This is a genomic window from Novosphingobium sp. Sphag1I (genome assembly GCF_056279125.1).
Genome location: NZ_JBWBQS010000013.1, coordinates 1 through 57,671 on the forward strand (window position 1 = coordinate 1; position 57,671 = coordinate 57,671).

49 protein-coding genes, 4 pseudogenes and 1 other annotated feature are annotated in these 57,671 nt (G+C 59.0%); of the genes and pseudogenes, 31 read left to right on the forward strand and 22 right to left on the reverse strand.

Annotated features, from left to right (window positions below):
- Positions 1 to 177, forward strand: a pseudogene (locus ACZ9HU_RS15445) (bifunctional D-altronate/D-mannonate dehydratase); the annotation flags it as partial.
- A 43-nt stretch (positions 178 to 220) separates the two neighbouring features.
- Entirely contained in the window at positions 221 to 2,902 is a 2,682-nt protein-coding gene (locus tag ACZ9HU_RS15450; protein ID WP_476106148.1) for a glycoside hydrolase family 2 TIM barrel-domain containing protein, read from the forward strand.
- Between the two features lie 510 nt (positions 2,903 to 3,412).
- Here ACZ9HU_RS15450 and ACZ9HU_RS15455 read toward each other — a convergent pair.
- Positions 3,413 to 4,458 (reverse strand): annotated as a pseudogene (locus ACZ9HU_RS15455) (IS5 family transposase).
- A 104-nt stretch (positions 4,459 to 4,562) separates the two neighbouring features.
- Between ACZ9HU_RS15455 and ACZ9HU_RS15460 the strand changes: the two are divergent.
- Positions 4,563 to 5,842 (forward strand): IS3 family transposase gene (locus tag ACZ9HU_RS15460; RefSeq protein WP_476106150.1). Its coding sequence is split into 2 segments (ribosomal slippage): positions 4,563 to 4,854 and positions 4,854 to 5,842, totalling 1,281 coding nucleotides; the frame shifts between segments, so codons are not numbered across the junction.
- Positions 4,844 to 4,958 (forward strand) — a sequence feature (AL1L pseudoknot). Its footprint overlaps the gene before it by 115 nt.
- Here ACZ9HU_RS15460 and istB read toward each other — a convergent pair.
- Both istB and ACZ9HU_RS15470 read right to left on the reverse strand, forming a co-directional pair.
- Positions 5,807 to 6,682 carry an IS21-like element helper ATPase IstB gene (gene istB / locus ACZ9HU_RS15465; RefSeq protein WP_476106152.1) on the reverse strand — a complete coding sequence of 292 codons (876 nt, stop codon included), beginning with the start codon at positions 6,680 to 6,682 and terminating at the stop codon, positions 5,807 to 5,809. The two genes, ACZ9HU_RS15460 and istB, sit on opposite strands and share 36 nt — an antisense overlap.
- Positions 6,679 to 7,260, reverse strand: a pseudogene (locus ACZ9HU_RS15470) (Mu transposase domain-containing protein); the annotation flags it as partial. The gene istB and the pseudogene ACZ9HU_RS15470, both read right to left, overlap by 4 nt.
- A gap of 141 nt (positions 7,261 to 7,401) precedes the next feature.
- Here ACZ9HU_RS15470 and tnpA point away from each other — a divergent pair.
- From tnpA to ACZ9HU_RS15490, 4 genes are all read left to right on the forward strand, one after another.
- Positions 7,402 to 7,728, forward strand: coding sequence for an IS66-like element accessory protein TnpA (gene tnpA, locus ACZ9HU_RS15475; RefSeq protein ID WP_476106155.1), 327 nt, complete (start codon positions 7,402 to 7,404; stop codon positions 7,726 to 7,728).
- Positions 7,725 to 8,084 (forward strand): IS66 family insertion sequence element accessory protein TnpB, encoded by a 360-nt coding sequence (gene tnpB, locus ACZ9HU_RS15480; RefSeq protein WP_476106158.1) that lies wholly within the window; start codon positions 7,725 to 7,727, stop codon positions 8,082 to 8,084. Before tnpA ends, tnpB begins: the two co-directional genes overlap by 4 nt.
- Before the next feature lie 117 nt (positions 8,085 to 8,201).
- Positions 8,202 to 9,740: an IS66 family transposase gene (gene tnpC / locus ACZ9HU_RS15485; protein WP_476106160.1), complete on the forward strand. Its 1,539-nt coding sequence runs from the start codon at positions 8,202 to 8,204 to the stop codon at positions 9,738 to 9,740.
- On the forward strand, positions 9,737 to 10,330 hold the full coding sequence (locus tag ACZ9HU_RS15490; protein WP_476106162.1) for a plasmid pRiA4b ORF-3 family protein: 594 nt from the start codon (positions 9,737 to 9,739) through the stop codon (positions 10,328 to 10,330). Before tnpC ends, ACZ9HU_RS15490 begins: the two co-directional genes overlap by 4 nt.
- A 6-nt stretch (positions 10,331 to 10,336) precedes the next feature.
- Here the strand turns inward: ACZ9HU_RS15490 and istA are convergent, their stop codons facing one another.
- Positions 10,337 to 11,041 carry an IS21 family transposase gene (gene istA / locus ACZ9HU_RS15495; protein WP_476106164.1) on the reverse strand — a complete coding sequence of 235 codons (705 nt, stop codon included), beginning with the start codon at positions 11,039 to 11,041 and terminating at the stop codon, positions 10,337 to 10,339.
- 477 nt (positions 11,042 to 11,518) lie between these two features.
- Between istA and ACZ9HU_RS15500 the strand changes: the two genes are divergently transcribed.
- The gene (locus tag ACZ9HU_RS15500) at positions 11,519 to 11,938 is read left to right on the forward strand and encodes an IS1096 element passenger TnpR family protein (protein ID WP_476106167.1); all 420 of its coding nucleotides are present in this window, start codon (positions 11,519 to 11,521) and stop codon (positions 11,936 to 11,938) included.
- Here ACZ9HU_RS15500 and ACZ9HU_RS15505 read toward each other — a convergent pair.
- Positions 11,833 to 12,297, reverse strand: a complete 465-nt coding sequence (locus ACZ9HU_RS15505) for an Lrp/AsnC family transcriptional regulator (RefSeq protein WP_476106170.1) — start codon at positions 12,295 to 12,297, stop codon at positions 11,833 to 11,835. The genes ACZ9HU_RS15500 and ACZ9HU_RS15505 overlap by 106 nt on opposite strands.
- Before the next feature lie 198 nt (positions 12,298 to 12,495).
- Here ACZ9HU_RS15505 and ACZ9HU_RS15510 point away from each other — a divergent pair, with 198 nt between their 5' ends.
- The 4 genes from ACZ9HU_RS15510 (at position 12,496) to ACZ9HU_RS15525 (ending at position 15,243) form a co-directional block, all read left to right on the forward strand.
- Positions 12,496 to 13,278 (forward strand): 2-keto-4-pentenoate hydratase, encoded by a 783-nt coding sequence (locus tag ACZ9HU_RS15510; RefSeq protein ID WP_476106173.1) that lies wholly within the window; start codon positions 12,496 to 12,498, stop codon positions 13,276 to 13,278.
- Positions 13,279 to 13,590: 312 nt separating this feature from the next.
- A complete protein-coding gene (locus ACZ9HU_RS15515) occupies positions 13,591 to 14,529 on the forward strand; it encodes an NAD(P)-dependent oxidoreductase (protein WP_476106175.1) in 939 nt (312 codons plus the stop codon).
- A gap of 107 nt (positions 14,530 to 14,636) precedes the next feature.
- Positions 14,637 to 14,834: a hypothetical protein gene (locus tag ACZ9HU_RS15520; protein ID WP_476106179.1), complete on the forward strand. Its 198-nt coding sequence runs from the start codon at positions 14,637 to 14,639 to the stop codon at positions 14,832 to 14,834.
- 91 nt (positions 14,835 to 14,925) lie between these two features.
- Positions 14,926 to 15,243, forward strand: a complete 318-nt coding sequence (locus tag ACZ9HU_RS15525) for a hypothetical protein (protein ID WP_476106181.1) — start codon at positions 14,926 to 14,928, stop codon at positions 15,241 to 15,243.
- 41 nt (positions 15,244 to 15,284) lie between these two features.
- Here the strand turns inward: ACZ9HU_RS15525 and ACZ9HU_RS15530 are convergent, their stop codons facing one another.
- On the reverse strand, positions 15,285 to 15,533 hold the full coding sequence (locus ACZ9HU_RS15530; protein WP_476106390.1) for a hypothetical protein: 249 nt from the start codon (positions 15,531 to 15,533) through the stop codon (positions 15,285 to 15,287).
- A gap of 70 nt (positions 15,534 to 15,603) precedes the next feature.
- On the opposite strand from ACZ9HU_RS15530, the pseudogene ACZ9HU_RS15535 reads away from it, so the two are divergent.
- Positions 15,604 to 16,125, forward strand: a pseudogene (locus tag ACZ9HU_RS15535) (FadR/GntR family transcriptional regulator).
- Positions 16,126 to 16,237: 112 nt separating this feature from the next.
- Here ACZ9HU_RS15535 and ACZ9HU_RS15540 read toward each other — a convergent pair.
- From ACZ9HU_RS15540 to ACZ9HU_RS15560, 5 genes are all read right to left on the reverse strand, one after another.
- Positions 16,238 to 16,987 (reverse strand): MipA/OmpV family protein, encoded by a 750-nt coding sequence (locus tag ACZ9HU_RS15540; protein WP_476106183.1) that lies wholly within the window; start codon positions 16,985 to 16,987, stop codon positions 16,238 to 16,240.
- 513 nt (positions 16,988 to 17,500) lie between these two features.
- Positions 17,501 to 18,136, reverse strand: a complete 636-nt coding sequence (locus ACZ9HU_RS15545; RefSeq protein ID WP_476106185.1) for a TetR/AcrR family transcriptional regulator — start codon at positions 18,134 to 18,136, stop codon at positions 17,501 to 17,503.
- A gap of 110 nt (positions 18,137 to 18,246) precedes the next feature.
- Positions 18,247 to 19,032 carry a hypothetical protein gene (locus ACZ9HU_RS15550; protein WP_476106188.1) on the reverse strand — a complete coding sequence of 262 codons (786 nt, stop codon included), beginning with the start codon at positions 19,030 to 19,032 and terminating at the stop codon, positions 18,247 to 18,249.
- Positions 19,029 to 20,081: a Gfo/Idh/MocA family protein gene (locus tag ACZ9HU_RS15555; protein ID WP_476106189.1), complete on the reverse strand. Its 1,053-nt coding sequence runs from the start codon at positions 20,079 to 20,081 to the stop codon at positions 19,029 to 19,031. The genes ACZ9HU_RS15550 and ACZ9HU_RS15555 overlap by 4 nt, the downstream gene beginning before the upstream one ends.
- A 22-nt stretch (positions 20,082 to 20,103) precedes the next feature.
- Positions 20,104 to 22,209: an outer membrane protein assembly factor BamB family protein gene (locus tag ACZ9HU_RS15560; protein ID WP_476106191.1), complete on the reverse strand. Its 2,106-nt coding sequence runs from the start codon at positions 22,207 to 22,209 to the stop codon at positions 20,104 to 20,106.
- A 181-nt stretch (positions 22,210 to 22,390) separates the two neighbouring features.
- Between ACZ9HU_RS15560 and ACZ9HU_RS15565 the strand changes: the two genes are divergently transcribed.
- The 5 genes from ACZ9HU_RS15565 (at position 22,391) to ACZ9HU_RS15585 (ending at position 26,900) form a co-directional block, all read left to right on the forward strand.
- Positions 22,391 to 23,641: an MFS transporter gene (locus ACZ9HU_RS15565; protein ID WP_476106192.1), complete on the forward strand. Its 1,251-nt coding sequence runs from the start codon at positions 22,391 to 22,393 to the stop codon at positions 23,639 to 23,641.
- 16 nt (positions 23,642 to 23,657) lie between these two features.
- A complete protein-coding gene (locus tag ACZ9HU_RS15570; RefSeq protein ID WP_476106194.1) occupies positions 23,658 to 24,146 on the forward strand; it encodes a heme-degrading domain-containing protein in 489 nt (162 codons plus the stop codon).
- On the forward strand, positions 24,146 to 25,003 hold the full coding sequence (locus tag ACZ9HU_RS15575; protein ID WP_476106196.1) for a 3-keto-disaccharide hydrolase: 858 nt from the start codon (positions 24,146 to 24,148) through the stop codon (positions 25,001 to 25,003). Before ACZ9HU_RS15570 ends, ACZ9HU_RS15575 begins: the two co-directional genes overlap by 1 nt.
- A gap of 94 nt (positions 25,004 to 25,097) precedes the next feature.
- Positions 25,098 to 26,012: a 3-keto-disaccharide hydrolase gene (locus ACZ9HU_RS15580; protein ID WP_476106199.1), complete on the forward strand. Its 915-nt coding sequence runs from the start codon at positions 25,098 to 25,100 to the stop codon at positions 26,010 to 26,012.
- A gap of 315 nt (positions 26,013 to 26,327) precedes the next feature.
- Positions 26,328 to 26,900: a TetR/AcrR family transcriptional regulator gene (locus ACZ9HU_RS15585; protein ID WP_476106201.1), complete on the forward strand. Its 573-nt coding sequence runs from the start codon at positions 26,328 to 26,330 to the stop codon at positions 26,898 to 26,900.
- Between the two features lie 70 nt (positions 26,901 to 26,970).
- Here ACZ9HU_RS15585 and ACZ9HU_RS15590 read toward each other — a convergent pair whose 3' ends face one another.
- The 4 genes from ACZ9HU_RS15590 to ACZ9HU_RS15605 all read right to left on the reverse strand — a co-directional run bounded on the left by ACZ9HU_RS15590 (position 26,971) and on the right by ACZ9HU_RS15605 (position 32,583).
- Positions 26,971 to 28,524 carry an MFS transporter gene (locus ACZ9HU_RS15590; RefSeq protein WP_476106202.1) on the reverse strand — a complete coding sequence of 518 codons (1,554 nt, stop codon included), beginning with the start codon at positions 28,522 to 28,524 and terminating at the stop codon, positions 26,971 to 26,973.
- A 7-nt stretch (positions 28,525 to 28,531) separates the two neighbouring features.
- On the reverse strand, positions 28,532 to 29,617 hold the full coding sequence (locus ACZ9HU_RS15595) for an HlyD family secretion protein (RefSeq protein ID WP_476106205.1): 1,086 nt from the start codon (positions 29,615 to 29,617) through the stop codon (positions 28,532 to 28,534).
- A gap of 25 nt (positions 29,618 to 29,642) precedes the next feature.
- Entirely contained in the window at positions 29,643 to 31,067 is a 1,425-nt protein-coding gene (locus ACZ9HU_RS15600) for an efflux transporter outer membrane subunit (RefSeq protein ID WP_476106206.1), read from the reverse strand.
- A gap of 64 nt (positions 31,068 to 31,131) precedes the next feature.
- On the reverse strand, positions 31,132 to 32,583 hold the full coding sequence (locus tag ACZ9HU_RS15605; protein WP_476106208.1) for an aldehyde dehydrogenase: 1,452 nt from the start codon (positions 32,581 to 32,583) through the stop codon (positions 31,132 to 31,134).
- Positions 32,584 to 32,799: 216 nt separating this feature from the next.
- Here ACZ9HU_RS15605 and ACZ9HU_RS15610 point away from each other — a divergent pair, with 216 nt between their 5' ends.
- Positions 32,800 to 33,936 carry an NAD(P)-dependent alcohol dehydrogenase gene (locus ACZ9HU_RS15610; RefSeq protein ID WP_476106211.1) on the forward strand — a complete coding sequence of 379 codons (1,137 nt, stop codon included), beginning with the start codon at positions 32,800 to 32,802 and terminating at the stop codon, positions 33,934 to 33,936.
- Between the two features lie 36 nt (positions 33,937 to 33,972).
- Here the strand turns inward: ACZ9HU_RS15610 and ACZ9HU_RS15615 are convergent, their stop codons facing one another.
- A complete protein-coding gene (locus ACZ9HU_RS15615) occupies positions 33,973 to 34,884 on the reverse strand; it encodes a LysR family transcriptional regulator (RefSeq protein ID WP_476106214.1) in 912 nt (303 codons plus the stop codon).
- Positions 34,885 to 35,027: 143 nt separating this feature from the next.
- On the opposite strand from ACZ9HU_RS15615, the gene ACZ9HU_RS15620 reads away from it, so the two are divergent.
- From ACZ9HU_RS15620 to ACZ9HU_RS15650, 7 genes are all read left to right on the forward strand, one after another.
- A complete protein-coding gene (locus ACZ9HU_RS15620) occupies positions 35,028 to 36,035 on the forward strand; it encodes an LLM class oxidoreductase (RefSeq protein WP_476106215.1) in 1,008 nt (335 codons plus the stop codon).
- A gap of 258 nt (positions 36,036 to 36,293) precedes the next feature.
- Positions 36,294 to 38,522 carry a TonB-dependent receptor gene (locus ACZ9HU_RS15625; RefSeq protein WP_476106217.1) on the forward strand — a complete coding sequence of 743 codons (2,229 nt, stop codon included), beginning with the start codon at positions 36,294 to 36,296 and terminating at the stop codon, positions 38,520 to 38,522.
- A gap of 203 nt (positions 38,523 to 38,725) precedes the next feature.
- Entirely contained in the window at positions 38,726 to 39,550 is an 825-nt protein-coding gene (locus tag ACZ9HU_RS15630) for a sugar phosphate isomerase/epimerase family protein (protein ID WP_476106219.1), read from the forward strand.
- A 157-nt stretch (positions 39,551 to 39,707) separates the two neighbouring features.
- Positions 39,708 to 40,991, forward strand: coding sequence for an MFS transporter (locus ACZ9HU_RS15635; RefSeq protein WP_476106220.1), 1,284 nt, complete (start codon positions 39,708 to 39,710; stop codon positions 40,989 to 40,991).
- A gap of 39 nt (positions 40,992 to 41,030) precedes the next feature.
- Complete coding sequence (locus tag ACZ9HU_RS15640; protein ID WP_476106223.1) at positions 41,031 to 41,804, forward strand: SDR family NAD(P)-dependent oxidoreductase; 774 nt, start codon at positions 41,031 to 41,033, stop codon at positions 41,802 to 41,804.
- 141 nt (positions 41,805 to 41,945) lie between these two features.
- The gene (locus tag ACZ9HU_RS15645; RefSeq protein WP_476106227.1) at positions 41,946 to 42,464 is read left to right on the forward strand and encodes a cupin domain-containing protein; all 519 of its coding nucleotides are present in this window, start codon (positions 41,946 to 41,948) and stop codon (positions 42,462 to 42,464) included.
- A 15-nt stretch (positions 42,465 to 42,479) separates the two neighbouring features.
- Positions 42,480 to 43,265 (forward strand): SDR family NAD(P)-dependent oxidoreductase, encoded by a 786-nt coding sequence (locus ACZ9HU_RS15650; RefSeq protein ID WP_476106229.1) that lies wholly within the window; start codon positions 42,480 to 42,482, stop codon positions 43,263 to 43,265.
- A 46-nt stretch (positions 43,266 to 43,311) separates the two neighbouring features.
- Here ACZ9HU_RS15650 and ACZ9HU_RS15655 read toward each other — a convergent pair whose 3' ends face one another.
- Both ACZ9HU_RS15655 and ACZ9HU_RS15660 read right to left on the reverse strand, forming a co-directional pair.
- A complete protein-coding gene (locus ACZ9HU_RS15655; RefSeq protein WP_476106231.1) occupies positions 43,312 to 44,910 on the reverse strand; it encodes a tannase/feruloyl esterase family alpha/beta hydrolase in 1,599 nt (532 codons plus the stop codon).
- An 81-nt stretch (positions 44,911 to 44,991) separates the two neighbouring features.
- A complete protein-coding gene (locus ACZ9HU_RS15660; RefSeq protein ID WP_476106233.1) occupies positions 44,992 to 45,891 on the reverse strand; it encodes an NAD-dependent epimerase/dehydratase family protein in 900 nt (299 codons plus the stop codon).
- A 214-nt stretch (positions 45,892 to 46,105) separates the two neighbouring features.
- Between ACZ9HU_RS15660 and ACZ9HU_RS15665 the strand changes: the two genes are divergently transcribed.
- Positions 46,106 to 46,909, forward strand: a complete 804-nt coding sequence (locus ACZ9HU_RS15665) for an IclR family transcriptional regulator (protein WP_476106234.1) — start codon at positions 46,106 to 46,108, stop codon at positions 46,907 to 46,909.
- A 50-nt stretch (positions 46,910 to 46,959) separates the two neighbouring features.
- On the opposite strand, the gene ACZ9HU_RS15670 is transcribed toward ACZ9HU_RS15665, so the two are convergent.
- Entirely contained in the window at positions 46,960 to 47,385 is a 426-nt protein-coding gene (locus ACZ9HU_RS15670) for a VOC family protein (protein WP_476106235.1), read from the reverse strand.
- Between the two features lie 286 nt (positions 47,386 to 47,671).
- Between ACZ9HU_RS15670 and ACZ9HU_RS15675 the strand changes: the two genes are divergently transcribed.
- The 4 genes from ACZ9HU_RS15675 to pcaF all read left to right on the forward strand — a co-directional run bounded on the left by ACZ9HU_RS15675 (position 47,672) and on the right by pcaF (position 52,950).
- Positions 47,672 to 48,517, forward strand: a complete 846-nt coding sequence (locus ACZ9HU_RS15675) for an HTD2 family dehydratase (protein WP_476106237.1) — start codon at positions 47,672 to 47,674, stop codon at positions 48,515 to 48,517.
- Positions 48,514 to 49,719 carry a CaiB/BaiF CoA transferase family protein gene (locus tag ACZ9HU_RS15680; RefSeq protein WP_476106238.1) on the forward strand — a complete coding sequence of 402 codons (1,206 nt, stop codon included), beginning with the start codon at positions 48,514 to 48,516 and terminating at the stop codon, positions 49,717 to 49,719. Before ACZ9HU_RS15675 ends, ACZ9HU_RS15680 begins: the two co-directional genes overlap by 4 nt.
- A 108-nt stretch (positions 49,720 to 49,827) precedes the next feature.
- A complete protein-coding gene (locus tag ACZ9HU_RS15685; protein WP_476106239.1) occupies positions 49,828 to 51,720 on the forward strand; it encodes a 3-hydroxyacyl-CoA dehydrogenase NAD-binding domain-containing protein in 1,893 nt (630 codons plus the stop codon).
- A 27-nt stretch (positions 51,721 to 51,747) separates the two neighbouring features.
- Positions 51,748 to 52,950, forward strand: a complete 1,203-nt coding sequence (gene pcaF / locus ACZ9HU_RS15690; protein ID WP_476106242.1) for a 3-oxoadipyl-CoA thiolase — start codon at positions 51,748 to 51,750, stop codon at positions 52,948 to 52,950.
- Between the two features lie 3 nt (positions 52,951 to 52,953).
- Here the strand turns inward: pcaF and ACZ9HU_RS15695 are convergent, their stop codons facing one another.
- The 3 genes from ACZ9HU_RS15695 to ACZ9HU_RS15705 all read right to left on the reverse strand — a co-directional run bounded on the left by ACZ9HU_RS15695 (position 52,954) and on the right by ACZ9HU_RS15705 (position 57,421).
- Positions 52,954 to 53,556 carry an alpha-ketoglutarate-dependent dioxygenase AlkB family protein gene (locus ACZ9HU_RS15695; RefSeq protein ID WP_476106244.1) on the reverse strand — a complete coding sequence of 201 codons (603 nt, stop codon included), beginning with the start codon at positions 53,554 to 53,556 and terminating at the stop codon, positions 52,954 to 52,956.
- A gap of 77 nt (positions 53,557 to 53,633) precedes the next feature.
- The gene (locus ACZ9HU_RS15700; RefSeq protein ID WP_476106246.1) at positions 53,634 to 55,211 is read right to left on the reverse strand and encodes a carboxylesterase/lipase family protein; all 1,578 of its coding nucleotides are present in this window, start codon (positions 55,209 to 55,211) and stop codon (positions 53,634 to 53,636) included.
- A 20-nt stretch (positions 55,212 to 55,231) separates the two neighbouring features.
- Positions 55,232 to 57,421 carry a TonB-dependent receptor gene (locus ACZ9HU_RS15705; protein ID WP_476106249.1) on the reverse strand — a complete coding sequence of 730 codons (2,190 nt, stop codon included), beginning with the start codon at positions 57,419 to 57,421 and terminating at the stop codon, positions 55,232 to 55,234.
- Between the last annotated feature and the right edge of the window lie 250 nt (positions 57,422 to 57,671).

The following is a 57,671-nucleotide window of genomic DNA, read 5'->3' on the forward strand; positions in this document are numbered from 1 at the left end:
CCCGAAACCGACGAGGTTTTCCCCCACGATTACACGTTCGAGGCGGGCATGCTCTATGTCGGCGACACACCCGGCCACGGCGTCGACATCGACGAAAAGCTCGCCGCCAAGTATCCCTACAAGCCCGCATACCTCCCCGTCGCAAGGCTGGAGGATGGCACCATGTGGAATTGGTAGGATGCCATTCCCAATGGATAGGTATTCTGTTCAAGACACGGAGATGATGATGCGATTGAAAGTGGCAATGCGGGCCACGGCTGCGCTCATGGCCGTGCATGCCGGATTGGCGATGGCCGCTCCACCGGAGACGCGCTCGATCCCCTTGACCAATGGCTGGCTTTTTGACTTTCCGGGCAATAATGCCGAGGCAGTCCCTGCTGACAGCGCTACCGGTTGGCAGGCTGTGTCGGTGCCGCATAGCTGGAACCGCGTCGGGCAATATGAAGCGCAGACAGGCATAACCCTGGCTCAGCACAGCATCGACAAGAAACAGGGCGTCGGTTGGTATCGCCTTGATCTAAAAGGCCCCAATCTTCCCGATGGGCGCCGGGCCTTTCTTGAATTTGATGCCGCAAGCCGCATGGCACAAGTCTGGCTGAACGGACAGGAAGTGGGCAGCCATGCCGGAGGATTTTCGCGCTTTCGCATCGATGTGACGAAATCCATCCGGCCGGGACAGAGCAACCGTCTGGTGGTGCGGGTTGATAATAGCGCGCCCACGCCGGACAGCGCGACGGCGGACATCCTGCCCTTGACCGGCGACTTTTTCGTGCAGGGCGGCCTTTATCGCCCCGTGCGCCTGATTATTACATCGGCGGCCCATTTCGACCTCATGGATGACGGTGGCAGCGGTGTTTATGCCCAGACTGATCAGATTACCCCAAATTCGGCGAAAATTGGCCTGATCGCAAGGCTGCGCAACGATGGCGCAGGTACGAAAGGCTTGCGCTTCACCACGCGTCTGGTTGATGCGCAGGGCAGGACAGCGGCCACAGCCAGCAGCAATGTCACGGTCAATGGCGCAAGCCTTGTCGAGGCGAGGCAGGTGCTGAATGTGCCCTCGCCGCAACTGTGGCAGGCCGCTCGCTCGCCTTATCTTTACAGGCTGGTTTCGGAATTGCGCGATACGCGGGGCAACCTGCTGGATCGGCGCGAACAGGATTTCGGTATCCGCCAGATCCGTATCGATCCCAATCGCGGATTGATCCTCAACGGCAAACCGACGCCGCTGCATGGTGTGGGCCTGCATCAGGACTTCATGCCCACCGGATGGGCGATGAGCGAAAAGGACGTGGCCGGCGTCATCGCCAATCTGCGCGACATGGGGGCCAATACATTGCGCCTTGCCCATTATCAGCATGGCGAAACCATTCACAAACTGGCCGATCGATATGGGTTGATACTGTGGGACGAAATCCCGCTGGTGACCGCGTGGACAACCCGCAACGGGCAATCGCAGGCCAGTGAAGGGCTGGTAGCCAATGCCCGCCAACAATTGCGCGAACTGATTGCCCAGAATCGCAATCATCCATCGGTGGCGGTATGGGGCATTGCCAACGAGGTTGATTTCGGGCCGAACCGCCCCGGTTTCCTCAACAACGGCACAACAACAGCGCCTGATCCACGGCCTTTGGTGCGCGACCTCAATGTGCTTTCGCATCAACTCGACCCATCGCGCCCGACCGCTTTGGCAACCTGCTGTGAAGATCGCGGCATGGACCAGATTCCTGCGGTTGCCGATATAACCGATGTATCGGGGGCCAATCGCTATTTCGGCTGGTATTATGATCGGGCCGAAGGATTGGGGCCGCATCTCGACCATTTGCATGCCAAGCGCCCCAATCAGCCGCTGGCCGTGACCGAATATGGCGGCGGCGGCGCATTGTCGCTGCATACGGACAATGTGGACGGCGGGCCGGTCGATGCCGGTGGCCGCGCCCAGCCCGAAGAATATCAGGCGGCGTTGCATGAGCGCCTTTGGCCTCAACTGGCGGCGCGGCCCTATCTGTGGGCAACGTGGGTCTGGAACGGCTATGACTTTGGCAGCACCGCACGCCGTGAAGGTGATGCAACGGACATCAATACCAAAGGTTTGATCAGCTATGACGGCGCGATCAAAAAGGATGCCTTCTACTATTACCGCGCGCAGTGGTCCAACCAGCCCACCTTGCATATCGCGGGTCGCCGCGCGTTGGAACGCGCCTATCGCATCGCGGATGTCAAAGTCTATTCGAACGCGGCGCAGACGGATCTCTTGCTCAATGGGCATTCACTGGGCACCCAACGGGCCTGCGCCAACCATGTCTGCCTTTGGCGCAATGTGACATTGGCCGCGGGCACCAATCGGCTGGAGGCGCGGGCAAGGCATGGCGGCAAAATGCTGTCAGACGCAATCCATTGGCACCTTAGCGCCGATCAGGCCGAGCATTTCCGCATTGATGCCGGAGCCTTGATAGCGGCCCATTCCGAGGAAGGTCGCTTTGGTTCGGACAATTTCTTTATCGGCGGCCGCGCGGCAACCATGGACCAAACCCCTGCCTTTCGCCCGCCGATCCCTGCCAAGATCAAGGGGACAACGGATCGGGATCTGATCGCATCCTATCGGGCGGGCGATTTCAGCTATCACCTGCCCCTGCCTGACGGAAATTACCGCGTTGGCCTCCGCTTTGCCGAACCGTCATTGAAGGCCGGCGAGCGGGTGTTTGATGTTCAGGCCAATGGAGAAACTGTGGTTGAGGCGCTGGATGTGGCGCAGGTTTCCGGCGCGCCACTGACCACGATTTCGCGCCAGTTCGAGGTGCGGGTGAGATCCGATGGCCTTACCCTGAAATTTGTCCCCCGAAAGGGCGATGCCATGGTTTCAGCCATCAACGTAGAGTTAGCCGCAGGTCCAAAGCATTGAAAATATATATTCGGGAGAGAAAGATGCAAGGCAGCCACCATCGCTTTGGCAAGGTTTCATTCACCCGCCGCCGCTTGCTTGGCACGACGGCGGTGGCGTTTGGCGGCTTGGCCGCTCTTGGCCTGACGGCGCGGCTTGACGCTGCGGTCAACGAGGCCGCGCATGTCACACTGCTGGCCGGCGAACCGGGCCAGAATTCCGCCCTCTCACGGCTGAAACACGAGTTCGATTCTCGTAGGGGTCACCATAAAATCAATCACTTAAGTGATTCGCCAAGCAGACCCGTCAAATATCCGTCAAATAAGCGGTGGCGGATCTTGGCGAACGACCCTGAATTACGTTGTGATTGTATTGGCCTCCGGCAGGGAGATTCGGTGCCGCTCAATAAACTGGACACTTCGAAGAATCGTCTGATTCGGGGTGAAGGCGCCGGGGCGCAGCAGTGTCCGATTGGGTGGAATTGGTCCGGGGTTTGTGGATATTTGGTCGGCTGTTCGGGCCGGATTGGGGTCATACGTACGCAGTTCGCCTCTCGAGCCAAGCGAGGCGCTGGAAGTTATAGACGAGGTTGGCCATGCCGATCTTGATCGTGGCGCGGGCGATGCCGATGGTGCGCACGACGAACACCATGCGGTGCTTTTGCCCTGCGAACACATGCTCGACGTGGGCGCGGATTTTGGATCGCCGGGTATTGGCCTTGGCGATCCGCTCGGGCATCGGCCGCCTCGGCTTGCGCCTCTGGTGGATATGGCTCTTGAACATGCCGACGGCGAGGAACGCCTCGTTCTTCTTTCGACCGGTAGGCGGTATCCGCCCAGACGCCCGAGCCGGTGTTGCTCTTGCTGATCAGGTCCGGCAGCCGCGCCCCGTCATGGGCGTTGGCGGCGCTGGCACCCCGGGTGCCGATCAAGCCGTGGGCCTTGTCGATGCCGATATGATTCTAGTAGCCGAACATGGGGATGGCGATATCGACGGGCCCACGGGACTTTTGGGCAGCCTTGGGATCGGCGCCCTCGCGGACCTTGGCTTTGCTGTACTTGATCGACCAGCGCGCATCGCGGTCTTTTTGTCGCGCCTTGGCCGGTTTCCAGTCCTCGGGGACGCGACCTTCCTTGATGGCGGTTTTCTCGGCTTCGGTGTTGCGCTGCTTGGGCGCCGGCACCACCGTGGCGTCAATGATTTGCCCACCCATCGCGAGATAGCCGCGATCCTTCAACACGACACGCGGCGTCGATGCGGGCGAAGAGTTTGTCGATCGCCTTGGCCTGCACCAGGCGCTCACGGAACAGCCACACCGTCGTTGCATCGGGCACGGTGCCGTCGAGGCCAAGACCCAGGAAGCGCTGGAACGACAGGCGGTCCTTGATCTGGAGCTCCGTCGCCTCGTCGGACAGCGCCTGAAGCACCAGGATCTTGAACATCAGCACCGGGTTGAACGGCGGCCGTCCGCCCTTGCCCCGTACGCTGCGCCGAAGTGCTGCCACCAACGGTCCGCGGAAAACCTCGAAGTCGACAACGCCCGACAATCGCTCAAGCGGATCACCCGCTGCGCTCAACGCCTCATAACGGTCCGAAAGATCAAAGAAACCGGGCTATCCTGCCATCATTGAACCGCCCCGGCTTTCCCGGAGGCTCCGATTTGTGAGAAGGAGCTTTCGTGATGAGCAAGACCCGGAACAAGTTTTCACCTGAAGTTCGCGAACGCGCGGTGCGCATGGTTGGCGAGCATCGCGCCGATTATGGCTCGGAGTGGGAGGCGATGACCTCGATCGCTGGCAAGATTGGCTGTACGGCTGAGACGCTGCGCCGCTGGTGCCGTGAGGAGGCGAGCCGACGAACGGCACCAGCGGCGCAGGCCGCCGATGATAAAGCCCGTCTCAAGCTGCTGGAACGCGAGGTGAAAGAACTGCGCCGCGCCAACGAGATCCTGCGCAAGGCGTCGGCGTATTTTGCGATGGCGGAGCTCGACCGCCGCGAGAAATGATGATGTCGTTCATCGACAGCCATCGCGAGGATCTGGGTATCGAGCCGATCTGCCGGGAACTGGCGATCGCCCCGTCCTCCTATCATGAGCACGCGCGGCGCCTTGCCGATCCCGGCAGGCGTCCGGCCCGTGCTCGCCGTGACGATGAGATCAAGGCGCAGATCAAGCGTGTCCATGAAGCCAGTTCCGGCCTCTACGGCGCGCGCAAGGTCTGGCATCAGTTGCTGCGTGATGGCGTGGCTGTTGCCCGGTGCACCGTGGAACGCCTGATGGCAGCCATGGGGCTGGCAGGGGTTCGGCGCGGCAAGACGACGATCACCACGGTCAGCAACCCCAAGGCACCGTGTCCATTGGATAAAGTCAATCGTGAGTTCCGCGTCGAGCGGCCCAACGCACTGTGGGTGGTTGATTTCACCTACGTGCACACGTGGGCCGGCTTCGTCTACGTGGCCTTCGTGATCGATGCCTATGCGCGCAGAATCGTGGGGTGGAAGGTCAGCACTTCGGCCACCGCCGGTTTCGTCCTGGATGCGCTGGAGCAGGCAATTCATGCCCGCAGGCCAGGGCCAGAAGATGGCCTGATCCACCATAGCGACAGGGGTGTTCAATACCTTGCCATGAACTACACCCAGCGCTTGGCCGAGGCCAATCTCGTGCCATCGGTCGGCAGCGTCGGCGACAGCTATGACAATGCTTTGGCCGAGACGATCAACGGTCTTTACAAGACCGAGGTCATCTGGCGGCAGCGGTCATGGCCAAGCGCCTCGGCAGTGGAAATGGCGACCTTGCGCTGGGTCGATTGGTACAACAACCACCGCCTTTTCGGCCCCATCGGATACATCCCGCCCGCAGATGTCAACGGCACTGTAAATTTCCTCGGAAGAGGCAAAGTAAAATTCCTCACTTTGCGGTATAAGGTGTCAGTTGCTGGTCTGTGTTGTGCCTCCCTGCTTTGAGGGTCGCCCACGCCGCCGGGGTTCAAACGGCGCTGGTGGGCTGATCTGCGCATTTGCCCTGATGTGTTCAGGCAGAAGGTCTGCGTGGCGCCTGAGCCGATAACTCGAACCATCGATCTGGATGACGATGGCATGATGCAGCAAGCGATCGAGCAAGGCGGTCGCAACGACGGGGCTGCCGAAGATTTCTCCCCATTCAGCAAAGCCGCGGTTCGAGGTGAGGATCATTGCCCCCTTTTCGTAGCGCGCGTTGACGAGTTGGAAGAATAGATTGCCCCCACCAGGGATGACCGGAAGATAGCCGATTTCATCGACGATCAGGAGGGAAGGCCTACAGTAAAAGCGGAGCCTTTCGCGCAAAGTCCCTTCCCGCTCGGCTTTGGCCAGTGCGCTGATCAGGTCGGCAAGGGTGATGAACGAAACGCTTTTGCCCGCCTTTACCGCCTCCAGGCCAAGTGCGCTGGCCAAGTGGCTTTTACCTGTACCGGGCGGCCCGAGCAGGTGGACGACTTCGCTGCGTGCGACAAAGTTCAATTCGGCAAGGGCCATGATGCGGGCCTTGTCGAGTGAGGGCTGGAAGGAGAAGTCGTATCCAGCCAGGGTTTTAACAGTGTTGACCCGGCCCATCCGCAGTGCGGTTCGAATGCGGCGTTCCTCTCGGTAGGTCAGTTCCTCAAGCAGAAGTTGCTCTACAGCCTCAAGGGCGGTGATTTCGCCCCGGTCCAGACGAGATACGCATTCATCGACCACTTCAATGGCGCGCGGCATCTTGAGGCCAACCATACTGCATTTGATGCGGTCGAGCAGCGACGCGGTGGGATCTGGCAGGAGCGAGTTCATGCGTTTGCTCCCGCTGTTGCCAACTGCTGCCCGATAGCAGCGTAGATATCGAGGGAACGACGTGCCACCTGCTGGCCAGTAAAGCCGTGCGGCAGCGGCAGATCCTCCTTTGGCCGAGATTGACGCCTGTGCTCATCGAGCAGCGAACGTTGTCGGCGTCCTTCCAGCAGTGGATGGCGGGCGATCAAGCGATCATCTTCGAAGATTTGGATTTCGTCGGCCAGGTTATGGACCTCGACGACACGCCGCCGGGTTGCATCCGGGACGGAATAATAATTGCCGCCAACGCTGACCATGCCGTCGTGGCTGATCCGGCGCTCAAGCTTGAGGACCGCGCCGAACGGGATAAGCGGCAAGAGTTGCAAGGTCAGCTTTTCTTCTGCGAAGGCCTCGTTAACGACACGCCCGGTCGATGCATGCACCCGAGGATTGGCGACATTGCCGAGCCAACGGTCGAACTGTGCGTTCAAATCATCGAGATCACGAAAGACACCGCCGAGGAAGAAGTCTTCCCGAATGTAGCGGAACGGCCGCTCGACCTTGCCTTTGGTTTCAGGGCGATATGCGCGGCATGCCTGTAAGCGCCGACGGACCCCGGCCTTGCGGATGACTGGGGTGGCGTAGATTTCGCGAGGCAAATGGAGGCCTTGCGAGTGGAAGAAGAGCAGTCAAACGAGCCTCGTAAGGGTGCTCGCCGGGATGGCGGAGCGATCGTACGGGTGGAACGTCGCCGGAATTGGAGCGACGAAGAGAAGCTGGCGATCCTGAAGGAGACGACCCAGCCCGGCGTGATTGTGGCAGCGGTTGCCCGTCGGCATGGGATTGGGACGGGTCAGCTCTACACGTGGCGCAAGCAATTGCTGCGCGGCGCCATGGCAGGCTTTGTGCCGGTTGAACTGGTGCAGCCAGAGCCTGCTGATAAGATGGTGGCCGCTGGCCGGATCGACATTCGGCGTGGTGGTGGTTTCACGGTCTCGGTGGACAGGCTGGTTGACCGCGAGACGCTGCGACTGGTCCTCGAGATTGTCGGGGAGCTTGAAGGTTGAGCCTGACGTTACCGCCCTCGGCGAAGATCTATCTGTCGCTGGCGCCATGCGACATGCGCAAGGGGTTTGACGGACTGTCGGCCCAGGTTCGCAATATACTGCAACTTGATCCTTTCTCGGGCGCGGTCTTCCTGTTCCGGGGCAAAAGAGGTGACAGATTGAAGGCTCTGGTGTGGGACGGGTCGGGGCTTTGCCTTTATGCAAAACGGCTTGAACGTGGAAAGTTCGTTTGGCCACGCGCCCGGGATGGTGTCGCCGCCCGGCTCTCTGGCGCGCAGTTGGCGATGCTGATCGAAGGGCTGGATTGGCGGCAGGCCATTGTCCATGAGGAGGTCGCCACACCGACAATTGCGTGAGAGGAAATCGCAGAAAAACGCCACTTTTTGTAGTATTTTCAGGTCTCCTGTCCTATAGGGGTAGGCATGCGGTTCACGCTTGATCACCTCCCCACAGACCCTGTTCTCCTGCAGAAAATGCTGCGGGAGATGGCGGAGGCTATGGAGGTGGATCGGGATGAGTTGAAGGTTGCGAAGCAGACCGTCAAAGCCCAGGGCCTGACCATAGAAAAGCTGGAACACCGTCTTGCACGGCTGCTGCGCGTCCAGTTCGGGCGCAGCTGCGAGAAGATGGATAACGCGCAATTGCGCATGATGTTCGAAGACGTCGAGGCCGTCCCCGAGCCTGCCAATGATGATGCCGCAGCGCTAAAACTGGAACCGGTGCGCAAGGCCGCCGCCCGCGCGCCAATCCCGGCGCATATACCGCGCCTGACCGCAGAGCATCGCCCGGAACCGTGCGGCTGCGGCGGGGTGGAGACCGTCATCTGCGAAGATGTCACCGAGGTGCTGGATTATGTTCCGGCCCGCTTCCGTGTTCTGCGCCATGTTCGGCCTCGTGTCGCTTGCCGGTCGTGCGAGACGATCCGACAGGTGCCTGCCATCGATCTGCCTTTGCCCAAGGTGATGGCCAGCAGCGCGCTGCTCGCGCATTTGGTCGTCAGCCGCTTCGTTGACCATCAGCCATGGCACCGTCAGTCGGTGATCCTGCGGCGGCAGGGCGTTACTATCGATCGTGATGTGATGGGCCGCTGGGCGCGCAAGCTGGCCTGGTTGATGGCCCCGCTTGGCGAGCGCCTGCTGGCCCACATTCTCCAAGCCCCCAAGATCCATGGCGACGAGACGCCGGTCACCTTGCTGATGGGCGAAGATGGCAGCCATACCGCCTATTTCTGGGTCTATTTGCGCGATGGCCGTTCCAGCGGCGACATGAGCCCGCCTGCCGTGGCGTTCCGCTTCACGACCGGGCGTGGCGGCGAACATCCTGCCGCTCATCTTGCCGGATATGAGGGATACCTTCAGGCCGATGGCTATGGCGGCTACAACATCTTGTACCGCAACCCCAAAACGAAAGCCCCGCGCCGCGTGACCGAGGTTGGCTGTTGGGCGCACGCGCGGCGCAAATTTACCGACATTCTGGCCAAGAACCCGTCGCCGGTCGCAGCGGAGGCGGTTGTAAGGATCGGCGAGTTGTTCGCGATCGAGCGCGACATCAAGGGCGCGCCGCCCGACGAACGGCGGCGGGTCCGCCGGCAACTGGCCGCCCCGAAGCTGGCTGCCTTGCGGCCATGGCTCGAAGCACAGATGCGCGGGCTGTCTTCAGACAGCGCGCTGGCCAAGGCATGCCGCTATCCGCTCAATCGCTGGGCGGCGATGGCCCGCTATTGTGACAATGGCCTGCTCGAGATCAGCAACAACCTTGTCGAGAATGCCCTGCGCGGTGTTGCTCTTGGCCGCCGCAACTGGATGTTCGTCGGTTCGACCAAGGGCGGAGATGCCTCGGCGCTGTTCTATTCCCTCGTCGAAACCTGTCGCCTCAACGGTGTGGAGCCCGAGGCCTGGTTCACCGACGTCATCGCCCGTATCGGCAATCATCCCATCAACCGGATCGACGAATTGCTCCCTTGGAACTGGCAGGCAGCGAAAGAGATCCAGAACCTGGAGCAGGCCGCTTGAGCAACGCCTTCGTCGCACGGATGACAATCACGCTGGATGACGTGACGCCGGTGGTGAGCCGCGTGATCGAAGTGCCGCTGGGGATCCGTCTCGACCGATTGCACAGCACCTTCCAGGCAGCGCTGGCCTGGACGGACAGCCACTTGTGGGAATTGACCTTCGGCCACACGGGCTTCGGCATCCCCGATCCGTCTTACGGCTTTGATGGCCCGCTTGATGCCCGCAAAACAACCTTGGCTCAGGCACTGGAGGGGATGCGAGGCAAGACCTTCCGTTACCTCTATGACTTTGGCGATGCGTGGGAACACAGCGTCAAAATCCAGGGCATCGTCCCTGCCGATCCCCACGGCAGCTATCCACGCCTGCTCGACGCCACCGGCATGCGGCCACCAGAGGATTCAGGCGGGCCCTGGGGGTACGCTGAGAAGCTGGAAGCGCTCGCAGATCCGGCCCACGAGTATCACGAAGAGGCTCTCGATGCCCTGGGCGACGACCATGATCCCAATGCCCAGCCCAACATCGACATGATCCACGCCAGCTTTGCCGCACTGGCAAAGAAATGGGCGCCCCGTCCGCGAAAGGTCAAATAGACCGCGTCAACGTCGCATTCCGTCGGCGCTTACGCATGCCTTGGGCAGATAGCCGTAATGCTGCGCAAACTCGCCAAGCGTGCGGTTATAGACGACCCGGCCATCCTCATCTTCGCCAATAACGGCTGTCTTCATGCGGTCGTATAGAATTTCACGAGGGACACCGCCGATCGCCTCGAACGCGGCCCGGTGGCAGGCGAGTACGGTCTGCATCGTCTGGCGCTGTGCAAAACGGCCCCAGAGCAGTCGTGAAAACCCCAGGACCATGGAAAACAGCCAGACAATCTGTACATGATCCGGCGCGTTGGCAAAGCGTACCCGGAATTGGGCAAAGTCCACCTGAGCCTGTTGCCCTGGGGGTGTTTCAAATCGAACTGCGTAAGGCTTACCGCCGCCGGCCGGTCGCATCGTGCGCACTTCGTCGCGCACTGTGCTGTAGCCACCCGTGTAGCCGCGCTCGCGGATCTCGCGGGTCAGGCGCTGCGCGCTCAACCCCGGGTAGGATGCCAATCGAACCCGCAGATAATCAATATGTGGGTCGAGCAAACGCTCTCTGGGCTGCCGAGGTCCATACTTTGGCACTTCAATGCCCCTGCTAATGTATTTGCGGACAGTTTTGCGGTCGACGCCAACCTGCCGGGCAATCGCAGCGATCTTTACGCCTTGGCGATGCAAATCCAGGATCATCATCAGATCTCCAAGCTTCTTCATCTCAGCACCGCCTCCCATAGGGAGAACTATGCCGGATATTTTGGCTTTGACCCTGTCCGGGGCGCGCCCCGGACAGGGTCAATCAGAAGAAGTGAGGAATTTTACTTTGCCTCTTCCGGGGCATTTTACTCCGCCATCAACAGCAGAGGCCGAGGCAAACTACTATGCAGCCATAGAGTCCCTCGATATGGCGGCATGACTCAATTGAAAATGCCTCCGGAAATGCCGGAGCGGTTCATCATCGCCTCCGCCGTACCAGCGGCGAAGTGAATCAAATTCACCCCTCAAAGGCCAGAGTTTTTCGAAGCGTCCAACTGGATGGTCGCTAGTGAGATCCAGAACCTTGAGCAACACCTTCGTCGCCCGGATGGCGAATCAACAGCGATGATGTGACGCCGATGGCGAGTCGCGTAATCGAAGTGCTGCTGGGGATTCGCCTTTGACCGGCTGCCCAACGCCTTACAAACAGCGCTGGCGTTGATCGACAGTCACCTGTGGGAATTGACCTTCGGTCACACGGGCTTTGGTACCCCCGATCCATCTTGTGACTTAGATGGCCCGCTTGATGCCCGCAAGACAACCTCGGCTGAGGCGCTTGAAGGAATGCGGCGCAAGACCTTCCATTACCTTTATGATTTTGGCGATGCGTGGGAACACAGCGTCAAAATCCAGGGCATCGTCCCTGCCGATCTCACGGCAACTATCCTCGCATGCTCGACGCCACCGGTATGCGGTCACCAGAGGCTTCGGGCGGACGTTGGGGAGGCGTGTGCGTATCAAGCCATACTTCTTCACCGCGCTCTTACCGGTAACTGCCAGGTTTGCTTGGTAGTTTGCATGGGGATGTCCGTTTTTAGGCTCTGGATACAGGATATGTTTCCAAGCTTCTCGGCTTGAAACCGGCGGTAAGCTTGAAGATCCTCGGCAACGACGCGAAGAAGATAATCACAGTCGCCCGCCATCAAATGGGCTTCGACCACCTGATCAAGAGCCGCAATCTCGCGGATAAAGTGCTCGACGGTCCCCTGATCCTGACCTTTCAACCAGACACGCACAAACACCGTGAAGCCAAGCCCCACCTTGGCGGGATCGAGCAGCGCCACATAACGCTGAATGATGCCTGCATCCTCGAGCAATTTTACACGCCTTAGACAGGGCGACGGCGAGAGACCGACTTCCTGAGCCAATTCAACATTGGTGAGACGGCCATCGCGTTGCAAGGCGGCGAGAATCCGTGTGTCGATAGAATCCATCATCAGCATTAAATGCCATAGATCTATGACTTTTGCAGCACTTTATTGCCGCATGTGTCGAGGATTGAAGCGATAAAAGCGCAAAATATCAATGCTGGTGAAGTATAATGCGAGGGTCGGGCAAGCCCAATTGAGGATCCCAGCGACGCTGACATTCAATACCGCACATCGAGCCTTGGCCTATTTCAGGATTGCTGAAGAATGAGTGACAAACTTCACGCCGCCGCGCTGTCTTTGCGGAAGGCCTACCAAGGCAAGCCAATCCCACCGTTGAGGGATTATCTTGATATGGCCGACGTGGTTAGTGCCTATGCCATACAAAGCATCAACAACCGACACTGGGAGGAACAAGGGCGACGCATCGTCGGACGGAAAGCAGGTCTAACTGCAAAGGCAACGCAGGCCCAGTTCGGTGTGGATCAGCCTGACTACGGCACGCTTTTCGAAGATATGCGGATCGCAGATGGCGGCAATCTCGATCCAACGTGCTGCATCAAACCGAGAGCCGAAGGGGAAATCGCCTTCGTACTGGGCGCTGATCTGCCATCGGGAGTTACTTCGGTGGAAGACATCGGTAAAGCCATACTGAGCGTGCATGCCGCCATCGAAATTGTCGACTCGCGGATCCTGGATTGGAACATCACGCTAGCCGATACGATCGCTGACAACGGTTCCTCGGGATATTTTGTCCTAGGACATCAAGCCCACGACTTGGCCGACCTTGATCTGTTCACGGCCGGCATGGTGACGGTTATCAATGGGGAAGTCAGGTCTCTCGGGGCCGGGGCAGCAGCCCTTGGGCACCCCTTGAATGCGGCTGCGTGGTTGGCGCGTTGCCTGGCTAGCCATGACATGCCCTTGCGCAAAGGAGACATTTTGTTGACTGGCGCTTTGGGGCCAGTTTGCGAAATCCACGATGGAGACCACGTAGTGCTTCATGTCGGTGGACTTGGCTCTTGCGGACTCCATTACACAAGCGACTGACGCACTTCGCTTGGCATCTCGGTCAAATCTTGCCGGTAGGCCGGCTCACTATAACACATGCCTCCGGTCGGCCGACGGCAATCAGGCTGCCTGCATGACAGCATCTTAGGCGATTGGACGGCAAAGGATACGGAGAACGTAGATGGGAATGTCCAAGGGCGTACTGCCGCAAGACGAACAGGCGCTTAGCCCGCACAACACGCCGAGTTTGTGTCCAAATGCCCTAAAATATAGAACTATTGTGCAACAGGGGGGCTGGCCGATCTACAAAGTGGCTGGTCCGCTCAATCAAACGATGGAACGTTAACCGCCATGGCGAACACCCTTGACCAGCATGACGCTTCGGTACGAGAGATGATCGGCTTCATCGGTCTTGGCGTGATGGGACAGCCCATGGCGCTGAACCTGGCGAAGGCCAATGTGAACCTGATTGTCTGGAACCGCACCCAAGCAGCGGTTGAACCCTTGCGCGCTGCCGGGGCCGAGGTGGCCTCAAGCGTCGAACATGTCTTCAGGCAGGCCCGCACCGTGTTGCTCATGCTGGTTGACGAAACTGCACTCGACAGTGTCCTGAAGCGAGGAACGCCCGAATTTGCTTTGCTGGTTGCCGACCATATTGTGGTTTCGATGGGATCAAATTCGCCGGATTATTCCCGGCGCCTTGCCGTCGATATCTCGGCTGCCGGCGGGCGCTATGTCGAGGCGCCGGTTTCAGGTTCGCGCAAACCTGCCGAAGCGGGACAACTGGTATCGCTGCTCGGCGGTGAACCCGCGACGGTGGCGCAGGTCCGCCCCCTGCTCTTCGCGATGTGCCGGAAGACCGTGGCGTGTGGGCCGGTAGGCAATGCCCTCTTGATGAAACTGGCGATCAATCTGTTTCTCAACACCATGCTTGCCGGCCTGGCAGAGGCCTTTCATTTTGCCGACAAGCATGATCTTGGTATTGCCGCCTTTAAGGAAGCACTCGAAGCGGGGCCAATGAACAGCGATTTTACACAAGTCAAACTTCCCAAGCTCATCGCGCGAGATTTTTCCGTTCAGGCTGCAACGCAAGATGCCCTAAACAGTACCCGGCTCATTGCCGACGCCGCTCGTGTTGCCGGGATCGCTTCACCAATGCTTGACCTGGCCAGCAGTCTCTACGAAGAGAGCATCGGACTCGGCAATGCCCGTCTCGATATGTCCACCATTCTTCTCGCTATAGAAGCGCGGACTGACCGGCTGGATGTCAATCCTGCAGCGCGAACGTGAAGCCCATGAGGCAGAGCGTGCCCGGCGCCAATATCGCACGGTAGAACCCGAGAACTGCCTAGTGGTGCGTTCGCTGGAAAGTATCTGGGAGGACTACCTATGAGTATGTGGTCAATGCCGATCATACCGTGGTGCACATCATCGAGTGTTACCGCACGCAGGGCTTACTGCCCCATGTTGAGCAAACTTTCAGCCCCTTTGCCGAACCGTTCCTCAGCCTTGCCACAATTATCAAGCTCTATGTCTATGGCGACACCACGCCGGAAATCCGGCCAAGCTGGACAGGTTCGGCGCGGAATATCTGACGCCCTTCGCAGGCTTTTCACGCTAGGCGATCAAGCTGCGACTTGCATGGCCACTGCGCCGGGCACTGGCGCAAGGCGGAAAGGATGTTCTATGAATGATCATCACCGCAAGGCTCTGTTCGCCACCGCCCTACCCCCGCTTGATGAGGCGGCCCAGGATGCGAATCGCTCCCCGCGAATGCCGTTCTGGCATATAAAAGACGCGGGCGATGGGCATTCAACTATCGAACAGGCCTGGCTGGGCGATTTCATGCAACAGGTGGTGAGCGCCCCCACCACGCCTATCTGGATGCACGGCTTTGCCGGGCAGGTCCGCGCCGTGTGGTTCAATGTGCTGTCCGTCGGCTGGATCGGCCATTGGCATCCCAGCCCTCGCTTCAATGGGTCATTCCGATTTCTGATTCCTTGATGCCCAAACCATAGACCTGCGGCTGACAGTCCGCCTCAAGATCATATCGGACCTTCAGGCGCTTGGTCAGATGGCCACGCGTGCCCACCAACACGATGAGCCACCGACATGAAGCCAAGGGCAAATCGACCGATTATCTGCAAGGCACCTATGCCGCGCTGGTCGATGCGCGGCTGCCGGTGGATTTTGTCCATGAGAACGAGCAGAATGGCACGCAAGTTGACGAAGGTCGGATTCAATTCCGTTATCAATACGGAACGGTTCAGCCGCGCCGTGGTAAGCGAAGCCATCGCTCGCCTGCGCGCAGAAGGTCTGGTCGAAACCATTCAGGGCAGCGGGGCCTTTGTACGCGACCCGGAAATGCACAATGGCGGTCTGGATGCCACCACCCGGTCATCGGTCAAATCCTTGCTCGATCTTGTCTCTGCGCGCCGGGTGATGGAGGCGGAAATTGCCGAACTGGCAGCGCGCAGACGCACGCCAGCCCAAATGGCGGTGATCGAACAGGCCTGGCAACGCCTTTGCGCCGCAGAGGATGCCAATGAGGATGGGATTGCCGAGAATTTCGGTTTCTACTCGGCCATCGCGGCGGCCAGCGGCAATGTCTATTAGTTCAAGCTGACCGAAGTGCGGGCGCGCAACATCGCCATCGCCATCGGCATCGGCATCGGCATCACCCGCGTGAACGAAGCCCGACGCAAGGATTTTTCCATCGAGACCAAGGCCGAGCATCTGGCACAGCTCGAAGCTTTGCGGGCGGGCGATCCCGATGCAGCGTGTCAGGCTGCGATCCGCCATCTTGGTCGCTCCGCCGATCGGATTCGATCGGCGGAAAAGGAATTCTGGCAATCGAGCGGAGCGTCAGTGCGCAATCTCGTTTAATTTGAAGGGATAGGCCGCGCCCTGCGTTTAATCGGGTTTGCACTGTCGGGCGCGGCCGCAACATCTGAATGGCGGAAACCCGGCCTTATCTGGCTGTTCCCGGCCTTTGCCGTTACATTCGATAGGTGAGAGTGAGTATTGCTGAGGGCTGGGTTTTTCGCTGAACAAGGGGGCTGTTCTGCGCGTCTCCTATCAGCGAGATGACGCCCCCTGTCGCGCTTAGCGTAATCCGGTCATTAAGGCGATATGCGGCAGTGATCGTGCCGCCAACATCCTTCATACCAGCTCCGGTTGTGAATTTTGGCAGCCCGGAGGCCTCAAATTCGGCCGTCGTCACTCCAAAATATCGGTCATTATGCTTGCGATCGGCCCAGGTTGTCGTGATGGCAGGCGTCAGCGAAAAACGGGATGACATCTTGACGGGGTAAGCAAGGCTGGCATCGACTATCATACCTTTTGTGCCGCCCGAGATGATCTTGATTGCCCCCAGAGTCGCCACAAGCCCCCCGGCGCGGATATTGGTGAAAAGTCTTGCACCAATCCCGTCACTCAGCCTGTTAATGCCGGAAGGGATATCCCGATTGCGATAGCCCTGAACGAAAATTCCACTGACACCGATGTCGAAATGTTTGCTTCTGATCGGCAAAACGCCAATGCCGTTGCGCAGATTGGCAAAGAACCAGCCTTCACGAATATCGATCGCGGGGATGGGAAGTACCCGAAGGCCAGTGGATCCCTGATAGGCAGGAGTAGCCGCGACGCCCACGCCGAGAACGATATGGTCCTGATCGCGTGTTTGGGCAGGGCTCTGCGCCCGGGCTGGGCCCGAGGTACCGGTGCACACTGCAAAGACCAGCATCATGCCGGAATACCTGTAGCGTCCGTTGTTTCTACTCATCATGACTGGATACGCTTTCTTGGCAGGCGCCGGCGAAGACCGGCGGTTTTTCTGGATTTATCGAGAGAGCTGCTGGTTTTTTCCGCCAAGATGCTCGGCAGCGGGTTCTTCATGTGCATTTGACAGCAAAGCCCTCGCGGATAAGATACGAAGCGCATCTTATCCGCGAGGGCTTTGCTGTCAATAAGATTCGATATGTATCTTATATGTATGCATGCCGACGGCAACTGCACCAACTTAGCAACGATAATGCTCACTTGAGCCAGTCGCGCTGCGTGGTGACCCAGCTGCAATCGGAAGCATCGGATCCCCGGTACCGAGGGATGGTTTCTGGACAGACCCGTTGATGTTATGCGACACCGCCAAAAATCTTGGAATTACCAGTCACAAAAATCCACAATTCCACAATAAAAATTATAATTATTTATAATTATAAATAATTACGGAGAATTTCTTCAAAATACACTTGAATGAAATTCATTCGCGCAAACTATGAATCGCATCAATCATATACTTTGACGCATTGACATTTGAATTTACTAATGACTGCAATTGCAGGCCGTCAGCCATTGCAATCAATTGCCGTGCATTTGATTCAGGATCAATATTGGCTCGGATCGTTCCTGCAGCCTGCTCTTCACGGATTCGTTGCGCCAAATTGGCTGCAACATTGTCAAATCTCTGTTTGAAAAATTCGTGGGCCGGGTGGTTTGGGTCCACGGCCTCAGCGGCAAAATTAAGGTAGAGGTGGACAACACCGGGGATGGCTATGTTGCGCTGCAATTGTTCGGCAAAAGTATCAAGAGTGACAACACTGGACTTCGATGCGGCCCGCGCATCCTCGTCCCATCGCATGATAACGCTTTGCAGCAGGTCTTCGCGGCTGCCAAAATAATAGAGGATATGCGCCGGTTCGATATTCAGCGCGCGACCGATCTCACGCAGAGATGGATTACGCAATTCCTGACGGGCGATCTTGAGCATCAGCCCTTTGAGAATTTCCTCACGCCGGGCTGCCCCTTTGGGTGAAGCCCCGACGGCCGCCGGGCTCGTGCGCCTTGGCCTGCCCAATTTCTTAGGCGTTTGCTGGGTATTATTGACTTTCTGCGCCAAGGTGACTGGTCCTGATAGCTCTGCTCTACCTCATTTGCACAGGTGGACCGGTAGCAACAACGGCATTTTGCCCAGGCGGCGGCAAGCGTTGACCGCCGCCTGGCCCGTCGTTACACCTGCCTCGCTATGCTCATGGCAAGAGCGGCGTCGTGATCCCATTGCCGCAACGTATCGCCCGCCAAGGCCGCCAGGGGCGAACCGGACAAGGATCGCAAGACTGCGCGGTGGGCGCTTTCATAGATGGTGGGCTGTCCGGTGGTGCTGTCGCCCGCGATATGAAACGCGGTGGCGGGCCGGGCCGCCGGATCGCTCCACACCTGCAAACAGGCGCTTTCGGTCCGCCCATGTGTCAACAAGCGGTGATGGCCGCCGCCCGCCCGGCTTTGCACCGCGTTCATGCGCAACAGCACCGATGCCTCGCCATGGGTGGCCTCCAGCGTGGCCACGGCCTGCCCCGCATCGGCGGCGGTGTGAACAATCGCCTTGGGCGCAAAACCGGCAGCGCGCGCCAGACGCAATTGCTGCAACACCAGATCAGCGATGGGCACCTCGCCTTGTCCTGTGATCGTGACCGTTGAATAGGCCCCGGCCAGACCCGCGCGGAAGGGCGCCACCGCCGGATTGTCGGCATGGATCTCGCACAGGGTGATGTCTGCGCCAATGGCCATCACCTCCGCCAATCGCCCCGCCGCGCCTGCCTGCGGGTCGATCAGGATGAAGCGCTTTTGCCCGCCCTGCATCGCGGCCAACAGGCGCGCTGGCCAATCGCCCTGACCGCTCAGCAGAACGACATCCCCGCCCGTTTCAACCAATCGCACCGATGCGGGCAACGAAGCAGCCAAAGCCTTGGCCCACGCGGGGCTGATACCATCGCCTTGTATGGAAAGAATGCTCATTGCCCGGCTCCCTGTTCGATCAACGCGGCGGCCTGTTCGGCAATCGCCAAGGCAAAGGTGAAGTCCTGCACGATCTCATCGGGGTCCGGCGGCGGGGCCTCTGCGCGCAGCATCGCGGCGATGGCCAGCCATTCCCCGGCATAGCCGTTTTGCGCCATCGGGGGCTGGCTGATGACGTGATCCTGCGTGGTCAAGCTCGCCTGCCCCGATCCGGCCATGACGAAGGAGGGCGTGAATTCGGCATGGGCCTGCCAGTCGGAAGCCGTAGCCGTCAGCGTCCATTCCGGGCGCCAATGGCCGTGCATGAAGGCAAACATGTCCACCATCTGCTCGCCCGCGCGCAGGGTCAGCATATAGCCAAAGGGGGCGAGGCGAACCGCATGAAGAACCTGCGGCGCCGAAGGATCGACCAGCAAGCGCCGCACCAAAGGCAGATCATGGATCGCCAGCCCCATGACGGCGGCATGGATCACCATGGCCTCGGTGCGCTGCGCCGGGGGCGGCGCAGGCATGGGATGGATCACCTCATTGGCCCAGCCATCAAAGCGGGCGTTGGGCGGCAGGATGATGCAGGATCGCACCAGCGAGGGGGCGCTCTCCTGCTCCTTCACCTTCTCTGCCATAAATCGCCACGCCGGGTCGAACAGATGCATCGCGCCAACCACGACCATGCCGCCGGTCTCGCGCGCCGCGCTGGCAATCGCATCGGCCTCCTCCAGCGTCGAGCAGAGCGGCTTTTCCACCAGCACCATGCGCTTGCCAGCCCGCAGCGCGGCGATGGTCTGGGCCGCATGGAACTGGGCCGGGCTGCCGATGACGACCACATCGACGGCGGGATCATTCACCAGCGCCTCCAACGTGGGCGCGGCCATCGCGCCGCAGGTTTGCGCCGTTGCCATGGCCAGTTCGGGATGGACATCCCAGATCGCGCGCACCGCAAAATCATCCGAAAGCGCCGCCAGCGCGGGCAAATGGATCGAGCGGGTCACCAGCCCCGACCCGACGATGCCAACACCCAAAAGGCGGTGGCCTTGTGCTGTTATGTTCATGGTTTCCATCCTGAAATCTGTTTCAACGTTTGGAAGCGGGCAGCGCAAAGGCCGAATAGCCCGAGCCTGCGGGCGCTTTGGGATCGCGCGCGCTGCTGGTGGCGATCACCACGAATTGGCGGCCACCGGCCATATAGGTGATGGGGGTGGCAACGCCTGATTGCGGCAAGGTTGCCTGCCACAATACCTTGCCCGTCGCCGCGTCATAGGCGCGCATCTGCCGGTCATAGATCGTCGCCCCGATGAACAGCAGCCCGCTGGCCGTGACAATCGGGCCGCCGTAATTTTCGGTGCCGGTGGGGGCCTGCCCCGCCTGCGTCAGCGCGGGATATTCGCCAAAAGGAATGCGCCAGAGATACTCGCCGCTGTTCATGTCGATGGCGCTCAGCGTCCCCCACGGCGGGGTGATGGCGGGATAACCATCGGCGTCGAGGAATTTGCGATAGCCGGTGAAGATATAGCGCGCGACGGCCTCCTTGCTCGCGGCGCCCTGCTTCGGTTGTTCCCCATGCCTCAGATAATCCATCAGGCCCGTCATCTGCGGCGCCAGATGCGCAAAGCCCGGCATGCGGCCCTTGCCCTTCATGATGATGGTGGCAATGTCGCCCTCCAGCCGCCGGTTCGCAACGCCTTCGAGCGAGGGGAAATTGGGCGGCGATCCCTTGCGGTCTATCCCGTGGCAACTGGCGCAGTTCTGCTGATAGGTCGCAGCGGCCTGATCCTGCGACACTTTGGTCAGCGCGCCGGTCCACGCCACATCATTGGCGTTGATATACAAAATGCCGCGCCCGCGCGCGATGGCCTGTCCGCCCCATTCGGCCCCGCCGTCATAGCCAGGAAAGACAATGGTCCGCTTGTCCACCGCCAGCGGGGCAAAGGGACCGTCACTGACGAATTCGGCAAAGGCCTTGGCCGCCTCGTCATGGGCCGCAGGGGTGCGTTGGGTCAGCATGTCGGCGGTCAGCCGCTGGCGCGCATAGGGCGCAGGCAGACGCGGCATGGGCTGGGTGGGCGAACTGGCCTCACCCGGCGTCAGGCTGCGCGGAATCGCGACCTCGTCAATCGGGAACAGAGGCTTGCCGGTGACGCGATCGAACAGGAACAGCACGCCATGCTTGGTCGCCTGCGCAACCGCGTCAATCGAGCGGCCATTGCGTTTCACCGTCAGCAGGACCGGCGGGCTGGGCGGATCGCGGTCGAGAATGTCGTGATGCACCAGCTGAAAATGCCAGAGCCGCTTGCCGGTAAGCGCATCCAGCGCGACCAGCGAATTGGCGTAGAGATTGTCGCCCTTGCGATCCGCGCCATAAAAGTCGCTGACCGCCGATCCGGTGGGAACAAAGACGATGCCCCTCGCCTCGTCCACCACCATGCCGGCCCAATTGTTGGCGCCACCAGCGGTCTTCCATGCGTCCTTGGGCCAGGTTTCGGCCCCCGCCTGTCCGGGCCGGGGGATGGCGTGAAAGGCCCAGCGCAAGCGCCCGGTGCGCACATCATAAGCGCGGATGGCGCCCGGCGCGGCAGGTGAAGATTCGGCCGTGCGAAATCCCACAATGGCCAGACCCTTCCAGATCGTCGCAGGCGTGGTCAGGGCAACGGCGACCTTCTCCGGCGCGCGCCCAAGGCCAAGGCGCAGGTCGATCCGTCCCGATGCGCCAAACCCGGCAATCGAGGCCCCCGTCTTGGGGTCGAGCGCATGGAGATAACCGCCCGCGCCAACCAGCAGGCGCTTGTCCGCCCCCGCCGTCCAATAACTCAATCCGCGCACCGGTTGCAGATTGGCATCGGGCAGGACGCGCCGCCACAATTCGCGCCCTGTCGCGCCATCAAGCGCCAGAACGGTCTGGTCTGGCGTCATCGCATAAAGCACGCCGTCGATCGCCAGAGGCGTGGTCTGAAGCCCGCCCGCCCCTGTTTCGATCCGCCACGCAGGGGCCAGCCCCGCGACATTGGCGGCATTGATCTGCGTCAGCCCAGAGAAGTGATCGCCTCCTGGATTGCCGTGATAGGCTGCCCAATCGCCCGCCCCCCGCCCCATCGCCACACCGCCCAGCAAGGCAAGCCCCATGACCGCCCCGCCGGCATGACGCGCCCATTTCGGGGGTGACGAAATTTTTTTTACTGCCACCTCAATCATCCTCTTCCTCCCCGGCTTGTTGTGAGGTAATTTAACATCATTAAAAAATAAGGCCAGCAAAAATTCCGCGCAAAAATGCCAATCAAATATCTGTTTAATTGTAATATTTTGAGTTGCCCTACGCGAGAATCAGTGATCGGCAGCCGCCGAGAATGGGCCGGAGAGGAAAACGATGTCTGACGGAGAAATTTCCGCGAGCATGCCAAAACCGGTCACCGGTGGCTTCATGGCGCTTTATGCCTTTACCCAATATGCGCATTGGCTGGCGATCCTGACCCCGGTGACGATCACCATCGCCATGCGGATCGGCCAGATCGCAACGCCTGGCGAAAAGAACGCCTATCTGGCGACGATCATGTCGATTGGCGCCTTTTGCGCGATGGTGGCGGCGCCCATCTGGGGCGCGATCTCTGACCAAACCACCGCGCGGATCGGGCGGCGCAAGTTCTGGATCGTGGCGGGTTCGCTCTTCCTGCTCACCGGCCTCTCGATCATGGCATTCAGCCATTCGCTCTGGCTGTTCGGGCTGGGCTGGCTCATCTGTCAGGTCGGATCAAATGCGGCGCAGGCCTCCCTCAACGCCATCCTGCCCGATCAGGTGCCGCTGGAACAGCGCGGGCGGATGTCCTCCTTTCTGGGCCTGACCACGGTCATTGCCATGGTGTCGGGCACGTTCATCACCCAATTTACCCATCAGAACAGCGTGGCGATGTTTCTGGTGCCATGGCTGCCCTATCTGGTGGCGGTGCTGCTGGTGCTGCGGTTTCTGCCCGATGCGCCTTCGCAATCGACCGATGGCATTTCGCTGGCAACGGTCTTTTCGGCCTTTCGGGTCAATCCATTCCGTGATCGCGACTTTGGCCTCGCCTTTTCCTGCCGTTTCCTTCTGACCACCGGCAACTCCTTTGTGCAGACCTATCAGGTCTTTTTGCTGATGGATGTGGTAGGGCTGGCATCCGGACAGGTGCCCGGCGCAATGTTCACTGTCACGGCATCAATCGCTGTGCTGGGAGTGATCGTGACTCCGTTGGCAGGGACCGTGATCGACAAGACCGGGCGCATGAAGCCACTGGTCGTTGGTGCCGGCCTCCTGGTCACGCTGGGCCTCCTTGCGATCAGCCGGACGACATCGCTGACCCCGCTGATCGTCGCCATGGTCGTGTTGGGCGTCGGTAAGAGCATCATTTATGCGCTGACCACAGCACTTGCAGCCAGCGTACTGCCCGACAAAGGCAGTGCAGCCAAGGATATGGGCATCATCCAGATCGCCAGCAGTCTGCCGCAATCGCTGGCCCCTGCCATCGCGCCGCTGTTTCTTGCCATCGGCGGCGGGCATTCCAATTATGAGGCGGTGTTCATTGCCGCTGCGATTTTTGCAGGTTTCGGCACATTGGCGATCCTCCCCATCCGTCATGTCAAATAACTGAAAGGTCGGTTTCATGTCATCCAACCCCAAGCTCGAAGGGCTGGTGCAAAGGGAAAAGGATCTTGTCCTTGCCCGGTTTAATCCAGATGATGCGTGGTGGCTGGGCTGCTTCCTGCGCGACGCGGCGCAACGGTCACAGGCCCCTATTGCGATCGAGATTTCAGTCGGGCCAACCCTTTTGTTCAGCACGCTTTTGCCCGGCGCGACGGCAGACAATCTGGGCTGGATCAAGCGCAAGGTGGCCATTGCCTGGCGCTATCAGCTCTCCAGCTATGCCATGAACCAGAAGTTTGCTGCGGGCGAGAACATGTTCGAGCGCTTTGGCCTTGACCATGCCACCTATGCGGCGGCGGGCGGCGCGGTGCCGATCCGTTTGGCGGGCGTGGGCATGGTGGGTGTGGCGGCCGTGTCGGGCTTGCCGCAACTTGATGATCACAACCTGGTGCTTGGGGCGCTGGATGCGCTGCAGGTCCATCAAAAGAACCCCAACGGAGAAGCCTGATGAGTGAAGACAGCCTGGTCGAAAATCAGTTTCGTCCCTTATTCGATGGCAAGACGCTGTCCGGCTGGCGGGCGATCCCGCGCATCTATGGTCGCCGCCAGCCAGGCGGGCCAATGGTTCATGAGATGTGGATTGAGCAAGGCAGACCTCTGCCGTTCGAACCTGAAAAGCACCCCGCGCATTGGTTCGTCGAGGACGGATATATTGTCGGCGAACAGGAATTTCCCGGCAGCGGCTATGGCGGCTATCTGATCACCGAGGACACGTTTGGCGATTTCGAACTGGTGCTGGAGGCGCGGCCTGACTGGCCCGCCGACACCGGCATCATGGTGCGCCGCCTGCGCGATGACTGGAGCGGGTTTCAGATCCTGCTCGACCACCGCGAAAGCGGAGGGATCGGCGGATTTTTCGGCAATGGCCTGGCATCCTTCATGGCCGCGCCCTTCAAGATTACCGCTCTGCGGGACGCCGAAGGCCGGGTGATCGGCATGCAGCCCGATATGCCCGAAAATTCACAGGAACCGCTGCAGCCCGAACAGCTTGCCCGCCTGACCTATGCCGCCGATGTTCAGGACTTCCTGAAAGCCTGGAAGTGGGGCGAGTGGAACGAGATGCGGATCAGGGTGGTGGGCTCGATGCCGGTCATCACCACTTGGGTCAATGGCGTGAAGATTGCCGAACTCAACACCGCCACGATGCAGGCGCCCGATTATGACCCCGAGGCCATTCTGGGCCTGCTGGGCACGCGCGGGCATATCGCGCTGGAGGTTCACGACAACGATCCGATCTTCAAGGATTCGCGCTGGGGCCACGGGGCGCAATGCCGGTGGCGCAACATCCGTATCCGGGAACTCTGATCGCTTGATCTGATGCCTCATAAGTCATGACGCGGGAGGCGCGGGGCTGCGTCTCCCGTTAGAGACATGCACGCTAAAAAAACAAGGGATGACCATGAAAACCGTAGCATATCTGAAACTTGCGGTCTGCGCACTGCTGGCTTTGTCGCCCGTCGTTGCCCACAGCACAACCGATGGAAAATTCCACCCGCTCTTTGATGGTAAGAGCCTAAAAGGCTGGCGTTCCATTCCGCGCGTGGCGGGCAGCCTTTATCCGGGCGGCCCCTCCGTTGACGATATGCGCAAGGCCCGCGGCATCCCTTTACCCATCGAACCGGAAAAGCATCCGGCTCACTGGTTCGTCCAGGACGGCATGATCGTTGGCGAACAGGAAAAGCCCGGCAGCGGCTATGGCGGCTATCTCATCACCGAAAAGACTTATGGCGATTTCGAACTCGTGCTCGAAGCACGCCCTGACTGGCCGGCCGATACGGGCGTAATGCTGCGCCGGGGGATGAATGACTGGGCCGGGTTTCAGGTGCTGATTGACCACCGGGAAAGCGGCAGCATCGGCGGCTTTTTCGGCAATGGTCTGGCCTCGTTCATGGCGGTGCCGTTCAAGTTCAATTCGGTGCGGGATGCCAATGGCAAGCCCGTCGGTATGAAGTTGGACAGACCGGAAACCTCAATCGAGCCCGTCACGCCCGAACAGGTGGCACGCCTCGATTATGCGGCCAAGCCCGATGATTTCCTGAAAGCGTGGAAATGGGGCCAGTGGAATGAAATCCGCATACGTGTCGTGGGTGCGATGCCGGTCATCACCACATGGGTGAATGGCGTGAAGATCGCCCAGATCAACACCGCAACGATGAAAGCGCCTAATTACGACCCCAAGGAGATCCTGAACCAGCTTGGCCCGCGGGGCCATATCGCATTGGAGGTCCATGACAATGACGCGGTATTCAAGGATGCCCGCTGGGGACGCGGCGCCCAGTGCCGCTGGCGGAACATCCGAATTCGTGAATTGTAATTTCACAAAAATTTCACGCAAATAAAACTCGTCAATTCTAAATAAGATTTGCACCTCCCGTCGTCATTCTCTGCGACGATGACGGGAGTTGCCTCGGAATTTATAAATCATTATTGATACAATTAAGAAAGGAATCACATTAATTTCGATATAGATTATTGCATTCATCATGAAATTTTTCCAAGCTTACGGAAAATAAGTGGCTTCTTGTAAATTTAGAGCATTACCACTGTGCTTCATGCCGGAAGTCGTTGACTCAGGAGTTGCCTTTCGTCAGTTGTGGCTGACATTTCATAACAAAAGTTCTCGAGAAACATGACAGACCATCCCGCCACGCGGCGCCGCGGCGCCGAATTGGAAGATGCCATTCTCGCTGCAGCATGGGAAGAACTGGCTAACAGCGGTTATTCTCACTTCACTTTCGAGGCAGTCGCAAAGCGTGCCGAAACAAGCAGGCCGGTACTATATCGCCGTTGGCCGACGCGAGCCGGTCTCGCGTGTGCGGCAATCGTGCGCCATATTAGGAGGAACCCGTTAAACGTTCCCGATCTGGGCGACCTGCGCGAAGAAGTCTGCTTGCTGATGCGCCGTTTCGCTGATCGTTCGCCACCGCCGCAACTTCGCCTGATTATCGAAATGAGCGAAGATATGGCGGCCGAAAACACCAGCTTTATGGACGCCCGCTTCCAGGATGCGCCCATGCAGCAGATCATTGAACGTGCCATTGCACGCGGGGAGGTGGCGAGGGAAAAAGTCACGGCGCGGGTGCTTCGGGTTCCTCTCAGCCTTGCCCTGCACGAAGCCGTGGTCAGCGGACGGCAAATTTCCGACCAAGCAATCTCGGAAATTGTGGATCAGATATTTCTGCCTCTTGTAGTGTCCGGCTGACCGCCGACACGCTCAAAATAGGCCGCCCATATCACACAGGCCTGACCGCAATGCTTTCTGAGATTGCTGATTATTCTGCTGAAGGATGAGAAAGTTTGGCAAGCGGATGAGGCGGCGTCGGCAGCAAAAAGACCGCGAGCAGAAGCGCAGTTGCTGCAATCCAGAAGCAAAACTTATAGGCATCGCCAAAGGCCAGAACATAGGCCTCGCGGCGCAGCAAGCCGATCATACCCCCTGCCCCATGATCCAGAAAGTCCATGCGTGGCTGATTCAGATAAGTACCTTTAACGAAAGAGTGAACCGCTTCGCGCTTGCGGATCAGGGTTGTCAGAACCGCTGTTGCAAATTCCGGTCCTATAACTCGGGGGATCTGGATATAGGCAACCAGGCTGATCAAATCCTCGCGCGCCGCATTGGCAACAGTCATGGCGATACAGGTCAGCAAGACCGCAGAATTCCCCATACCGATCAACACGCTCATGAACGCAAAGTCATCTGCTCGCCACACATAGGTAATGTCGCTGCCAAGCCAGCAACCTATCATGACCAGCAACAGACCTACCGCCAGCGAAAGCCGAATATCTCCGCGCCGGATCGACCAGATTGTCAATGGGATGGCCACAATCTGGACCAGATCAATCCACCACAGGGCCGTGCCGGACTGGACCGGCTTGAGATGGCCAACGGTGGTCAGGAAGTTCGGGATCAGGAGCGATGTTGCCGCGCTGGTCATTCCAAACATGGTCACAATGATCAAAGGCAAATAGATATTGCGTTGCCGCAGCGGCGCGGGATGGGCAAAGGGTACGGGAGAAATGAATTGCCAGCCAATCGCCGCCAAAATCAACGCGACGCCTCCGCCCAACAGCCCGATAATCGTTCCCGAAGCGTCCCAATCTAATCTGTTGCCTTGGTCAAGCCCCAGATAGATCGAGGTCAGTCCGAGGCAAAACATGAGCAATTCGCCCATATCCGTCCGCTTCCACAGATCCCAGTTGGGTTCACGCGCGGGAAAACTGACGGCGGCCAATAACAGGAATGCGACGCCCGCTAGGGCGGCTTGCCAATATATCGCCTGCCATCCGATATTTTCCACGAACCAACCGCTAAGCGACACCCCAGTGTGCAAGGCGAGTGTCAGTCGGACAGAATAGAGCCCCAATGCAATTAGCCAGAAGCGCGGAGAAAGGCTGCCAAAGACAATGGCGAGCGTAGCCGGGACAAAGCAGCCCAGCAAAAAGCCATCCAGAATATGCAGGCCAAAGATCATCGGAATACCCACGGCCAGCGGCGTCAGCATCATCGAGAGTATGAAAATCAAAGCCGACGTCACCAAGACCCGACGAGGCCCAAACATGACCACCATCAAAGGCACGATCGGCGCAGACAAAAGTTGCGCAGCATTCGTCGCGCTATTGAGCCACGATCCTTCATCAACGCTAAGGCCATAGGCCCCGCGAATATCTGCCAGAGAAATGCCAAAGTCGCGGGTAAAAAGGCTGGTCATCAGCGTCCCCAGAAGGACTGCGCAGACCGCGCCCAAGGGTCGGGCATTCGCATTTCCGCGAAGCAGCGAACCGACAAAAAACGCCATCGTTTGCCGACAGCCCATCGACTTTGACATGATCCGATCAAGCTCCGTGCGTGTTGATGCGCGTCGTCACGGACATGCCCGCACGCAGGCGAGTAATCAGCGGCTGGCCAGGGTCAAGGTCGATGCGCAAAGGGATACGCTGGGTCACTTTGGTGAAATTGCCCGTGGCATTGTCGGCAGGAACTGCGGCAAACGATGCGCCGCTTGCCGGGGCCAGTCGCGAAACCTTGCCCGACAGGCGCTGGCCGGGAAAACTGTCGATCATGATCTCAACCGGTTGGCCCGGAGCGATCCGTGCCAGCTGAGTCTCCTTGTAATTGGCGACGATATAGGGTTGCGTGCGTGCGACAAAATTCACAACCGCCGTACCCGGGTTGAGCAGGCTGCCCAATTGCACAAAGCGCTGACCAACGGTGCCATCAGCCGGAGCTACAATGCTGGTATAGGACAATTGGATCTTGGCCGTTTCGAGTGCCGCTTCAGCCGCCATGACATCGGCCTTGCGTTGCGGCCGCTGGCCCATCAGCACGTCGAGTTGGCGGTTCTGCAAATCGACAGCCGCTACGCTGGCGGCGTGGGTGGCGCGCACAACTGCTGCATTGGACATAGCGCTGTCAGCTTCCTGACCCGTCACCGCCCCCGAATCGGCCAGCGCGGTGAAGCGCCGGTTGTCTTGATCGGCCAGACGCAGGCGACTTGAATTACTGACGACGTTGGCACGGGCCTGCGCAATCACCGCGCGTTGTGCGGCGATTTCATGGTCGAGATTGTCCAGAACTGCCTTCGCTTTGGCCAGGGCGGCCTCGGCATGAAGAACTGCGGCCGAGGCTTCACGGTCATCCAGTTGCACCAGAACTTCACCGGCATGAACCTGTTGAAAGTCCGAGAAATTGACCTTTGTGACGTAGGCGGATGTCTTGGCATTCAGGACCGACGTATCGGTCTGCACCGTGGCATCGTCTGTGGATTGCGATACACGGTTGGCCTCAACGCTGTTCCATCGGATCGAGACCAGCATCACACTTGAAATCACCAGGATCAGGATGCCCCACGGAACAAGGCGCAGCCATGGGATCGTATCCCGACCGGTCGAACTTGGAGTTGCTACATTCGTATCTGACATGAGGTTTGGTCCACGAATTTGAAAATCAGACGCCGCCGCCCAAGGCTCGCACCAACCCCACATTCAGGATGAAGCGGCGCGTTTCGAGCTGGGAGACTGCCCGCCTGGCCGAGATCATGGTGTTTTCTGCCGACAGCACAGCGATATAGGTGAGAAGGCCGCCGCGATATCGGATCAGCGCCGTCTTATAGGCAGTTTCCGCAGCATTGAGCGCGGCCTGTGCATGAACAAGTTCCGGGGACAGCGCGCGCTGACTGGTCACCACCACGGCGACATCCTGAAGCGCATGCAGAAGAGCGTCATTATAGCTGGCAACGGCAGCATCATAATCGACGTGGGATGCCCGCAGGTTGGCCCGCAGCGCCCCGCCGCGGAAAATGGGCAGGCTGATCGCCGGACCGAAATTTCCTGCCATCGAGGCCACGTTAAAAAACTGATCCAGGCCCAGCGATTGCGGGCCGATCGCACCGGCCAGATTGATGCTGGGGTAAAAGCCCGCCCGAGCGACCTTGATCTGCGAAGCGGAAGCCTCGACGCGCAGGCGTGCGGCGCGCACATCGGGACGCCGGCCCAATAATTCGGCGGGCAGATTGGCCGGCAGACCAAATTGGACAATCGCCGGGTCGGCAGGGCGTTTGATTTCCAGAGCCCGATCCGGCCCTGCCCCCAACAAAGCCGACAGACGCAGCCGCGTTAGTTCCGCCAGTTCCTTGCTGCTTTCCAAGGCCTGCCCTGCAGTTTCCAGCGCGCTTACAGCCTGGGCTTCTGAGGCCAGCGTTTCCAGCCCGAAGGATCGGCGTTGCTTGACCAGATTGACAGTCCCTTCGCGCACATGGACCGTCTGTTCGGCCAGATCAACGTCACGCAATTGGCCAAGCAGTTCGGCATAGACCGAAGCCACACCAGTGGTCAGCAGCAACCGCGCCTGCGCTGCATCGGCCCTTGCAGCCTGCGCTGAGGAAATGGTCGAGGCCAGCGCGGCGCGGTTCTTGCCAAAAAAATCGAGCCCCCATTCCATACCGATACGGGCGGCAGCCATTTCATTAACGCCCTTTGGCACGGCGGCATAGGGCATACCGTTCCAATAGCTCAACTTGGCCTCGCCGATCGAACCACCAAGGTTGAAATGCGGCAAGTCTTCTGCGCGCGTCCCCTCGATGACGGCCTCGGCGCGGCGGACCCGCGCTGCGGCAATCTCGAGTGAGGGGGAATGGGTTATGGCCTCAGCGATCAGAGCGTCGAGTTGAGGATCCTGATACTGGCGCCACCAGTCATCCTGCGGCCATTCCCCGGCAGGTGCCGCCAGCGTGGTCGAAGACTTGAACTTCTCAACATTGGCAAGCTCTGGCCCCTTTTCCATCTTAGGCAGGCTCGCGCATCCGCCAAGCGCCAAGCCAAGCGCAGCAGAGGCGGCGAATGTCCAGACAATCGGGGGGAAGTGGTTCTTCATGGTGGCGTAACTTTACAACTCTGGGCGCGACCGGACCAGCCCGGCCGCGCCTCAGTATGGGCAATCAGAACGGATAGGGTTGATTGGCAGGTTCGATCGTTACCCACTTGAGTTCGGTGAACTCATCAATGACCGCCTGGCCATCAAATCGACCATAACCGCTCTGCTTCATGCCGCCATATGGGGCCTGAGCCTCGTTCTGGACCGTGGCACCATTGATGTGGACACATCCGGCATCAATCTGGCGGGCAACCTCCAAAGCGCGGGTCACTTCGCGACCAAATACTGCCGAGGAAAGGCCATATTCTGTATCATTGGCCACTCGAACCGCTTCATCGCAATCCTTTACGCGGACGATCGTGGTTATCGGACCAAAGGTTTCCTCATCATAGATGGCCATATCCGGGGTAACGTGGTCGATAATTGTGGCGGGCATTACCGCGCCTTGCGCCAATCCGCCAATGGCTAGCTTCGCGCCCTTCGCCAAGGCGTCATGGATAAGACCATTAATACGTTCGCCCGATTTGCTGTCGACCAGCGGGCCGACGACGGTGCCGGCATTGTCGAGCGGATCGCCGGCAGGCAACTGCGCGACCTTGGCGACGAATTTTTCGACAAAGGCGTCAGCAACGGTTTCATCGACAACAAAGCGCTCCGTCGACATGCATATCTGCCCCTGGTAGAGGAAAGCGCCGAAGGTCGCCGCATTCGCCGCGCCATCCAGATCGGCATCATCAAGCACGACAAACGGGGCCTTGCCGCCCAGTTCGAGCAGGCAGCGCTTGAGATGTGCAGCACTCTTTTCGGCGATGATCTTGCCGACCTTTGTGGAGCCGGTAAAATTGACGCGTCGGACCGCTTGGTGGGCGATCATCTTGTCGATGATTTCTGGCGCATCCTTGGGCGCATTGACAATGAAATTGAGAACACCTGCCGGCAGACCCGCTTCATAAAACGCTTCAGCGACCAGCGCATGCGTGCGCGGGCTAGCTTCCGATCCACGGAACAGGACGGTGTTGCCCAGCGCAATCGGATAGGCAATCGCTCGGGCAGCGAGCAGGATCGGACCATTCCAGGGAACGATGCTGAGCACCACGCCGACCGGCTGCCGCAGCGTCATCGACAGTGTGCCCGGCTTGTCCGTCGGGATCGTTGCGCCCTGTGCCTGGGTCACCAGGCCGGCCGCTTCACGCAGCAGCGTCGCCGACCCCATCACGTTGAAGGCCGCCCAGAGAGCCGACGCGCCTACCTCTTCAGCCATTGCCTGGACGAAGGCATCCTTCTTGGCTTCCAGCCTGTCGGCCGCAGCCAGCAGAATCGCACGCCGCTCGTTCGGGCCGGTCTTCGACCATGTTTTGAAAGCGGCCTGCGCCGAATCGAGCGCCCTCACCGCATCCTTCACACTGGCAGCTGCGGCGCGAGTCACCGCCTTACCGGAAATCGGATTGAGCCGTTCGAACACTTCACCGGTTTCCGCATCGACCGATTGGTTATCGATCACGAGGCGAATATCCATCTGTTTTCTCCATCAAAAGGCGGCCTTGCCGCTCGATCTTTTGGCCATGGGAGCGTCGGCGCAACTGAGTCGGCGTTCTCGACTGGTCGCTGCTCCAGATAGCGATGACTTACGCATTGTCAAATATATTGCGCATTGACTAATTTTCAACTCAGCTTATCTGGCCCGTTCTCGGAAGAGCCGCAGAGCGCGACCCTTCTCAAAAAGGAGGTCAAAATGGAGAAAGTTGTCGAACCGATTGCCATGCGCGCTGCGGTCATCCGCGAGGCCGGCGGTGAATTCCGGCTTGAAAATGTGACACTTGGATCGCTTCGCCCGACAGAAGTGCTTGTCCGGGTTGTGGCAACGGGTGTTTGCCACACCGACATGGTGGTGCGGAATCAGGACTATAGCGCGCCCTTGCCGATGATCCTGGGCCACGAAGGCGCGGGCGTGGTCGAAGCGATTGGCGATGATGTCACCACCATCAAGGTGGGCGACCATGTGGTCATGACCTACATGTCATGCGGACTTTGCGACACTTGCGAATCGGGCCACCCGGCACATTGCGAACATATGGGACCGCTTAACTTTGGCGGCGGTCGCATGGATGGATCCAGCGCCGTCACCGATGCCCATGGCTGTAAGGTCCACGACCATTTCTTTGGTCAGTCGGCATTTGCAGAATATACAGTGGCCAGCGAACGCAATGTGGTGTCCGTGCCCAAGGACATGCCGCTTGAGCTGGTCGGCCCGCTGGGCTGCGGCATTCAGACAGGTGCCGGATCGGTGCTCAATGCGCTCAAGGTCCACGCAGGGGCAAGTTTTGTCGCTTTTGGTACGGGCGCGGTAGGTCTTTCCGCGATCATGGCAGCCAAAGTGGCCGGGGCGACGACGATCATTGCCGCCGACGTCAATCCGCTGCGCCTCGAACTTGCCCGCGAACTGGGAGCGACCCATACGATCAACAGTCGTGATGAGGATCCGGTTGCTCGTGTCAGGGAAATCACGGGCAAGGGAGCGGACTTCTCCCTCGAATGCAGCGGGCGCCCGCAGGTACTGCGACAGGCTATCGACTGTCTTGGCATTTTTGGCGTGTGCGGCATCGTTGGCGCGACCAAGGAGGGCACCGAAGTGGCCTTTAACGTGAACGACGTGATGATCCCCGGACGTCGGATTATGGGGATCGTTCAGGGCGATGTGGTAGCAAAGACTTTCATCCCCGTGCTGATCAACCTCTATTTGCAAGGGCGTTTTCCGTTCGACCGCCTGATCAGGTTCTATGAGTTTGAAGATATCAATCAGGCCGTCGAGGATTCCGAACGCGGCGTCACGATCAAGCCAGTGCTGCGGATTACACAAGTCTTGGCGTGATTGACATCGGGGCCGCCTGCCGTGGCGGCCCCGCCCTCACCTTCTGATTGCCAAGTGGAGTTGGCCGTCGGAAGATTTGAGCGAGTTCATCATGAAATCGGTGAACGCTGCAATCTTGGGCAATTGCTGACGGCTCGATGGCCACAGAATGTAGATACTGCGCTCCTCCTGCACCAAATCCTTCAGTACAAAACGTAAAATCCCTGCGGCAATATCACGCGAAACGACAAATTCAGGCACAAGCGCAATGCCAAGGCCGGCTCTGGCCATGTCGGCCAAAGCTTCGATTGTGTTGCTGGTGCTCGAATGCGGCAGATCGGGAGAAGCCTCCGCATGGCCCAGTGGCCAAGGTGCGATCTTGCCACTGGTCGGATATCGATAGCGCAGACAGTGATGGCCAGCCAGATCGGCGCTTGATGCAGGTTCTGTCGCTTGGCCAAGATATTCTGGCGATGCCACCAGATGGTGGCGATACCCGCCTAACCGGCGTTGCGATAAGCGGGAATCCTGAACCTCGCCAACTCGGATGACAGCATCAAAACCTTCATCGATTACATTGACCAGACGATCGGTAAAATCGAGTTCGAGTTCAATATCCGGATAGGCCTTTTGAAAAGCCATCAGGGCGGTCATGAAGTAGGAACCGATCTGCGGAAGCCCAACCTTGAGGCGTCCCATTGGCTTTCCCGCGGCCTCGGTCAGTTCTTTTCGCGCGACATCAAGTTCCGCCAAGATGCGATGGCATCGCTCGAGGAACATGGCCCCCTCGCCGGTCAGAGTGACTGCACGGGTCGAACGACGCAGCAGGCTGACCCCTAACTCGTCTTCAAGGCGTGCAACGGCCTTGCTGACCGCTGATGATGAGGTGCCGAGCCGCTGACCTGCCTGGGTAAAGCTGCGCAGTTCTGATGCATGAACAAAGGCTTCAAGCGCACCGAGATAATCCATTACGACTCCATTTGAGAATAATTTTCCGATATGTTGTGAATTGTAGCTTATTTTTCACAAACACAAAATGGCCTAGAGCTGCCGTCGTGATCGCATTTTTCGCGATCCATGTTGCAGCATAATCAAGGCAGAAAAGGCCCTCCATGCCCAATCCTTCCCCCGCCGGCGAATTGCCCAGGGAGCTTGCCGCTCACCAGGGTTACTCCCGTGTTTTTCAGCCTCAGGGCCTGACCTTCGGTTTTATTACGCCGCTTGAGGCCTATCCCGACCATCCGGCCCCGACCATGACGCATCACGCAGAACTTGTGCGAAAAGCCGATAAGGCCGGATTCTCCGCCGTCTGGCTGCGCGATGTCCCGTTTTATGACCCGCATTTTGGCGATGTAGGACAGATCTTCGATCCCATGGCCTATGCGGCCTACCTGGCTGCTATCACCGGGCAGATTACCATCGGAACTGCCGGGGCCGTACTGCCTCTGCGCGATCCGCTGATCCTTGCCAAGCAGGCCGCCACGGTTGACCAATTGTCGGGTGGACGTTTCGTACTTGGTCTGGCGACAGGGGATCGGGCGACCGAATATCCTGCCTTTGGGTGCAATTATGAAAACCGGGCGGCGCGCTTCCGGGATGCTCTGGCCATGCTTCGGGCGGCCACTGAAGAGGCCTGGCCGATCCACCGGTCCGAATTTTACGGCCAATTGGAAGGCACTCTGCAAATGGTCCCGCAGCCGACAGAGGACCGATTGCCGATGATTGTCATAGGCCATGCCGGACAAAGCCTTGAATGGACCGCACAGAACACCGACGGCATTTTGTCTTATACCTCTGATCCACACCGGATCGACTTGGTCATTGCCCAATGGCGCGCAGCCTGTCCGGCGGGTCTCTTTAAACCCTACGGCTATGGCACATTGTTCAATCTTGATCGTGATCCCAACATGCCCATCCGGTTCGGCCGCATCCTGCATGGGGGACGCAACGCCTTGCTCGAATATTGGCTGCGTCAACAGGATGCCGGCGTTTCGCATGCCGCCTTGCATTTCAAGCCCCAGCGCCGCCCGGTCTCAGAGGTTCTCGACGAGTTGGGGGAATATCTGCTGCCGCATTTTCCCAGCCATAAGCCTGGTGTCCCTGCTGGCGCAAGCGCATAGCTCCCCGAAACGGCTCTGGCGGATGCGGTGAGATGGAAATTATAAATAATTGATATTATTAGATTATTTTAAAATTACCTAATTCAATTGTTTTACAGATACATCATTGATTTCATATTTATATTGACTCCGTCATCCGCCAAGACATAAAGCACACCTCAACGGTCAACACTTCGGCATCGTGATGAGCAGACTGGACCTAGGTTCGGTCGCCCCCGGTTGCAGCGAAACAGAACCACCGATTTGGGGAGAGCTATTTTGAAACATAAAGTGAAATTGCGTTTTGCTGCGGCAGGTCTAGCGGTAATTGCCGCTGCCCCCTTTGCCGCTCACGCACAGGGCAACAGCTCGACGCAAGCACCAGCTACCGGCGATATCGTCGTTACCGCCCAGCGCACTTCAAGTCTGGCATCCAAAACTCCGGTTGCTCTGACTGCAGTAACCGGCAGTGCGCTGGCCCAACAGGGCGTCACCAACCCCACGCAGATTGCAGAGGTCGTTCCCAACATTTCGATTGACCGCGCCAACGGCAATGGGCTGCAGATAACGGTACGCGGCATCACCTCCACCGATGGCACGGAAAAGGGCGATCCTTCAGCCGCTTTCCTGATGGACGGCATCTATATTGCGCGCCCCCAAGCCCAGGAAACGAGCTTCTTCGATGTTGCTCGGGTGGAAGTGTTGCGCGGGCCGCAAGGAACACTTTTCGGACGCAATACGACTGCTGGTGTGGTCGGTGTTGTAAGCAATCTACCGATGTTCAAACTTGGCGGCAGCGGCGATATTCAGGTCGGCAATTACGGGCAGGTTCAGGCTACCGGCGTGCTCAATGTGCCCGTCACTGACAATTTTGCCATTCGCGCTGCAGCCAATTATGATCGGCGCGACAGCTTCATCACCCGTGGCTCGCAACTGACCAGCTCCCTTGATCCCTTCAAGGACAATATTTCCGGCCGCCTTTCGGCGCGCTGGAAATTCGCCAAGGGCGAGCTGATCGTGCGCGGCGACTATTCCCAGATGGGAGGCCGCCCCCAGAACGGGGTGCGTCTGGCAAATTTCTACACCAATACCGGATCGGGTCAGACCCCGCTCTATGTTGGCACGGGCGTCTCGAGCGACGATCTTCGCCGTCTGAACGACAACATCACCTTCGACATTAAGCGCGACACCCAGACATGGGGCATCCAGAGCGATTTCACCTATGATTTCGGCGGCATTGGCATGGCCTATCTGGGGTCCTATCGTCAAATGGATCGCAAGGAGACCTTTCCTTACCTGCGCAACACGGGCACAGTCATTCCAGCCGATTTCTTCGGAAATTACTGGCAGAACAGTCAGGAACTGCGTTTCTACACAACCAATAACGGGCCGATCAAGGCTCAAGTCGGACTGTACTACTTCAAGGAACGCAGCGGCGTAAATCTTTCGCTGTTCGGCCTGCTTTCGCCCACGCCCAATACGGTGGGCTATGTGTATCAATTCAATCAGGTTCCCACCCTTGCCGAATCCTATGCGGCTTTCGGTCAGGTTACATGGAAGCTGACCGACAAGTTCCGTCTGACGGGCGGTGTCCGCTATTCGCGCGATGACAAATCGCGCGTGGGCGGCGTGTGGCGCTGTGCGACGGTGGCCTGCAACGGATCAGGCGATGTTTCCTCGCCCAACAACGCAAGCCGATCCTTCAGCAAAGTCACCTGGCGCGCCGGCATCGACTATGACGCCAACAGCCGGACCCTGCTTTTTGCGACGGTATCCTCTGGCTATAAAGCTGGCGGCTTCAACGATGGCTGCGCCAGCGGCACCCCCAATTGCACCAGCCCTGTTGTGCCGGCCGCGCTCTATTATGAACCTGAAACACTCACGTCTTATGAAGTCGGGGTCAAGACCCGCTTCCTCGACAATGCGGTTCGCCTGAATGCGGCTGCCTTCTATTACAACTACAACAACATCCAATTGACTCAAACCTCGACCATCTGCGGCGGCCCATGCTCCGTCACGACCAATGCCGCCAAGGCAAAGGTCAAGGGCCTTGAACTGGAAGGTACTATCCAGCCGATCAAGCCCATGCTGTTCGACTTTTCGCTGGCCTATCTCGACGCGACCTATGACAGTTTCCTTGTGACCCCTACGGTCGACTTTTCCGGTCGTTCGCTGGATCGCGCACCTGGCGTGACAGTGACTGCAGGATACACGCATACGTTCGATTTGCCGGGCGGGGGCAACATTCAGGCCAATGTCCGTACCCGTGTGATGGACAGCTATTATCTGGCAGCTCTTGCCACCCTGAACCAGTATCGCGTGCCGAGCAGCATGCGTTCCGACGCGAGCCTGACTTATAATGCGCCGGGTGGGCGCTATTATCTGCAAGCCTATGTGAAGAACATCGAGAATGCCGTCGTCGTTACGACGGTCATCGCGGGCACCTTCCCCACGGCCAATTTTGCCGATCCGCGCCTGTTTGGCGTTAGAGCCGGGTTCAAGTTCTGATCCCGCTATGATGCCCGCAGCGTTCTGGCTGCGGGCATCATCGTGACAATTGTTACCCTTTCGCCGATTGGTCCGCCATGTCCTTCACCCGCCGTTTTATTCTTGCAGGCGCCGCCGCCGGCTTTGGCCAATTTGCCTTGCCGGCGGCGACACGCCGCCCCGCGGCCCGCCCTGCACTATCGCCGGGATTGCAGTTATACACCTTGAACAAAGAGGCCCTCGCGGACCTCGATGCAACCTTGCATGCAGTGCGCAACATCGGTTTTCGGCATGTCGAACTCGCAGGGCTTTTGGGCCGGTCCGCGGCGCAATTGCGGGCATCCCTTGACCTTGCCGATTTGCGTTGCACCAGCATCCACCTGCCCAGCCAATCGTCCGGCCTGAGCCTGAGCGATGATCCGGGCATGCTGGCCGAACAACTGCGAATTCTTGGGTGCAAAACCGCCGTCCTTCCGACATTTCTGATGGGCCCGGATGCGAAGCCCCGGCTGCCGGGCGAGTCCGGCTTTGCCTATGTCCGCCGTGCGGGACTGAAAATGCGAAAGGAAGATTGGCAGCGCAACGCCGCGTTTCTCAACCGCATCGGGCCAGGGCTAAAGCGCGAGGGCATCGCCCTAGGCTATCACAATCACAATCCGGAATTCGCTCCCCTTGCCGACGGGCGCACCGGATTTGATGTTCTGCTTGCCGAAACCGACCCGGCGACCGTCCATTTTGAACTGGATGTCGGCTGGAGCGCGGCCGCCGGTGTCGATGCCGCCGCCTTGATGCGCCAATATCCGGGGCGTATCCGCCAGATGCATCTCAAAGACATCAAATCGGGAATGCCGCCCAATTTCACCTATCAGCAGGCCCCTCGTTCCTTGGGGGATGGCCAGACCGATTGGCCTCACCTGCTGCATGAAGCTGTAAGGCTTGGAGTGAGCGACTTCTTTATTGAGCAGGAGCCGCCCTATCCAGTCGATGCCCAGACCTCGATTGCCCGCAGCTATCGCTATTTGCAGGTTCATTGTGATCTCATGCGGTGAAACTTCGTATTGACGCACAAGGGATGATGAATTCATATTTACAATCTAAAATTCTTATATGCAAAAAAATGGCGCCGCAAAATGGGGGCCGCTGAACCTGGGTGGAGCGATGCTGGCTGTGAATTCGCAAATCGATAGACCTTCAACCGCAACGGGCATGGCGACCAGAGCCGCATTGGCCAGTTCGATGGGGTCGATCCTTGAATGGATTGATTTCACGACCTATGGTGCGCTGGCGGCAACCGTATTCCCCAAACTGTTTTTCCCTCAGTTCAGTCAGCAGAACGGAATTCTCGCGGCATTCGCGACCTTTGGCGTGGGCTTTTTTGCACGCCCGCTTGGCGGCATTCTGTTCGGCGCTCTGGGTGATCGCATCGGACGCAAGTCGGTGCTGCTTTATACGCTCCTGCTGATGGGCGCTGCTTCCTTCCTGATCGGATGTCTGCCCGGCTATGCCATCATCGGCCATTGGGCACCGGTTTCGCTCGTGTTCCTGCGCTTTTTGCAGGGCGTTGCGCTTGGCGGAGAAGCCACCGGAGCCCAGCTTTTGACCATGGAGCATGCCCCGCCCGACCGGCGCGGATTTTTCGGCTCACTGATCAATCTGGGCAACTCGGCCAGCGCAGCTGTCGCCAACGGGGCACTGTTCGTGTTGTTTGCCCTGCTTGGCGCGCATCGGTTTGAACAATGGGGCTGGCGTATTCCGTTTCTGCTCAGCTTCGCACTCGTCCTGCTCGGCCTTTATATCCGCCGCAGGGTTGCAGAAACCCCCGCATTTGAACAAATGCGCGCCGAGCGCCAAGAGGCCATGCTTCACGACAAAGCCAAGGCTCAACCCGCAAGGATGACACGTCAGGCCATTGTGACCGCGACACGTCTGCTCATCATTTGGCTATGCCCGGCATGCTGCTTCCACGTCATCAATGTGTTTTCGCTGGCCTATATTACCGGCACGCTCCAAATGTCGGGTCAAACGGCTTATCTTTGCATGACGGCCGCCAATTTTCTCGCAATGGGGGCAATTGTTTCGGGCGGGATTGCCAGTGACCGCTTCGGACGCAAGCCTGTGATGCTGTTTTCCTCCGCGCTGACATTGCTGGCCGCTTTGATCTATTTCCCGCTTTTGAACACCGCCAACTGGGCCTATATTGCCTTGGGCATCGCCTTTTTCGTGTGCAGTCTGCAGATCCAGTCCGGCGTCCAGCCCGCCATGTTTGCCGAACCCTTTCCGACTTCGGTTCGCTATTCAGGCTCTGCCATCGCCTATACCGGCGCCAATCTGGTGGCGGCCGGTCCCGCACCCTTTGTGGCCTCCTGGCTCCAGGGGCTTGGCCACGGCCTTACCTGGCCCATTACGGCCTACCTCGTGGCGGTCATCAGCATTTCGACGATTGCCACAATCACAAGCCCTGAAACCCGTCATCTCGATCTGGCCCGATAGGGCCGGACAGCCGTTCCTTTCAGCATCCGGAGTAGAAAAGTGCTTTTGAAAGACAAGGTTTGCGTCATTGCCGGCGCTGGATCGGCTCGCGGGATCGGCTATGCCACCATGCGGCTTTTTGCGCAGCACGGGGCCATCGTGATCGGTTGCGACCTCTCCATGGATCAGGAACGCAGGGCCGACCTGATCGCCGGGATCAAGCATCAAGCCTGTGACGATGCCATGGTCGATTTTGTCGCCTGCGACATCACCAATGCCAATGCCTGCCGCCAGATGATGGGCGACGCCGTGTCGCGGCTTGGGCGTGTCGACGGGATTGTCAATTGCGCCGGAATCGTTGAATCGTGCGATATGCTTGACATTGATGGCGCAAGTCTGGACCGCATGCTTACCGTCAATCTGAAGGGCGCCTTCACACTGGCTCAGGAAGCCTTGCGCGTTTTCGTGGATCAAGGTCACGGCACGATTGTCAACCTTGCCTCGGTCGCTGCCCAGCGTGGCGGCGGATTGGTAGGGGGCAGCCACTATGCCGCATCCAAGGGCGGTATGATCAGTATGACACGCAGCATCGCCCGCGAATTCGGTCCAAAGGGTGTCCGTGCCAATGTCGTATGCCCATCGATGACGGAAACCAGCATGCTTGACGGCGTGGTGGGCGCGCAAATGCACGAACAGATTGTCTCGCAAATCCCGCTGCGCCGCGCTGCCCTTCCAGTGGACATCGCCGGGGCGTGCCTGTTCCTGAGCTCTGATCTGTCCGCCTATGTAACGGGCGCAACGCTTGACGTGAATGGCGGAAGCCACATTCACTAAAACCTGCGGTAAAGCTCATGTTATAGTAGCGCAGGCATCTACCCAGAGTGTCTGCGATGCATCTTTATCGCAGTGATTTCGACACTAAATTCCTTTGGCTGACATACCTGCCCCATGACACCAGGCCAAAGGAGTATTTTTGTGGCGAAGGGATCGGACAGAGCCGCCCCGCGGTTCATCGCGGACGCCTTGCCTCCGCTGAATTTCATGGAGGGCGCCGGCAACCCGCCCTCCATTCCCTTCTGGCATATGAAGGATGACGGAACGGGACAATGCACGATCGAAAGTGCCTGGCTTGAAGGTTTCGCCAAACAGGTGGTGAGCGGCAAGACCGTTCCGATCTGGATGCGCAGCTTTGCCGGGCAGGTGAAGGCCGTCTGGTTCAATGTTCTGCCGGTGGGCTGGATTGGCGACTGGCATCCCAGCCCATCCCTGCAATGGGTCGTTCCCCTGTCCGGTCGATGGTTCATCGAGACACAGAACGGCAGGAGGGTGGAAATGGGGCCCGGTGACATTCATTGGGGCGCCGATATCGTGTCCGGCAACGCCGCAGACATCGCCCATCTTTCCGGACAGATCGGCGATGTCCCCTGCGTCCAATTGATGGTGCAATTCTTGCAAACCAGCGACCCCGACGTAACGATCCCCTCAGCCCCATAAAGATCAGGACAGACCATGGACCTTAGACTTATCGGCAAGACCGCGCTGATCACCGGATCGACCGCGGGCATCGGCCTTGCCATCGCGTGCCGCCTTGCTGCCGAAGGCGCACGCGCCATCATCTGTGGGCGCAATCAGGCCAAACTGAATGAAGCCGCCAAAACAGTCGCTCAATATGGCGATGTCGAGGCGGTCCTAGCCGACCCGACTCATGCCCAAGGCGCGCAGGCCCTGTTTGATGCCGTGCCTGAGGTTAATATTCTGATCAACAATCTGGGCATTTATGAAGCCAAGCCTTTCGCCGAGATTTCCGACGAAGACTGGCTCAACATGTTCAACGTCAATGTGTTGAGCGGCGCACGACTTTCTCGCCATTACTTTCCTGCCATGTTGGCCCGGTCCAGCGGCCGAGTGATCTTTGTCGCGAGTGAAAGTGCACTGCTGATTCCGCCGGAAATGGTGCATTACGGCATGAGCAAGAGCGCACAGCTCGGACTTGCCCGCGGTATGGCGGAATTGACGCGCGGCACGGGCGTGACGGTGAACTCGATCCTTCCCGGTCCCACCCGCTCAGAGGGCATCAGCGCCTTTATCGCTTCGGTGGTGACCGATGAAGGGTTGGAGGATGGGCAGCGAGAGACGTTGTTCTTTGAACGCTTCCGTCCGCTTTCCCTGATCCGCCGCCTGATCGAACCGGAAGAGATCGCCGCGCAGGTCGCGCTCCTGGTCAGCCCGCATGGCGCCATCACCAATGGTGCTGCTATCCGGGTCGAAGGCGGTATGGTCCCCACTATCGCCTGAACGTAAGAGCAAGGCGCGTGATTGCGCGCGCCTTGCAACTGCTTCATCAATTCAGATAGCGAGGCGCCGGAGCCTGCGCGGTACCTTTTGCATGGGCCACACAGGCAAAGCTGGTCCGCAGCGCAGGATTGCCGCTCCGATATTCCGGCAGGGCAGGATAGGCGCAAACCGGGCGTTCCTTAGCCGGCTTATTGTCGCCAGCAGGCTTGTGCGCAATCAGGACAGATGGCGCCTTCGCACCCTCGGTCCATGCCACCAAGGCCATCAGAGCATCCCCATCGCGGGATGCAGGGACGTCGGAGGTAAAAGGCTGACCGATCTCGGTAACGCCCGGGCCGCCGAAACAATGGCCCATGCCCGGCACGAGGAAAAGCCTTGCGAAATCCGCAGCCTTGTCTTCACCGCCTGCGCTCTGAGCAAGCCTGTCATAGAAATTGATAACTTCCGCTGCCGGAACGGCAGGGTCAGCCAGACCGGTGTACATCAAAAGTTTGCCCCCGGCGCGGGCAAATTCGGTCAGATCTGAGCGGTTGGCATTGAGCGTTCCGGCCAATTGCGCATCGACGCGATCAAGGTCGTGATCAAAGTCAAAGCCCTGCTCGGTAAATGCGGCGCGCAGACTCCAGCGGAACGGATAGAATTGCTGATCGGGCCATGTCGCGGTGTCGCCCTGCGTCAGGGGGCCCAAGGGCATCGCTTCGCTGCCCAAGGTCAGGCCAGCGTAGATGCGTTCGGCTGTACGCTGATTGACCGGCCCATCATAAAGCTTGCGCAAAGTCGCCAATTGCTGTCCGGTCAGACAGTCATCGCCGGTAGCGCCAGGCTTGCACATCGGCAAGGACGCCGGATCAAAATGGCAGAGGCGCGGATCGGTCAGAAAACTGTCGCCTGGTGCCCCGCCATCCTTGCCGGCGCAAGCGCCAAGCACCGCTCGGGTCACCATATTCCATTGCCCCGCCGACAGCTTTGACGCTGTCGATGCGTTGAGGGCGGCATAATTCCAAAGAAAATAGCTGGCGACATGAGTGCGGTTGTTGCCCGGATCCCCGGCCAGAATTCCGTCAAAGTCGTTCGGATAGCGCTGTGCGCTGCCCAAGGCCTGTTGTCCGCCGGTCGAGCAGCCCGCAAAATAGGAGTGGAAAGCCCTGATCTTATAGAACCGGGTGACCAGCGTTTTGGCAACGCGCGTCATTTCATGCGTGGCGCGATAGCCGAAATCAGCCCAGCGCTCGGGGTGATCCGGCGACCCGTTGATGTCGGGCGCCGTGCCCATATCGGTATTGGCAACGGCAAAGCCGCGCTTCATCCCTTCAACCATACCCATTTCATAAGCGATGCGCCCGGCCCCGCCACCATTACCCGTGGCTAGCAGGCGGCCATTCCAACCCTTGACCGGCAACCATATCTCTATCCCGATCTTGCTGTCGGTTGACGGAGTAGCCTGAACCCGAACCCGGCAGAATGCGGTCAAAGTTTTGAGCCGCTTGTCCAGATCCGGCGCAATCGGCGAAGGGGCGGTCTTGAAGGCGCCTGCGGCGACCAATTCGCTGCTCAGGATGCGGGCGCCAGACAAAGCAGCCCCAGCCAAGGCGGAACAGTCCCCACCTGCAGCCGGTGATGCGGCCGCCGCTGGGGAAGTCAGCATGGCCAGTATCCCTGATCCAGCAAGAGCAGAAAAATGGCGTATCATGCGTTTCACCGAAAAATCTCCTTCATACTCGGACTATCACGCACCGGTGTCCTGACTGGCCTGGTCCATGATCCAATCATGCACCGACAGATGCTTGGGCCGCCACCCCATCTGCTGAGTAAACCGGCTGCGCACTCGGCAATTGGAAGCCAGCGAGTAGCGCGCTCTCCCCCTGCCCCAGCGTTCTTCCGCCTCCTTCAAAGAGAGCGAGACGGGGGCATCCAGGCCAAAACCCCTGACGATGGTCGCAGCCATTTCGGCAAAGGACGCCTCCCCGCTTTCGACAAAGGCGAAGGTGCTCGATGGCGCCCGATCGAGCGCTAGAAAATAGAAATCGACAACATCAGCAATATGCACCGTCGACCATCGGTTGAGTCCTCGCCCGATATAGGCCGCCCGATGCGTTTCGAGCGCATAATCGATCAGGAGCGGGAGTTGCACACTGCGCGCCGCTGGCCCGATGGCGTCGCCAAAGATCAGCGAATTGCACAAGACGACCGAGCGGATACCCTCCTGGGCCAAAACCGCGCGATCCAGAGCAACTCGCGCTGCCTTGTCAGGCATCGGAGCCGGAATATTCGTTTCATCGATGATTGTCGCTCCGGGCTCGCCGCCGGCATCATCGGCAACGATGCTGCAACCGCTGGTATGCAAAAGGCATTTGCCCGATCCCGACAAAGCCGAGAGAATGGCGTCAATGGCCGGGCGGTCATCACTGCTGGCGGCATTGACCACAGCGTCACTTGCCATGGCTTCCTGAGCCAACAGATCATGATCGGCCAAAGTGCCATGAACCGGCTCAATACCCAAGGCAGCGCAAGCCATCGCCTTGTCGGGCGAGCGGACCAAACCTCTTACCTGGTGCCCGCGCCGGACGGCCTCTGCGGCAAAGGAGCCTCCGATGAAGCCGGATGCTCCTGTAACGAAAATCTTCACGGCATTTTCTCCGCTCCCGTCGCACTCAACCACATATGTCCCACGGTCAGTTTTAAAAAGGCGGCTTGAAGGCTACTCTGAGTAGAGCCAAGGTACATCAAGAGCCGCCCGGGGATGCCATGCGCTGCCTCTGGCAATTCACGTTGCTTCGCCATCGGCCTGCGGCTAAGTGGGTCGACGTCTAAACAAGCAACATCGTCAACAGCAGGAAACAGTGGCAGAAACGGAAACAGAAACCGGCTCGTCTGGCGGCGCACGCAATTATGCGGCTCCAGCTTTGGACAAGGGGCTGGATATCCTCGAACTGCTGTGCAGCAACGAACAACCGCTGACCCAACGCGAAATCGCCAATTGTCTTGGACGATCCGTAGGCGAAATCTACCGCATGCTGGCCTGTCTGGTTGAACGCAAATATATCGCGCAGCACGGCGACAGCTATTACATTACCCTCAAGATTTTCGAACTGGCTCATCGCAACCCGCCCACCCAGCGCCTGCTTCAGGAAGCTCGTCCGGTGATGCAATATCTGGCCAGTACGCTGGACCAGTCATGTCATCTCACCGTTTATGGTCAGGGCAAACAAGTGGTCATCGCCAAGGAAGACCTGCCAAGCGCGATGGGCTTCAGTGTGCGCCTTGGTGCAGAACTCGACTTGATCGTTTCTGCGTCGGGCCGTGTCCTGCTGGCGTTTCAGGATGAAAGAACGCTGGCCCTAAGGATCAAGGAAGCGCGGGTGCGCTCTCCACATGTCGATTATCCTGATCTGGACACTTCGATCGAGGAAATCCGCAAGCGCGGATTTGAATCGGCTCAAGGCAGGCAGCTTCCCGGACTGCACGCTGTCAGCTTTCCCATCCTTGATACTCAGGGCCACGCACTGGCTGCCATCACAGTACCCTATGCAGATCGGATTGATCAGGTAAACCGGCGATCGATCACAGAGGTTGAAAAAATCCTTGGAAAAGCCGCGCATGATCTGACGGTTAAACTCGGTGGCGCGGCGCCTCAGATCCCCTGATGACAATGGGGCCGTGGAGAGAGAGGAATTCCCGCCCGGCCCCGCCCGCATCAGCCAAAAACGCCGGGCTGATGCACTTCGATCACATGGCCGTCGGGGTCATGCAGGAAGACCTGATGCCATCCCGGAATGGCCCAACAGCCATAGTCTGAATAGCGAATGCCCAGTTCATCGCAGCGGCGCATGAACCCCTTGATGTCATCGGTGCGGAAGCAGAAGTGTCCGTGCCCCATCGGATTGACATATTGCTTCATCTTGAAGCCGGTTTCCAGATCGCGCTCGGCCCAGTGGAATTCGATATCGCCATCGGTCAGGAAATCGACCTTGCCGGTATAGGCGCGATCATCGCGATCACGGCTGATCACCGTGTGATCGTCATCCTTGATCGTGCCCAGTTCAAACAGCGTCTGATAAAACTTGGTCAGCCGAGGCAGATTATCTGTGCACAGATTCATATGATGGAACTTGAATTTCATATTCTCTCTCCTGATCAGGCGAAACAAGGACTTAACGATCCGGCGATCAGAGGACCTCGGTCGTTCCTCTGGAAGGAGCGCACCAACCTGACTGGCTAATCTGGCCTGCCCCTCTCTCCGAATTGTCATCGATCATACGGCTTGCTCCCAAAGCTTTCAATGCGTATATGAATGCAACGATGCAAAAATAAAACTCGATCGGTGCGGGCACGCACTGAAACTGGACTGGGGCGCGCACCTGAACCCAAGGACAAAGGGTGCGGCGCGGGAGAATGGGACCGTTTTGATGACAGATGTCCAAGCTGCCAAGGACATGGGATTGCTCGAAATTCCAACGCCTTCGATCATCCGGAAAATTGCCGCGATGCTGGATTATGACGACATGTCATGCGACGTCGGCGAAGCAGTTCCGGCCGGATGGCATTTTGCTCTTTTGCCCGCGACAACGCCGCGTTCAAAGTTGCGCAGCGACGGATTTGCCGGACTGGGCGTAACGCTGCCCGATCTGGGCCTGCCGCGCCTGATGCTCGCATCGCGTCATGTCGATTATGGCTCCGGCATGGTGGTGGGTGAAACTTTGCGCCGCAACAGTGTGATTGAAAGCATTGAGCATAAAGGGACGCCAGAAAGGCCCCGTGCCCTTTTAAAAGTGCGCCATACCATTCGATCTGACGATGGTGACAAGGCTCCTCTGGTTGAAACCCAGACATTCATGCTGATGCCGCCCGGCAATGGCTACCAACCGGCGCCAAGCGCCTGCCAGGACGTGCGGGCTGAAGTTCAGCGACAGGTCATGCCCGATGCCACACTGTTGTTCCATTATTCCGCGCTGGGTTTCAACGCACACAAGATCCATCTCGACCACGCCTATGCGCGCGAAGTCGAGGGCTTTCCCGATCTTGTGGTCAATGGCGGACTGACGGCCCTATTGGTGACGGAATTTGCCCGGCTCGATCTGGGGCTAAAGCTGGCCTCGCTGTCGATTCAATATAAAGCGCCGCTGTTCTGTGATCGGCCAGCGACGCTTGCCGCGCAAAGGCTGCCCGATGAGGGCGGCAGTACCGTCTGGCAAATCACTGTCCATGATGATCTGGGCACTCCTGCCGCTCTGGCCAAGGTGATTTCAGCATGATTTTTCAGCCATTGGCGGGGGTTCGCATCCTCGACCTGACTAGCGTCGTGGTCGGGCCGGTTTGTACCGGACGCCTTGCACAATACGGGGCGCAGGTCATCAAACTTGAAAGCCCGGAAGGTGATCTGATGCGCGGACTGGGCGGACAATCACCTACAGGCCAACATTCAGGAACCTATCTCCACCTGAACCGCGGCAAGGACAATATATGCGTCGATCTCAAACACCCCGACAGTCGCGAAATGCTGGCGCGTTTGGTGGACAGTTGCGATGTCGTAATCGTGAACATGCGCCCGCAGGCTCTGGCGCGCCTTGGACTTGACGCAGAAACCGTCCGAAAAAATTCGCCTGAAAAGGTCTATTGCATCATTACCGGCTATGGCACAGACGGCCCCTATGCTGGCGATCCGACCTATGACAGCGTGGTTCAGGCCGCATCGGGCATCACGGGCCTCACCCTCGCCCGCGACGGCAAGCCTGCCTATGTGCCAATGCTGGTATGCGATCATATCGTAGGCGAAATTGCAGCAGGCGCGGTTTTGGCGGCCGTTATGCAACAAAAGGTTTCAGGCCGAGGCGCTACGCTGGAAATCCCGATGTTCGAGACCATGGCCAGTTTTGTGCTTCAGGAGCACATGGCCCAGCAAAGTTTTGACCCGCCGGTCGGGCCTGCCGGGGATCAAAGGCTTTTGAGCCCCCATAATCAGCCTGTCGAAACCGCCGACGGCTGGATTTCCTTCACCATCAACACCAACAAGCAAGTGGCCGCTTTCCTTAAAGCGACGGATCAGACTCATCTGATTGATGACCCCCGTTTTAATTCGGTCAAGGCCCGCGCCGACAATGTGCGTGAATGGTTCAAGATTCGCGGCGCCCCGCTGCGCCAGCACACAACCGCACAATGGCTCGATATCTTTGGCTCGGCCGATATTGCCAGCAAGCCCTGCCACACGCTCGACAGCCTTCGCAATGACCCGCATCTCAAAGCCGTCAACCTGTTCGTCGAGGATGACCATCCCACCGAGGGCAAGACGATAGGCTTGCGCTCTTCGCTGCGCGTCGATGAAGCATCGCTGCCCCTGCCGCCCTTTTCACAGCCCAAAGGCTGGGCCAGTCGCAAGGTGCTCGCCGATCTTGGCTTAGAGGAAGCCGCGATCGATCAACTGCTGGCCAACGGCGCAGTTCTCGCGCCTCAGGGCTGAATCAAACCTTTCAGGATACGTATAGGCATGGCCGATCTGGTGTCTTTTTCAATTGTCGACGGCGTTGCGGTGGCAACATGCGCGTGCATTTCGTCGTCTCCCCATGATATGCAACAGGTCATTCTGGCGTCCCTGGCCAGGGCTAAGGATGCCCCGGAGGTCAAAGCCATGGTTCTGGCCGGTTGCTGGAATGCCAAGGCCTTTGGCGATTATGCAACGGCGGCGCCCTTGGTCGCCTATTTGGCCAAGGCGATTGAACAATGCCCCAAACCTGTCATTGCCGCGATTGAAGGCGCAACGCGTGATGCCGGATTTGAGCTGGCCTTGGCCTGTCACTATCGCCTCGCCCTCTCATCGGCCAGTTTCACCTTTACGCAGGCGAAGAGCGGACTGATGCCTGCCGCCGGAGCAACGCAAAGACTGCCCCGGATTGTGGGGGCTACCGCTGCGCTATCCGCGTTGGCCCTTTCCATCTCAATCAAGGGCGATCAGGCCTTCAAAGATGGCCTGATCGATGACATGGTCGAAGACGATGTGGTGAAGGCCGCTGTCGCCTTGGCCCAATCATGCCCCGTCGCCATTCCAACCAAAGACCGCCCCACACCCACTTGGGTTGAGAGCGATATGGATGATTTCATCCTTCAGAACGGACGAAAGATCCGCGGACTGGACGCACCTGCCGCAATCATCGCGTTGGTACAGCAAGCCTCAACGCTTTCCTTTGCCGAAGGTCTGGTGCAGGAACAGGCAGCCTTTGCCCGCCTTCGGCATGGTCCGCAATATGCAGCCCTGACCCATGCAGCCAACTGCGCCCGCATGGCCAGCATTGTTCCTGAACTCGACGGCATAGCCCCCCGCCCTGTCGCAGCTACCGCCGTCATCGGCGCGGGCACGATGGGAACGGGCATTACCCTTGCGCTGCTTTCCGCCGGCTGGCCGGTCACGCTTTTTGAACGTGACGCAACCGCCCTTGAACGCGGGGTGGAAAGAGTGCGCAAGACGTTGCAAGATAATGTCAAATCGGGTCGGATAAATCAGGTCCGCGCGGACGCTGCGTTTGCCGCGCTCAAACCCGTGCTGGACATGGGGGCGCTGGATCAGGCCGATCTGATTATCGAGGCGGCCTATGAAACGATGGAGGTGAAACAGGCGATCTTCACACAACTTGACCGGATCGCCCGCCCTGGCGCTATTCTGGCCAGCAACACGTCCTATCTCGATCTTGACGCCATCGCCAACACCACCGCCCGCTCCGCCGATGTGGTTGGCCTGCACTTCTTTTCGCCGGCCAATATTATGAAACTGCTGGAGATTGTGCGCGGCAAGGCGACCGCGCCCGATGTCTTGGCTACAGCGCTGGCCGTTGCCAAGCCGATGGGCAAGGTCGCGGTGATTTCGGGCAATGCCTATGGCTTCATTGGCAACCGCATGCTGGCTGTCCGCCGCAAGGAGGCCGAAGCCATGGCGGTCGAAGGCGCCGCCCCGCATCAGATCGACGCTGTGCTGGAGACCTTCGGATTTCCCATGGGACCATTTCGGATGGGCGATCTGGCCGGCCTGGACCTTGGCTGGTCGATGGAGAAATCAACCGGTTCCACCATCCGCGAAAGATTGTGCGAAGCGGGTCGGCGCGGTCAGAAGACCGGAGCGGGCTTTTATGACTATGATGCAACGGGCAAGCCGGCCCGCTCAGCACAGGCGGAGGAAATCATCGCCGGGTTTGCCCATGACAACACAATCGCACAACGCGCCTTTGACGATGCGGCTATTCTTGACCGCCTGCTCTGGCCTATGATTGATGAGGGCGCCCGGCTTCTGGCTGAAGGGATTGCTCGCAACACAGACGATATCGATGCAGTCTGGCTGCATGGCTATGGCTGGCCGGCCAGCACCGGCGGGCCAATGTATCATGCGCGCGCTGTGGGGCTGGAAGAGGTCTGCCGCCGCCTTGATGTCATGGGCCGTCCCGCCTCACCCGCGCTGCGAGCCCTTGGCGCCTGAAGCTCCTCTCCTCACGGATACCCAACCATGAACCAAGCTTTTATCTGCGATGCCATCCGCACGCCCATTGGCCGCCTGAACGGCAGCCTGTCTTCAATTCGAGCCGATGATCTGGCTGCAATCCCGCTGCGCTCGCTGATGGAGCGTAATGCAGGCGTCGACTGGCAAGCGGTGGACGATGTATTGATGGGTTGTGCAAACCAGGCGGGCGAGGACAACCGCAACGTGGCGCGCATGGCTGTGCTGCTTTCCGGCCTGCCGCAAGTGGTGCCCGCAAGCACGGTCAATCGCCTGTGCGGATCGGGTTTGAATGCGGTTGGCATGGCAGCACAGGCCATTCGCAGCGGCGACGCGGGTCTGGTCATCGCCGGCGGGGTAGAGAGCATGACCCGAGCTCCCTATGTGATGGGCAAGGCCGGATCAGCCTTCGGCCGCGACCAGAAAATTGAAGACACGACCATGGGCTGGCGTTTCATCAATCCCGCACTAAAGGCCGCCTATGGCGTGGACACTATGCCGCAAACGGCGGAAAATGTGGCGGACCAGTGGGGCATCGGCCGCGACGCACAGGATTCCTTTGCTCTGGCCAGCCAGTGCAAGGCCGCCGCCGCGCATGCCAATGGCCGCTTTGCCGCCGAAATCGTACCCGTGGCTGTCGCTCAGAAAAAGGGAGCCCCCATCCTATTTGCCGCCGACGAACACCCCCGCGCAACCACGCTCGAGGCGCTGTCCAAATTGAAGCCCGTGGTGCGTGCCGATGGAACGATCACGGCGGGCAATGCCAGCGGCCTCAACGATGGGGCTGCCGCCATGATCGTGGCCAGCGAGGCAGCAGCTAGGGCCCACGGCCTGACGCCTCGGGCCCGCATTGTCGGCATGGCAAGCGCCGGGGTTGCGCCGCGCATCATGGGCATTGGGCCAGTGAGCGCTGCTCATCGCCTGTTCTCCCGCACAGGACTGACGATGGCGCAGATGGATGTGCTGGAGTTGAACGAAGCGTTTGCCGCGCAGGCATTGGCCTGTCTTGCCGATCTGAGCGTGGACGCTGGCGATCCCCGCGTAAATCCCAATGGCGGCGCGATTGCGCTGGGCCATCCGCTTGGGATGTCCGGCGCAAGGATCGTGCAAACGGCGGTGACCGAACTGCATCGAAACGGTGGCCGTTATGCGCTGGCATTCATGTGTATCGGCGTGGGACAGGGCATCGCCATGATTGTGGAGAGGGTTTAAAACTCAACGCTTCTGCGTAAGGCGAAAGGTCAGATTGATCCGCTCCCCCGCCGAACGCGTGCGGGGGAGAGCATGCTGCCAAAACTGCTGCATCCTGCCCGACATGACCAGCAGGCTGCCATGCCCCAGCGTCATCCGCACAACATGGCCATGATCGTCCCGGCGCCGCATGGAGAAACGCCGTTCCGCGCCAAAGCTGAGCGAGGCGATCACGGGCGCTGGGCCCAGTTCAGGCTCGTCATCGCTGTGCCAGCCAATCGCATCTTCGCCATCACGGTAGAGGTTGGCCAGCATCGAATTGAAACGTACGCCGGTCAAAGCCTCGACCCGGTTGCGAAGGCGCGAAAGGAGCAGCGACCAGGGATGGGGAACCAGCACATGCGCCAACGTCGAATAGGTGTGTACCACCTCGCCATGCCAACTGCTCAATCTGGGCTGCGCGATAACCTGCTCCTGAATGCGGACGTGATGCTGCTCCCACGGAATTTCCCGACGGAGCGCGGCAAACAGAACATCAGGCGTCGCCCCCAGATCAGGCCTGGGGCAATATTCCACATCGGCATCCGGCAAGGACAAACGGCGCGTTTCGTTAAAAAGGTCCATCATCCATTCCGCATAAACAAAAGCCGCCGCCCCCCTGCCGCCCAATAGCGACAAGGGGGCGGCCCACCATGCAGGATGGGTCAGAACATGCTCAAGGTTCCGCCCTTTGCCGCATAGGCGCGATAGACCCTGATCTTGTCGGCAGGCAACACGGGTTTCAGCTCCGAATGGTTGGAAAATTCCATCATAAGAGGCTTTGCTGCGGTCATAGGCTCCCAACGCACTAGGCCCGGACCATTGGGATTGCCGTTGCGGACAAAATTGACCCAATAGCTCGACATGATGATCGAAAGCTCACGATCTTCCAGTCCAAAGCCGCGTTCGGGCGCGGCCTCCAGCGTCGAGAGAGCATATGGGATCTCGCTGGAATGAAAAGCGCCGAAGACATCCTTGCCCGTTCCCGGTTCGGGGTGGGAATAGTAATAGGCATAGACGATCGAGCGGCTCTTGGCCTGACGCTGGGTCGACCAGGAATCGATCATCGCAAGCCCGCGATGGCGGGCGATTTCCTTTGCCGATTGCTTACGCAAAGCCTCGCTTTGCGAGGGATAGAGCCTGGCAAAATCATCGGCGTTTTTGCCAAAACTGCGGGCCAGATAGGCTTTGTAGGCCGATGCTTCGCCATTGGCATAGCCGGGAAAGCCGGAGCCTTCGTCGGAAGTTTGACCCACCATCATCGCGACATCGTTGAAACGGCCGGATGCCAGCAGTTCGGGCGGTGATGAAGGCAAAACCTTTCCATCATTCGTCAGGCCAAAGCGCAACCCGGACGGCGAACCGGCCGAGATCACGAATTTATCCGCAGGCAAGGCCCGCAGTTCGGCGATCGTCTTGGCGCCAAGCTGGGCAGCAAATGCGGCACCGTTCTTCTGAGCCGCAGCCATATCAGGCACGGGCATGATCGTCGGCAGGCCGCTTTGGGCAATCGCTCGCACGAACAGCCCCTTTGCCATGGGTGAACTGACCAGAGTATGGACAGCCATTGAGCCTGCTGACTGGCCCGCGATAGTTACGTTGGCCGGGTCGCCGCCAAAAGCCGCGATATTCTGCTGCACCCATTGCAGTGCGGCGATCTGATCCTGAATGCCAAAATTGGCCTTGGCTTCATCATTGGCTTCCAGTGCCAGATCGGGGTGCGTCATAAAGCCAAGGGCGCCCAGACGATAATTGATTGTCACGACAACAATGTCACGCCCGGCAAGCGCGGCCCCGTTATAGATCGGAACCGAGCCGGAACCTTCGTTAAAGCCGCCTCCATGGATCCATACAAGAACCGGCTTTTTCCCGACGATCTTTTTCGGCGCCCAGATGTTGAGCGAGAGGCAGTCCTCGCTGACCTGCCCGTCAACCACATATTCGTGTGTCCATGGTGCGCGGCCATCGGGCAGGACCACCTGCATGCACGAAGGGCCGAACTTGGTGGCATCGCGAAGGCCCGTCCAGAGCGGGGCGGGCTGAGGCGCCCGCCACCGAAGGCTACCCACCGGGGGCGCTGCATAGGGAATGCCCAGAAAGGCATTCACAACGCCGTCCTGCCGCCCCTCAACCTGTCCTTGGGCGACATCGACCCTGGGCCCCGCCTGAGCAGGAGCTTGGGCCAATGCAAGGACCAGACCGGCCGACACGACGAGCCGAGAGAAACCGTTTTTGCCAGCCATAGTCTGTACTGCCTTTCTCATCAGAAATCGAACGTCACACGGGCGCCGAAATAGCGATAGGAGTCGCGCCCCAGCGAGCCGAGCATCGCGGTATTGGTCGCGAAAATATCGCGCGTTACATTCGAATAGTAATGCGTGTCGGTAAGATTGTTCACGAATACTTCTGCGCGATAGCCTCCCTTACGCGCCTTGATGCCGGCCGTCAGATTGACCAGCCCGTAGGGAGCCTGCGTCGCAAGCGGATCCCCCAGAACATCAAAGTAGCTGCGCGACTGATAACGGAATATTGCACCGAATGTCGCGTCAAACGGCATCGAGGGCAACGGCTGGGTGTAATTGATCGAGCCGGTCAGGCGCAGCTTGGATGTTCCGGGCAAAGTGCCGCGACGGTTCTGAGTGCCGCCGGAGCAACCTTGTGCCGCGCTCTGGCCGGTATAACACTGCGCACCGGGATATTCGAGGATCTGCGCATCGAGCAAGCTGCCATCGAGCGACAGGCGCAGGTTGGGCGTTACCGCATAGGCAGCCGAGACTTCTATACCCTTGGTAACGACGCGGCCGACCGTCAGCAGGCGGATGCGCGGAATCTGGTTGGGATCGGTCAGGGGCTCCATCGCCTGAACCTGATAGTTCTTGTAGCTGGCGAGAAAAGCCGCGATGTTGAAGGTCAGTTTGCGATCCAGCCACTGGGTCTTGAAGCCGCCTTCGACGCTCTGAACCTTTTCACTGTTGAGCGGCTGAAGCCCCGCTGCGCTGGACGCGCCGACGTTATCTTCAAGATCATAGGCCTTGCCGGTCTGGGCATTGGCGTAGGTCAGGTAACCCTTGATATCGCGCGTGAAATTATGTTGCAGGCTCGCTTCGCCAGTCACAAAATCATAATTGAACGAGCGCGAGGAATTGGTGCCCGAACCGTCGGTGAAGATAAAGCGATAGCTTTGGTTGTCATGCTGATAACGCAGGCCAACCGTAAGGCTGGTCTCGGGCAGGAATTGATAGGTCGAACGACCGTAGATCGCCAGGCTCTTGGTTTTGGACGAACGATCCCAATTCACCGGGAACAGCACATCGCGCTTGTAGGGCTGATAGTTGCTCGTGTCGCTATAGAACGCGCCGAACAGATATTGCAGCGGGCCGGGCCCCTTGGGCGACGCAAGGCGCAATTCCTGCGTTGCATATTTCACGTTGGTGTTGGTGATGGGAGCAACAAAGCTGCCGAACATCGGGAAACCGCCAAAAGAGTCTACCCGCGGCTGATCACCGACGGAATAGCTTGTGATAGAGCTGACCGTACCCAGCGTCGTATCATAATCGAGACGCAGGCTGCCGCCCTTGTTCTCATTTTCCGAGTGACCATAGCGCTGGACCGAAACATCACGCGAATAGGGCCCGACATAGGCGCCCGGATGCAGCGAGGCCAGGGTTGAAGTCGGCAGGAAGACGAAAGCCGCGCCTGGTGCAAGGGAAATGTAGGGGCCGCCGCTGACGATCGGGGCCACATCAAAGCTCCCCTTGGTGTAGAAGCCGGTCAGGGTTGCGGTAAAATTATCGGTCGGTTCCCACTGGATCTTGGCACGGACGCCCTGCTGCTCGAAACCGTTCAGGCGCTTGCCGTCCACCACATTGCGATAGGGGCCATCCCATTTGTTGTAATAGGCCGAAATGCTGGCACTGACGGTCGGGGACAGAGGACCGGAGATGAAACCGTTCACACGGGTCTGATGGTCATCGGTCTGTTCGGCAAAGAAGCGTGCGCTCAGCTTTTTAGTGGGCGAACGCGTGACGATGTTGATCAGACCGCCAGCAGCGTTCCGGCCGGACAAGGTCGACTGCGGCCCGGGCAGAACTTCGATGCGTTCCACATCACTCAATTCATTTGCCAATGTCGAAAATGTCGGCTGCGGAATATCATCAAGCACAATGCCGGTCTTGGTCAGAACGCCGATCGAGAGCGCAAAGGAGGAAATGCCGCGGATTGCAGGCGGGCTGAACGGTGCAGCGCTGGTACCCTGAATGGAGGGCGCAACACGGCTAAGATCCTGAAGGTTGGTCACCCCTGCCTCGGTAAGCTTGGCCTGGCTAACCACCGCGACGGCCTTGGGCACGTTCTGCACGTTTTCCGTACGCTTTTGGGCCGTCACGACAATATCAGCCAGACCATTGCCAGCAGCAGCCGGTGCTGATTGTCCGTAAGCAACTCCCGATGCCATGGCCATTACAACCACAGCACAAGTCGATGCCGAGTATTTGAAAATATCCTTCATGTAATCCCCTCCACCTGTTCGGCAACAGAGGACGCAAAACCCCAGCGCGCAGGTGCCCCTGCGACGCAAATGACGGCGATATGGCTATTACCCCAAAGATCGGCGCAAACCCGATCTCGAATCCTGGCAGCCACTCCCTCGGCTTTGTGTCCTTATGAAACGTCGGCTAGCCGGGGCCATGGCCGGTGTCAATATT

Coding starts and splice junctions, on each gene's coding strand:
- ACZ9HU_RS15450 (WP_476106148.1), top strand. CDS start 221: ATGATGATGCGATTGAAAGTGGCAATGCGGGCCACGGCTGCGCTCATG.
- istB (WP_476106152.1), bottom strand. CDS start 6,682: ATGAACTCGCTCCTGCCAGATCCCACCGCGTCGCTGCTCGACCGCATC.
- tnpC (WP_476106160.1), top strand. CDS start 8,202: ATGCTGCGGGAGATGGCGGAGGCTATGGAGGTGGATCGGGATGAGTTG.
- istA (WP_476106164.1), bottom strand. CDS start 11,041: ATGAAGAAGCTTGGAGATCTGATGATGATCCTGGATTTGCATCGCCAA.
- ACZ9HU_RS15505 (WP_476106170.1), bottom strand. CDS start 12,297: ATGATGGATTCTATCGACACACGGATTCTCGCCGCCTTGCAACGCGAT.
- ACZ9HU_RS15510 (WP_476106173.1), top strand. CDS start 12,496: ATGAGTGACAAACTTCACGCCGCCGCGCTGTCTTTGCGGAAGGCCTAC.
- ACZ9HU_RS15515 (WP_476106175.1), top strand. CDS start 13,591: ATGGCGAACACCCTTGACCAGCATGACGCTTCGGTACGAGAGATGATC.
- ACZ9HU_RS15525 (WP_476106181.1), top strand. CDS start 14,926: ATGAATGATCATCACCGCAAGGCTCTGTTCGCCACCGCCCTACCCCCG.
- ACZ9HU_RS15530 (WP_476106390.1), bottom strand. CDS start 15,533: ATGGCTTCGCTTACCACGGCGCGGCTGAACCGTTCCGTATTGATAACG.
- ACZ9HU_RS15540 (WP_476106183.1), bottom strand. CDS start 16,987: ATGATGCTGGTCTTTGCAGTGTGCACCGGTACCTCGGGCCCAGCCCGG.
- ACZ9HU_RS15550 (WP_476106188.1), bottom strand. CDS start 19,032: ATGAGCATTCTTTCCATACAAGGCGATGGTATCAGCCCCGCGTGGGCC.
- ACZ9HU_RS15555 (WP_476106189.1), bottom strand. CDS start 20,081: ATGAACATAACAGCACAAGGCCACCGCCTTTTGGGTGTTGGCATCGTC.
- ACZ9HU_RS15565 (WP_476106192.1), top strand. CDS start 22,391: ATGTCTGACGGAGAAATTTCCGCGAGCATGCCAAAACCGGTCACCGGT.
- ACZ9HU_RS15570 (WP_476106194.1), top strand. CDS start 23,658: ATGTCATCCAACCCCAAGCTCGAAGGGCTGGTGCAAAGGGAAAAGGAT.
- ACZ9HU_RS15575 (WP_476106196.1), top strand. CDS start 24,146: ATGAGTGAAGACAGCCTGGTCGAAAATCAGTTTCGTCCCTTATTCGAT.
- ACZ9HU_RS15580 (WP_476106199.1), top strand. CDS start 25,098: ATGAAAACCGTAGCATATCTGAAACTTGCGGTCTGCGCACTGCTGGCT.
- ACZ9HU_RS15585 (WP_476106201.1), top strand. CDS start 26,328: ATGACAGACCATCCCGCCACGCGGCGCCGCGGCGCCGAATTGGAAGAT.
- ACZ9HU_RS15590 (WP_476106202.1), bottom strand. CDS start 28,524: ATGTCAAAGTCGATGGGCTGTCGGCAAACGATGGCGTTTTTTGTCGGT.
- ACZ9HU_RS15595 (WP_476106205.1), bottom strand. CDS start 29,617: ATGTCAGATACGAATGTAGCAACTCCAAGTTCGACCGGTCGGGATACG.
- ACZ9HU_RS15600 (WP_476106206.1), bottom strand. CDS start 31,067: ATGAAGAACCACTTCCCCCCGATTGTCTGGACATTCGCCGCCTCTGCT.
- ACZ9HU_RS15605 (WP_476106208.1), bottom strand. CDS start 32,583: ATGGATATTCGCCTCGTGATCGATAACCAATCGGTCGATGCGGAAACC.
- ACZ9HU_RS15610 (WP_476106211.1), top strand. CDS start 32,800: ATGGAGAAAGTTGTCGAACCGATTGCCATGCGCGCTGCGGTCATCCGC.
- ACZ9HU_RS15615 (WP_476106214.1), bottom strand. CDS start 34,884: ATGGATTATCTCGGTGCGCTTGAAGCCTTTGTTCATGCATCAGAACTG.
- ACZ9HU_RS15620 (WP_476106215.1), top strand. CDS start 35,028: ATGCCCAATCCTTCCCCCGCCGGCGAATTGCCCAGGGAGCTTGCCGCT.
- ACZ9HU_RS15635 (WP_476106220.1), top strand. CDS start 39,708: ATGGCGACCAGAGCCGCATTGGCCAGTTCGATGGGGTCGATCCTTGAA.
- ACZ9HU_RS15650 (WP_476106229.1), top strand. CDS start 42,480: ATGGACCTTAGACTTATCGGCAAGACCGCGCTGATCACCGGATCGACC.
- ACZ9HU_RS15655 (WP_476106231.1), bottom strand. CDS start 44,910: ATGCTGACTTCCCCAGCGGCGGCCGCATCACCGGCTGCAGGTGGGGAC.
- ACZ9HU_RS15670 (WP_476106235.1), bottom strand. CDS start 47,385: ATGAAATTCAAGTTCCATCATATGAATCTGTGCACAGATAATCTGCCT.
- ACZ9HU_RS15675 (WP_476106237.1), top strand. CDS start 47,672: ATGACAGATGTCCAAGCTGCCAAGGACATGGGATTGCTCGAAATTCCA.
- ACZ9HU_RS15680 (WP_476106238.1), top strand. CDS start 48,514: ATGATTTTTCAGCCATTGGCGGGGGTTCGCATCCTCGACCTGACTAGC.
- ACZ9HU_RS15685 (WP_476106239.1), top strand. CDS start 49,828: ATGCAACAGGTCATTCTGGCGTCCCTGGCCAGGGCTAAGGATGCCCCG.
- pcaF (WP_476106242.1), top strand. CDS start 51,748: ATGAACCAAGCTTTTATCTGCGATGCCATCCGCACGCCCATTGGCCGC.
- ACZ9HU_RS15695 (WP_476106244.1), bottom strand. CDS start 53,556: ATGATGGACCTTTTTAACGAAACGCGCCGTTTGTCCTTGCCGGATGCC.
- ACZ9HU_RS15700 (WP_476106246.1), bottom strand. CDS start 55,211: ATGGCTGGCAAAAACGGTTTCTCTCGGCTCGTCGTGTCGGCCGGTCTG.
- ACZ9HU_RS15705 (WP_476106249.1), bottom strand. CDS start 57,421: ATGGCATCGGGAGTTGCTTACGGACAATCAGCACCGGCTGCTGCTGGC.